The organism is Micromonospora sp. NPDC023737 (assembly GCF_040639715.1).
Lineage (GTDB): Bacteria > Actinomycetota > Actinomycetes > Mycobacteriales > Micromonosporaceae > Micromonospora.
Window position 1 is genome coordinate 429581 of the sequence record NZ_JBFAAL010000004.1, and the last position, 57671, is coordinate 487251.

The following is a 57671-nucleotide window of genomic DNA, read 5'->3' on the forward strand; positions in this document are numbered from 1 at the left end:
GGCTACCGGCAGGTCAACACCCGGGTCGGTGAGCCCGGCCAGGGCAAGCAGACGCTCAGCGAGGCCGTGTTCTTCCGCGGCATGTACGGCGACCAGGACGGCTCCGGTGGCACCCGGACGGACAAGCTGCCGGCCATCGACGGCAACGGCGACGGCGACACCAGCGACAGCGCCGACGCGCCGGCGGTGAACGACGAGGACGCCTTCTCCGGCACGTTGCGGCAGAACACCGTCTTCAACGGCGTCGAGTCGGCGCCCGTCTCCACCGAGTTCTCCACTCCGTGGCAGTCCGGCCCCACGGCCACCCGCACCATCGGTGGCTCCACCACGTACGCCCGCCACATGGGCACCGCGACCACGTGGAACGCGACCGTGCTGGCGGCCGGCGGCCGGAAGGTCACCCGGGCGGACCACACCTACGACTCGTACGGCATGGAGACGCAGCTCAACGACCACGGTGACACCGCGGTCAGCGGGGACGAGCAGTGCGCCAAGACCACCTACTCGCGCAACCCGGCCGCGAACATGCTGGGCCTGGCGGGCCGGGTGGAGACGTACGCCCTGGCTTGTGGCCAGTCCCCGACGCGAGAGGCGGACGTCATCTCCGACGTCCGCTCGAGCTTCGACGGGCAGGCCTACGGAGTGGCGCCGACGAAGGGCAACACGACCCGCAACGAGCGGGCCAAGTCGTGGAGCTCGACCGGCGGATCGTCGTGGCTCACCACCCAGACGTACGCCTACGACGCGTACGGCCGCAAGACGGACGAGGGTGATCAGCGCGGCAACCACACGGTGACCGCGTACACCCCGGCCAGCGGCGGACCGGTCACCAAGCTCACCGAGACCAACCCCCTCGGCTGGGTGTCGACCAGCGAGCTGGACCCGGGCTACGGCAAGGCCACCGCGAAGATCGACATCAACAACTGGCGAACCGACATCAGCTACGACGGGCTCGGGCGGATCACCAAGCTGTGGCTGCCGAACCACGCGAAGGCCACCTACCCGACTCAGCCCAGCACCGAGTACGTCTACGTCAACCGGGCGTCCGGCGGGATGAACTCGGTCACCACCAGGAAGCTCAACGCCAACGGCAACTACGTCACCAGCCACGCGCTGTACGACGGGCTGCTGCGCCCGCGGCAGACCCAGCAGATGTCGATGGCTGCCGGTAACGTCGGCACCGTCTTCACCGAGACCAAGTACGACGCGGCCGGCCGGACGGCACTGACCAGCACCTACTTCGACGCCACCGTGCAGCCGTCGACGACGCTCTTCACGATCCTGGACTGGCAGCCGAAGGTCCAGACGGCCAACGAGTACGACCGGGCCGGTCGGCAGACCGCCGTAACGGTCAGGTCCTCCGGTGCCGAGAAGTGGCGGACCACGACCAGCTACGGGGGTGACCGCACCTCGGTCGTCCCGCCGAAGGGCGGGGTGGCCACCACCTCCGTCACCGACGGGCAGGGCCGCGTGGTCGAGGTACGCGAGTACCACGACCCCGCCGACGTGGGCAGTGACGACCCCAGCACCTACGACCTGCAGAAGTATCACTACGACGCGCGCGGCAACCAGGATCAGACGATCGACAACGCGGGCAGCGCCTGGAGCTACCAGTACGACCTGATGGGTCGCCAGGTCGGCGCCGTCGACCCGGACAAGGGCGCCTCGACCGTGCACTTCGACGACAACGGCGACCTCGACTGGATGACTGACGCCAAGGGCCAGAAGCTCGTCCTGACCTACGACTCGATCGGCCGCAAGACGGCGCAGTACCTCGGCTCCACCACCGGGCCCAAGATGCTGAGCTGGGCCTACGACCCGACGCGGGGCAAGGGACAGTTGGCCTCGTCCAGCCGGTGGATCGGGAACGACGAATACCAGACGAGGGTGCGCGGCTACACGCCGCTCTACCAGCCCACCGGCGAGGACATCACCATCCCGGCGTCGGTGACCGGCCTGGCGGGGACCTACAGCACCACGCGTAGCTACAAGGTGGACGGGTCGCTGGCGACCATGTCGTACCCGAATGTGGGCGGCCTCGGCGCCGAAACGCTCACCTACACCTACGACGACGCGACCGGCCAGGCCGAGCAGTTGCAGACCAACGTGCCCGGCTTCGGTCAGTACGTCGCCAACACCGACTACACGGCGTTCGGTGAGACCAGCTTCATCCAGTTCCAGACGACCTCCGGCAACTGGGTGCAGCGTGGCTACAACTACGACGAGGTGACCCGCCGGCTGACCCGGATCCAGACGGTCCGGCAACTGAGCCCACAGGCCGTGGCGGACGTGAACGTCACGTACGACCCTGCGGGCAACATCACCCGACTCGCCGACACCCCGGCCGGAAAGACAGCCGACACCCAGTGCTTCGCGTACGACTTCCAGCAGCGGCTGACCGAGGCCTGGACTCCGGGTAACGGCGACTGTTCGGTCGTGGCGGACTCGGCGGGGCTCGGTGGCCCGGCCCCGTACTGGCACTCCTGGACGTTCGACGCGGCCGGCAACCGCAAGACGCAGACGGTCCACGCGTCGACCGGGGACACCACCGCCACGTACGACTACCCGGCGGCGACGGCGGCCCGGCCGCACGCGGTCACGACCGTGACGGTCAGCGGCCCGGGCGTCAACCGCACCGACTCGTACGGCTACGACGGCAACGGCAGCATGACCGCCCGGCCGGGTGCCAGCGGGGCCCAGAAGCTCGACTGGGACGCGGAGAACCACCTCACCTCGGTGACCGAGGGCACCACCGTGACGGGCAACGTCTACAGCGCGGAGGGGACCCGACTGCTGCGTACCGACGCCACCGGCACCACGCTCTACCTGCCCGGCCAGGAGGTGCGGCGCACCAAGGCGACCGGCGCGGTCACCGCCACCCGGTTCTACAGTTGGGCCGGGCAGGACTGCGCCGTGGTCAGCACGGGTGGGCCGCTGACCTGGCTGGTCACCGACGCCCAGGGCACCCAGCAGGTCGCGATCAACGCCGGCAACCAGGCGATCGTCCAGCGGCGCCAGACCCCGTACGGAGGGGCCCGCGGCACCGTGGTCCCCTGGAGCAGCGAGCGCGGCTTCGTCGGCGGCGACAACGACCCGACCGGGTTGGTGCACATCGGGGCGCGGTACTTCGACGCTGCCCTCGGTCGCTTCATCTCGGTCGACCCGGTCTTCGATCCCAACAAGCCGGCGAGCTGGAACGGGTACAGCTACGCCGACAACACCCCGGTCACCCTCTCCGACCCCACCGGTATGGACAGCTGCCCGGTCTGCAACATCCCCGGGTTCGCGCCGGCGTGGAAGGCGGGTATCTACGCGTTCGGCAAGACGGCGGGCACGGTGACCTCGGCGGTCGACCGGGGGGCCAGGGCGGTGGACAGCGGCCTGGGGTACATGTCCAGCAACTACGGGGGCGTCTGGAGCGACATCTACCACAAGGAGCGGGCGGTCACCACGGCGGTCATGGGTACGCCGAGCGATCCGAGCCCGGTGCGCTGCGGCTGGGAGTGGGTCAGCGGCACCGGCGACGATGACCGGACCCTGAACGGCGACCACAAGATGACCAAGCAGCTCCAGCAGCACGGTCATGTGCAGAAGGCCCGCGAGATGATCGCCGAGCAGATTCTCAAGGGCAACGAACACTACCTGCCGGAGTCGAAGTATCACGGGGTGCCCAAGGAACCGTATTCGTACGAGTTGAACACGCACAATCTGATCGACGACATCAAGCACAACGAGACGGCGTTCTTCCTCGGCTCGTACGACCTCACATGGAGGGTGGAGTCAATCGACCGGAAGGCCGGCACGGCGACGGTCATCTTCGAGGTCGACAACGAGAGCGACATGAACTCCGGCACTCACACCGCTCCCTTCCTCGGTGGTTACAGCCAGGAGTGGGACGAGAAGGTGGGCAGGTGGGTGAACAGCAAGTTCGCCAAGGGACCTGGTGCTCCCAAGCACCAGAAGATCGTCTGGAAGGAGACCATCAGCCTCCGCAAGCCGAAGCCACCGGTGTCGCCACCACCGTCGCTCGGTGGAATCTTCGCCGCTATCCGATCGATCCTCTCCAGTTGGTTCGGCTGGTGACCGGCCGGTGGGGTGGGTCGGGCGCCGACTCGGCAGACCCCACCGGGCCCCGGTGAGACGTATCGTTCGTTGATGATCCGGGCCGGCCGCCGTGGCCGGCCCGGATCCGGAACACAGAAAGAGGCGTGTGATGCGGTTCTATGGGCGCCGGTCGGCAGCCCTCGCTCTCACGGCCGTCACGCTCGTGTCGGCGTGCGGTGGCCCGCCGCCCGAGAAGCGGTCGATCGAGGAGTTGCTCGCCATCGGCCAGGCCCGGCTCGACGAGATCACCATCCCGGCGGGTTGGCGGCTGCGGGGCGCGCCGGTGGCCGAGCGATCCCGAGGCAAGCTGCGCTGGGAACGCCACTACCAGGCCTACAGCCCGGTGGACACAGCGGTTCGCGAGCTGGACAAGCAGATCGTGGCGGCCGGCTGGAGCCACCACGCGAACTGCGACAACGGCCCGGGGGTGGCGTGCTGGACGTACGACAAGGGGGGACTGACCATCTGGCCGTCGGCGATTGACGGTACCCCCTGCCCGGCGGGCCACCCGGTCTGCGCTGAGGTGATGATCTCCATGCGGGAGAACTTCGAGGAGCCGATCTGATCAGATCCAGCCTTGGCGGACCGCCTCGGCACCCGCCTGAAAACGGCTGGTCACCCCGAGCCGGTCGGTAAGCTCGGCCACCACCCGACGCACGGTGCGCGCGGAGAGGCCGAGCTTCCGGCCGGCCGACTCGTCGGTGTGACCGGCGTCGAACAGGTGCAGCAAGGCACGGATCTGCGGCGTGAGCCCGCCGTCGCCGGCCTCCGGCCGCTGGCCGAACGGCGTCCCGCTGTTCCAGATCTGCTCGAAGAGCAGCCGCAGCGCGGCGACTGCCCCGGCACTCCGGATCTCCACCGCTCCCCGTGCGGGGTGCTCGACGTCGGCTGGGACCAGCGCCACCGACCGGTCCGCGACGAGCAGGCGGATCGGCACATCGGGCACCGTACGGGCGGAGACGCCGTATGTCGCCAGCCACTTGGCGTACGCCAGCATGTGGGGCCGGTGGCGGGCGCTGTCCGGGCAGATCTCCCGTAGCACCACGCCACGGGCCAGGGCCCGCTCCTTCAGGTGCCGATCCAACTGCAACGCCTCGGGGCTCAGACCGAGGTCGGTGCTGAGGACAAGACACTCGCTCACGACGCTCGCCGACAACTCCGTCAGCCGCTCCTGGACCTCGGTCGGGCCGTCGAGCCGCACGATCTCGTCGCGTTCCCGGCTGGCGTCGTGGACCGCGGCGAGCGAGGCGATCGCGGCACGCGCTGCCTCCAGTTGGCCCTGCCGGGTCACCAGATCGGCTTCCGCCTTCGCCAGCAGGGAGAGCAGCCCCGCGTGCGGACTGACCGCGGCCAGGGACGGCGAGGCGGCGTCGCGGGGACGGACCAGCGCCTGCTCGGCCATCGCGTTGAGCGCGCTACGAACGGCCTCCTCACTGATCCGTAGCCCGGCCGCCAGCTCCTCGACTCCCCAGGTCGGATTCTGGATCATCGCCACATAAACGGCCTCGACCTTGGTCGTCAGGCCCACCGACTCCAGCACTTGTTCTCCCTCTGCCCCCGTAGACATTCATTCTCGCGGTGCACCGGCCGGTGATCCATGAGTGGTCTTCGCTTGGCCGCAACCGGCCGCGCCAGATCAGGACAGCCCTCACCGGGTGACCACGGATCGACTTGTCGTCACCATTGGCCTGGACGGTGCCGATGGCGAAGAGGGGCAGAGTAGCGGTGGTAACTCGTTGTCGCGCTCCGATCCCCCCGCCCCTGCGCCCCTTCCCGGCCCGTTGGCAATGGCCATGTTGATGTCCCTGATCAGCCTGGTTCCGCCGCCGGCCGGCGGCGGGGCACTCACCCCTGCCGTCGTGACCGATCTGCTCTGGCCGCACGCGACCCCCGCCGACGCCGTGCAGCACCTGCATGCCTGCGTTGGTACCGGCCGGATCGAGGTGGCCGTGTTCACCCTCGCCGTGGACCAGGCCGTCGCCGACATCACGGCATACGTGGTCTGTCTGCGCGCCGTGGAGCGGATTCCGGTGTTGCGGCGCTGGCGGGTCGTGCCATTGAGCCGGTGACCCGAACCGGACCGGCCCGGGCCCGCGTCGCTGATGTGGCAACTATCGGCCAGGCCTGTTTAGGTCGTCACCGTTGTGGTGACGCCGGTCCCGGTTGCCCTGAGGCTCTTGCCGGAGAACACATCGCTCACTCACGTCGAAGGGTTGCCATGAACCGGATGCGGCGAGGCCGTGCGCCGAGTGGGGCGACACCGCCCCAACTGGCGGCGGCCGTAGCTCTGTGCACCATCGCGTCGATGCTCACGACGACGCCTGCGGCGGCGGAGACCGGCAACTCCGTCAGCTGCCCGAGCTCCACCGCGGATTCCACGGCGGCCAGCCGCGCCGCCGCCGCGTGTGGCGCGAAGGTCGAGATCATGTCGGCCCGCAGCGAGTACGGGCAGGGATTCGCCAATCCCGACGGCACCACCACGCTGATAACCAGCGCCTCCCCGCGCTGGGTGCACCGCACTGACGGGTCGTGGGCGGATGTGGACACCACGCTGACCGCAGTCGGAGGCGACGGCGTCGCGCCCCGTGCGGTCACCACCGATGTGCGGTTCTCGGCCGGCGGCACCGGTCCGCTCGTGACGCTCACCGCGCGGGGTGAGAAGTTCACCATGGCGTGGCCGGGGAAGCTTCCGGCGCCGACGCTGGAGGGCTCGACCGCCCGCTACGCCGAGGTGCTGCCGGGCGTGGACCTGGCGATGACCGCCACGGCGACCGGTTTCCAGCACGTGCTCATCGTCAAGGATGCCAAGGCGGCGACCAACCCGGCGCTCAGGAAGATCAACTTCAGGGTCGGCGGCGACGTCAAGGCGAGGGGCACCAGCGACGGCCGCGTCGGCTTCACCGACACCGCCGGCCGGCAGATCGCGAGCACGGCCTCTGCCTCGGTCTGGGACTCCACCGTCGACCCCACCGCAGCCGGCGAGGTGCTGCCCGGAGTCGCGGCCGACAACCTCCGCGCCGCGCCGTCCGAGGAACTGATCTCCACAGCGGTCCGACCCGGCCTCTCGGCCCGGTCGAGTCAGCTCGCTGTCGGGATCAGCACCGCCGGTGACCTGGAACTCACGCCGGACGCGGCGATGCTGACCAGCGCCAAGACGGTCTACCCGGTCTTCATCGACCCGGCCATCGCACCGGCCGCATCCAAGTGGGCGTACGCCAACACGATGAACTCGAACTGGGACGTCGGCAAGCTCGGCTGGGTCGGCAGCAACCCCTACGACGGCGTGCGCTACCGCACGTTCTACGACTTCCCGAGCACGTCGGGCTCGCTGACCTGGAAGGGCACGAACCGCAAGATCCTCAGCGCGTCGGCGAACATCTGGCTCTACCACTCCTGGTCCTGTGACGACACCTGGACCCACATGTACCGGCCGACCGGTGGGGCCATCACGGTCAGCAACGGCGCCCGCATGTCGTGGTCGACCCGCCCGCTGGGTTCGAGCGCGGTCTGGCTCGACTCGGCGGCATCCCACGCCAACAAGGCCGGTGGCTGTGGTTCGGCCCAGCCGGACATGCTGGTGAGCTTCACGGGAACGACCCTGAAGAACGATGTGCAGAAGGCCGCCAACGGCTCGTGGAGCACCTATCCGGTCGGGCTCTGCGCCTGCAATGAGTCCAACGAATACGAGAGTTCCCAGGACCGGTGGAAGAAGTTCTACACCACGTCGAACACGGGCGGACACGGTGCGCCCGCGCTCTCCGTCACCTTCGACACGGTGCCGACGGCGCCAAGCAACCTCAGCCCGTACTCCGGGGTGGCCTGCGGCGGCGTGGTCGGGACGACCTCGCCGGTGCTCTCGGCGCGGTACAACGACGCCGACACCGCCGACACGCTCACCGCCACCTTCGCCTGGAAGGACCTGGCGACCGGCACGGTCACCCAGGTGGCCGGGCCGGCCAAACCGGCCGGAAACACCGGATCGATCACCCTGCCCCTCGGCGCCGCCACAGAGGGTAAGAAGTACTCGTTCCAGGTGATCACGAGCGACGGGCACTACTCCTCACCGTGGTCCAGCTGGTGCGATTTCACCATCAACGCGTCAGCGCCGCCAGCGCCGAACGTCAGCTCCGTCGCTTACCCGGCCGGCACCACCGCGCACGGTGGCCCGGGCGTTTCCGGGGACTTCGCGTTCAGCGTCTCCGGCACGACGGGGCAGGACGTCACCTCGTACACCTACGGCTGGACCAACCCGCCCACCAAGACGGTCACCGTGGCGGCCGGCAAGCCGTCACCGGTACTCCAGCTGACCCCGCCGCGCTACGGCCTCAACACGCTGTACGTGTACGCCAAGGACACCGCCGGCACGCCCGGCCCGACCAAGCCCCACACGTTCATGGTGGGTGCCCCGTCCGCGGCGATCGTCAACCTGCCGCTGGACGACATCCGCGGGCACAACTGGACCGATCAGGTCAGCGGCAACGCGCTGACGCTGAGCAACCCCGCACCGACGTGGGTGCAGGACTCCCGGATCGTCGGCGCGAAGTCGGCACATTTCGATCAGCTGCAGTCGGGCACCGAGGCCGTTGCGGCCTTGGACACCTCCAAGTCCTTCAGCGTCGCAGCCTGGTTGAAAATGACCACGATCGGCCTCGGCAACATGACTGCGATCGGCCAGGACGGAGCGACCTCTGGCGGTGCCGGTGGCCTCTATCTTGGCGCGCGGTACATCGACGGGACCGTTCACTGGTCCTTCTATATGAAGGACACCAGCGACTCCTCGAGCGGTGGCGTCCATGCCTCCAGCGACGGCACCATCACGACGGCGGACCTGAACAAGTGGGTGCACCTGACTGCGGTCTACGACGCCGGCGAAAAGGTCATGCGTCTATACGTCAACGGTGCCCTGGCGAAGGAGTCCGCTCGGGGGGCTACGCCATGGAAGGCCACCGGCCCGCTCAGCATCGGGCGCGGTTGGTACAACGGCGGCATCGTGGACCCGTTCTACGGTGACATCGCCGACGTACGCGTCTGGAACCGGGTGATCACCGTCGACGACCTGAACGGTACGGACGCCGACGCCGCCAACGGCATCCCGGCCATGCCCGGCATCCTAGCCGCGACCGAGATCGCGAACTGGGACTTCAATGGGGGCGCCGACTGCTTCTGCGACAGCGTCACGGACACCGCGTACTTCGGCCGGCCACTGACGTTGGACTCCGGCTGGGCCAACACACCGCCCACCTCGGCCTTCGTCTACGGCGGCCATGACGGGAACGAGATGCTCGAACTGGATGGCCTCGCGGGGCAGGCGAAGACCTCGACGCGGGTGCTGCGCACCGATGCCTCGCTGTCAGTGTCGGCGTGGGTCTACCTGACCAGCGCCGGCACGAGCGACCAAACCGTCGTCCAGCAGGGCGGCGGGGCGGGCTCGGCCATGAAGCTCTACTACGGCGATAGCAAGTGGGTCTTCACCATCTCAAATCCGAACGGTAGCGGTGGCCTGAACTGGTTCGGTGCGATTTCGGACGCGCCGGCGGAGATCAACACCTGGGTGCACCTCGTCGGCACGTTTGACGCCGGCATGGGGCGGGTGACGCTCTATGTGGACGGCGTCCCACAGAGCTTCAAGCCGACCGGCGCGACTGGTTGGGACACGACCGGGCCGCTGAACATTGGCGGGCTGGCGGTCAACAGCTTTCTGCAGGGGGACATCGACCAGGTCCGGGTCTTCCAGGGTCTGCTGAGCGCCCGAGAGGTGGCTAACATCTTCGACGCCGGCTGAGGCCGGCCGCGCGAGGCGGGCGGATCGGGGGATCACACCTCCCGGCCCGCCCGCCTCGCGTTCGTAGCGAACCCTGGATGCGGCCAGCGGTGCCGCGGCCGGTGAGGCGCAGGCCTGGGCGAGCGATCACAAGCCCCCCCAGCGCCCCGAAAGAGCGCAGCTTGGTCGGGGGCTGTCTCGCTAACGGTGTTTCCGGCGGTCTTGGTTAGTAGGTTTCAGCGGCTGGGAAGCGGTCGCTGAAGGTGATGGCGAAGGCGTTCAACGCGGGTTTCCAGCGCATCGTCCATCGGGTTCTGCCTGCTCCGGTGGGGTCCAGGGACCGGGTCACCAGTACAGACACTTCAACGCGGCCTGCTCGTTGGGGAAGTGGCCGCGGGCCTTGACCGCCCGCCGGTAGCGGGCGTTGAGCGACTCGATCGCGTTTGTGGAGCAGATGACCTTGCGGATCTCCAGGTCGTAGTCGAGGAACGGTATGAGCTCCGCCCACGCGTTGTCCCACAAGCGGATCACCGCCGGATACCGGCCGCGCCACTTGTCGGCCAGGTCGTCGAACGCCGCCCTGGCGGCGGAGGCGTTGACGGCGGTGTAGATCGGCTTGATGTCGCGTTTCAGCTCGTCCCAGTACTTGCGTGAGGTCAGCCGGAAGGTGTTGCGGATCAGATGGATCACGCAGGTCTGCACCACCGTCTGGGGCCACACGTTCGTCACGACCTCGGGCAGACCCTTGAGGCCGTCGCAGACGAGGAAGAACACGTCCTTCACGCCCCGGTTACGCAGGTCGGTCAGCACGCTCATCCAGAACTTCGCGCCCTCACCACCCGTGCCGGCCCACAGCCCGAGGATGTCCTTCTCCCCATCGAGAGTGACCCCGATCGCGGCGTAGAACGGCCGGTTTGCGACCTGCCCGTCACGGAACTTGACCACGATCGCGTCGATGAACACGGCGGCGTAGATCTCGTCCAACGGGCGGTGGGACCAGTCCGTCATCTCCTCGATCGCCTTGTCGGTGATCCGGGAGATCGTCTCCTTCGACATCGAAGCCTCGTAGATCTCCGCGAAATGCGCGCTGATCTCCCCGGTCGTCAGGCCTGTGGCATACAACGAGCCTTTTCCAAGCTGATCTTGCAGCTCAGGGCGGGTGCGGCAGGCCCGGTGATCGGTGGGTGCGAGGCTCCAGGTAGGACAGCTGTCGACCAAGACTCGAAGCCCCGACCGGGAGCCTCGCCATGCTGTCCTACCCTGCCACGATTCCGTTGTCCAGCCGCACCCTGAACCACCTGGCCGAACGCATCCGCGGCTACCGTAAGCAGCGCCGATCCCGGTGGCGGCGCCTTGAGCCCGGGCGGCAGGCGCTGCTCGCTCTGGCACATCTTCGTAATGGCGACACCTACACCCGACTCGCCGCCGGCTTCGAGATCGGTGTCGCCACCGCCTGGCGCTACGTCCAGGAGGCGATAACCTTGCTCAGCTCGGCAGCCGACGACCTGGACACCGCGATGCGACGCATCCGGCTGCTGGCGTACGCGATCCTGGACGGCACGCTGATCCCGATCGACCGGGTCGCCGAGCAGAAGCCCTACTACAGCGGCAAGCACAAGCGCCACGGCGTGAACGTGCAGGTCATCTCCGACGCAGCCGGCCGGCTCGTCTGGGCATCACCGGCACTGCCCGGTTCGGCACACGATCTGACCGCCGCACGCAGTCACGGCATCATCGACGCGCTGACCAGCGCGGACGTGATGACCTTCGCCGACAAGGGCTACCAGGGCGCCCACGGCAGCGTGCGCACGCCGTTCAAGCGGCGCCGCTTCCGACCGAAGCTGTCATACCGGCGGAAGGCCATGAACCGAGCCCACGCGAAGATCCGCGCCCGCGGAGAACGAGCGATCGCCACGCTCAAGACCTGGAAGATCCTGGTCAAGCTGCGCTGCTGCCCACGCCGAGCCGCCGCGATCGTTCAAGCCATCCTCGTCCTGCACCAGGTCGAATCGAACCGCTACGCAGGATGAAAATGGCTCAGTGGTCCTCGCTGGTCACTCAAGATCGTCCTCTGATATCTCGCCCCGGTGCCCGCACGGCGACAACGGCGGCCACCAGAGGTGGACAGCGACCGCCACACTGACTCAAACGGCCGGAGGAGTCGTGATGATGTGAGCTGTTCTGAAAGAGAGTCTCCGGGGAGAATTCCGGCGCGACGCGTAGGATCATGGCCTCAGCCCCTCGTGCCCCAGCCTCGACTCTTCTTCCTGCAAGAGGGCACACACGTCATTCCCACCATCAAAGTCCCCTCGACAGGGGCTCAGGCAAGCCTGCATGCACTTCAGCAACGCATGCTGAACACACTGGCTAATTCGGTGGAAGGTATCAACATAGGGCGAGCAGAACGGTTCATTTCGAGCCGCGGCCTACGAATCGCCCCTTACAGATTACTCAACCAAGCCGACACAGAACGAGCCCTGGATCAGGATCTGGGCGACTTGGACGGCCTTAGCGGAAGCTACAAGGCATCCTACGACGTTGCGCTTGTTCCACGTCGCGATCGATTGGAAGCGACAAACGGTTGCGAGCTCACCGAAAGCATCCTCGTACATGAACTCGCACACGGGAGCAACGAGCATCATGACCTTGTGTACATCCGGGATGAAACCACGGGGGAGCAGACCATTCTGCATGGACGTTCGGGGCACCGCGTATATGATTCCCATGGAGAACCTCGCGGTCGACTCATAGAAGAAGCGTTCGCCGAGCGGGAGCGCGGCAAGTACGTCGAGCAGGTGCTCAAACTGCCCCGCGGATTTGCACACCGCGTCCTGAGCAATGAATTCTTCGCGGAGGGCGGTGCTGTGGTTGATGCCAAGTACAGCGTCCGTCGCACGGACGGGCAGCCATATGTTATAGGCGAATCCTTCGTGGCCCAGGCCTTTGACCTACTCTGCCAAGTGGATCCAGCCATGGACAGGGCCCTGAGACGTGCGCACCAAACTGTCGAAGGATTACGAGACCTCGCCCGAAGACTCGAACGAATACAAGTAGGCCTCTATACCCATCTGCGCGACATACCATATAGCCGCGAACATTACCGGCAATGCCTGATAGATATTCAAGAGTTGATAAGGAGCTTCGCCTCGCCATAATTCAATGTCAAATTATCGACTGAGGCGGGGCGGGGCAAGCATTCCTCGCCCCACCGGTCCACACTGACGATTTGGGCCGACCCGTGGGAGTATCCGATTTTCGGTGTAACCGGTCCGGCGCGGTTAGTTGGTGGTGCTGGGGGTGATGCGACCTTCGAAGGTGATCGCGAAGGCGTTGAGGGCGGGTTTCCAGCGGACTGCCCACTTGGCTCGGCCTCGCCTGGTGGGGTCGAGTGACCGGGTGACCAGGTAGAGGCATTTCAGGGCGGCTTGTTCGGTCGGGAAATGCCCGCGGGCCCGCACTGCCCGCCGGTAGCGGGCGTTGAGGGACTCGATGGCATTGGTGGAGCAGATGATCCGGCGGATCTCCACGTCGTAGTCGAGGAACGGGATGAACTCCGGCCAGGCCGCCCGCCACAGCTTGACTATCGCCGGATACTGCCTACCCCAGGCGGTGGCGAACTCGTCGAACCGAGCCGCGGCGGCGGCTTCGGTGGCGGCGGTGTAGACCGGTCGCAGGTTCTTGGACATGGCGTCCCAGTCACGGCGGGAGGCATATCGGAAGGTGTTACGGATCAGGTGAATGATGCACGCTTGCACCACAGCTTGCGGCCAGGCCGTGGTGATCGCGTCGGGGAGGCCCTTCAACCCGTCGCAGACGGCGATGCACACGTCCTCGACGCCCCGGTTCTTGATCTCGGTGAACGCCGATAGCCAGAACTTGGCGCCCTCGCCGCCGTCACCGGCCCACAGGCCCACAGGCCCACAGGCCCACAGGCCCAGGATGTCCCGCTCACCGTTGACCGTGACGCCGACGACGACGTAGACGGGCCGGTTGACGACCTGCCCGTCACGGACCTTGACCACGATCGCGTCGATGAACACGACCGGATAGACCCGGTCCAGGGGGCGGTGGCACCACTCGGTCATCTCCTCGACGACCTTGTCGGTGATCCGGGATGTCGTGTCCTTGCTGACCCTCGCCCCATAGACCTCGTCGAAGTGCGCGGCAATCTCCCCGGTCGTCAATCCGTGGGCGGTCAACGACAACACCAGGTGGTCCACGCCGGTCAACCGGCGCTGCCGCTTGCGCACGATGACCGGGTCGAAACTGCCGTCGCGGTCCCGAGGCACGTCGATGCGCACCGGCCCGATCTCGGTCAGTACCGTCTTCGCCCGGGTTCCGTTACGGGAGTAGCCGCCATCACGGCCGGCCGGCTCGTGCTTGTCATAACCCAGATGCTCGGTCATCTCCGCTTCCAGGGCGGTCTCGAGCACTGTCTTGGTCAGCCCGGACAGCAGCCCGTCCGGGCCGACCAGGTCCACACCCTCGGCGCGGGCCTGCTTCACCAGCTGCTGCGCGAGCTGCTCAGTATCCATCGACAGAATCGATGATCTCGGTCATTGTCTGTCCTTCCCGCCAAGCCGACCAGGCTCGGCGTGTCAGGCCAGACCGGTTACACCGTTACTCGGACAGTCCCGGCGGCGGCGTCGATGAGCCCGTCGGCGATCGCCCGGTTTTAGAGGGCGCGGGCGGGCCAGCAGTTGCCGGGCCGTGGCCACCCAGGCGGGATCAGCCGACATAACCGCTCCCGATGACCTCGACGTGCAGATCAGCCAGCAGCAGCGGCTTGGCCGGGAGCGATGGCGCACATCTGCCGGTGTCGCACACCAACGTTGTGGACTCAACTAGCGATTGAATCGCTTGTAGCGCCCGACTGCAGAGGCGCGGGCGGTTTGGCGCGGAGCTCAGCCACTGCCCGCAGAACGATTGACACTGTGTGAGGTGTGCCATAGTGTGAAGGCACTGGCTAATGAAACGTTTCAGTCCGCGCCAGGTCGCACAATGGAGCGCTGCTGGGGTGTGGGTTACGGCACCCTCCGTGCGCGGCTCACTCGCGCCCTTACGGCGCTGTTTGTCGCCCCGTTTCCATGCCCTTTGACCGGGCGTCGGGGAGGAACTCGATGAGCAGCTCGGAAGGAGCAGTAAGTTGAACGACTCGACGATCCGGCCGAACGTGGGGAAGCCCATTTCCCGCCGCGGCCTTCTGCGCGGCATGTCCGCGGCCGGTGCACTTGCCTTGACCATCGGCGCCCTGAAGCCCGCTGATGCCTACGCTGCCGGGAACCCGAGCGGCGCGGCTGGGCCCCTCGCAACATCTTTCGCCCAGGACCTTAAGGGCAAGTACCTCGACCCGGACCGAACTTTCAGCAGCGACGTGCGGTGGTGGCTGGGCGATGCTGCTCACACCGACGAGACCCTGCTCGAACAGATCCAGGCCCTCTACGACGGTGGGTTCCGGGGAGTCGAGCTCTGCATGCAAAACGACGCTGGCGCACCCGACGCCGTCTACGCCTATGGCTCTGACATGTGGAGCCACAAATGGAACTTGATGATGAACAAGCTCCTCGACCTGGGCATGAGCGTCTACCTGACGTCGGGCACCAACTGGTCGACCTCCAACGTGCCAGGACTGGACCCGGACAGCCAGGCGGCGATGCAGAACCTCACGTTGGGCACGGGCACGGTGAACCCCGGCGAGACCCTGACGGTGCTGCCAGCACCGGCGCCGAACGCCCGGCGAACGGGGGCCAGGTTCGTCACGGCCTACGCCTACAAGGTGGTCTCTGACAACGCCGTCGACCCCGAACGACATGTCGACTTGTCCGTCACCCAGGGGACCGACGTCTGGACCCAGAGCCTGAGCTGGACGGCTCCGAGTGACGGGACCTACCGGGTCTTCGCGATCTGGACGCAGGGCACGTACCAGGCCTCCTCACCGTCAACGGAGACAAGCTACGCCACCAACTACTTCGACGCGCGCGGCGTTGCGGCACTGAGGGCATTCTGGGAGCAGCACTACCTGAGCGATCCGACGCTGCGGCAGAAGATTCTCGACGGGGACGTCCAGCTCTTCATGGACTCGCTCGAAATCAACCCCGGCACGGCTGGCATCACGTGGTGGGCGGAGGACATGGCCGCGGAGTTCGAGAAGCGCAAGGGCTACGACATCATGCCGTTCGTCTTCCTCATGTACGGCCTCCCCCAGGTCAACGCCGTCTACAACGCCTACATCGACCGCGCCAAGGGCACCTACGATCTGGCGGGCGACGCTGATCGGCGCGAGAAGATCATCAACGACTTCCTTGACGTCCTCACCAACCTGTATGTCGAGAGGATGCTGACGCCCCTGAAGGAATGGCTCAACTCCGTAGGCATCGAGACCCGCGCTCAAATCTCCTACGGCCGTTCGTTCGAGATCTCCGAGCCCATCATGGCCGTCGACTACCCCGAGGCGGAGAACTTCAACCAGTACGACCAGGTCGACATCTTCCGGCTCTGGTCGGGCGGCGCCAAGCTCACGAACAAGGTGCTCTCCAGCGAGTCGGGAGCCGAGCTGCCGCAGTACACGACGCGCCAGATGCAGGTGAAGGATTTCTACCGCACCTACGCCGCCGGCTTCCAGCGCATGATCTGGCACGTGTGGGCTGCCGAGTTCGCCTACGGGAACTACGCATGGCCCGGCTTCAGCCGCAACTTCTTCCACCCCGGGACCCGGCACCCCAGCGCGCGCGACTATGACGAGTACAACGCGCACCTGGGTCGCGTGCAACAGCTGCTGCGGACCGGCAAGGCACGGTCCGACGTCGGGTTCATCCACAACAACTGGAACCAGGGCCTGGCGTTCCGTGCCGAGAACAACGGCACCAACCCTCGGGTGGCGCAGATGAACTGGCAGCTGGCTCACATGGGCGTTTACTACCGCTCGACCGAGCTGCAGGATAACGGCTACACCTACGACTACTTCAGCCCGGCCTTCTTGTTCGAGGACGGCGTCTACTTCGACAACGGATCCAAGACCCTCGAACCGGCCGGCTACAAGGCCATCGTCCTTTACCAAGACTGGCTGGACCTCAAAGGGGCCAGGAAGATCCTCTCCTTGGCGAGGAAGGGTCTTAAGGTCGTCATCCTGGGCGATGCGGCCACGAGGACGCCGTTCAACGACGGCCTTGACGCGGAGCTGAAGGACGTAATCGACAAGTTGAAGAAGCTCCACACCGTCCGGGTCGCGAGTGTTTTCGACGCCGTCGACGACTACTTCAGCGCCACCCCTGGTGGTTACCACGACGACGTCATGACCCAATTGCAGGACATGGGCGTTTATCCTTACGCTGGATACGTGGAGGAGAACCAACAGCTGCTGACCCAGACCCGCGAGGACGAGGACGGCAACCGCTTCCTCTACGCCTACAACTACGACGACGGCTCCTACCGGAACCAGAGCCTGCGACCGGAGGTCCGGGACGCTCCCAACCCCGGCAAGAACATCAAGACCAAGCTCGTGATGGAGGGCGAGTTCGTCCCCTACTCCATCGATGCCTGGACGGGCGACGTGACCCAGCTCGCCATTTACGAGTGGTCCAACGGCCGCACGCTGGTGCCCATCGACCTCGACTTCAACAACATCACCCTGATGGCGTTCGAGAAGGTCAAGAAGGGACAGCTGCACAAGGGACCGCGCATCGTCTCCACCAACGCCGACTCGGCTTATGCCTTGCCGGACGGCGTGGTCATTCGCGCCAAGTCGAGCGGGATCCTGTCCACGAAGCTCAGTAACGGCAAGCTCTACCGGAGCAACGTCACCGTACCGGCACCCTACGACATCACCGGCTGGGACCTGACGGTCGAGTCTTGGCGGCCCAACAGCACCGAGAGGAACCTCGTTCGCACCGAGACCATCGACGGTCTTACGTCCGTCAACACCCTGACGTCGACCGTCAAGACCCCGATCAACGTTCACCTCGACAAGCTGGACACGTGGAACAACATCCCGCAGGTCGGCAAGGCGGTCTCGGGGACGGGACACTACGAGGCCAGCTTCACATGGGATGCCAGCAAGGCCAGTGGTGCATACCTCGACTTCGGCGACCAGCTCACCGAGAGCATGAAGGTCTGGATCAACGGCCAGAAGGTCGGCGGCCAGGTGTCCACCAACCCAACTAAAGTCAAGAAGAACGTCGGCGGAGTAGGCAAGCCCACGATCGACGACGGCACCGGTCAGCAGGTCCCGCTGGTGGGGCACATCCAGTACACCGGAGGCATCAGCCTGACCAAGCCGGTCATCGACATCAGTCCCTACCTCAGGGACGGCGTCAACAAGATCGTCATCGACTACAGCTCAACGCTGCAGAACCTTCAGCTCGACCGGGGAGTAATCCCGGTACAGTTCAACAGCAGGAGCTGGTGGCAGAACGACCAGGTATATCTCGACTACGGGCCAAAGCAGGCCAAGGTTCTGCCATTCGTCGAAATGATGTACTCCGCTAAGTAGTGAGCCCTGAGCCTATGACCGCGCTTCCGTTAGGGACATAGGACGAGAACGCTGCCGGGGCCGGAAATCGGCGTCACAAGCACTCCGATTTCCGGCACCAGCACACAGCACCCGTTTGTGGAAGCACGACACGTAGTTGACGCCGCCCTGGACCTTAGTCTCGGGAGTAGAGATGATCTTCAGTTTGCGCCGGCACGCGCCAAGCCTTGCGGGTGACGACAATGACATCCGCCCTGGTCACCGCAAGTTTGAGCGCTCAGGCGGACCCCCCCGGATATTCAGCCATGAACATGGATTCTTCGTGAATTCATCTGGAGATTCGCAAGATCGGTTGATCTCTCGCGAATCTCCAGGAATTCTGGTGTCCGAGGGGCGACGACGACGCATATTCATGTTCATCATCAGCGGTGAGCTGGTGCTGACACCTTAGAGCGTGTTTGAGAGGGTCTGTTGTGGACGGCGTGGTGACATGACATCGGCTGCCGGGACGGGCAGGGTGGCGCGGTGTCTGCACGCCGCGGTCACCCCTCTGACCTGACCGATGCCCAGTGGGCGCTGATCGAGCCGTTGTTGCCGGAGCCGAGTACGGACGGCCGGCGGTAGAAGCATCCGCGGCGGGAGATCGTCAACGCGATCTTGTACGTGGTGCGGTCGGGGTGTCCGTGGCGGTACCTGCCCGCTGACCTGCCACCGTGGCAGACGGTGTACTGGTATTTCACGCGGTGGGAAGAAGCCGGTGTGACGGAGAAGCTCCTGGCCACGCTGCGGGTCAAGGCACGGGTGCAGCAGGGCCGCGCTCCGGAGCCGTCTGCGGGGATCATCGACTCGCAGAGCGTGAAAGGCGCCGACACCGTCGGCCGGGACAGCCGAGGCTACGACGCAGGCAAGAAGATCAACGGCCGGAAGCGGTTCATCATCACCGACACCCTGGGCTTACTGGTCACCGTCACCGTCGTGGCCGCGTCATGGCAGGACCGTGACGGTGCCAAGACCGCCCTGCTCAGTGCCTACATGCTCACACCGATCCGGCGCATCTTCGCCGACCAGGGCTTCGCCGGCCGCTTGGTCGACTGGACCCGCGACACCCTGCGCACCACGCTGGAGATCGTCCGCAAACCCGCCGACCAGCGCGGCTTCGCCGTTCACCCCCGCCGCTGGGTCGTGGAACGCACCCTGGCCTGGCTCACCGTCTGCCGCCGGCTCGCCCGCGACTACGAACGCCACCCCACCGTCTCCGCAGCCCTGATCCGCTGGGCCGCCATCGCCGGCATGACCCGCCGCATCACCCGCCGCCGACCCGCACGCCGACAAGCCCGCCGCACCTTCACCTGGACCTGACCAACCCCATCTCAAACACGCTCTTAGAGCGTGTTTGAAAAGGTCTGATGTGGATGGTGTGGCGGGGTGACGTCTGCTGGCGGTGCGGGCAGAGTGGCACGGTGTCTGCGCGTCGTGGCTACCCCTCGGACCTGACCGATGCCCAATGGGCGCTGATCGAGCCGCTGTTGCCGGAGCCGAACACGGACGGCCGCAGGGAGAAGCACCCGCGGCGGGAGATCGTCAACGCGATCCTGTACGTGGTGCGGTCGGGATGTCCGTGGCGCTACCTGCCCGCTGACCTGCCGCCATGGCAGACGGTGTACTGGTACTTCACCCGCTGGGAAGAAGCCGGGGTGACGGAGAAACTCCTGGCCACGCTGCGGATCAAGGCCCGCATCCAGCAGGGCCGAGCCTCGGAGCCGTCAGCGGGAATCATCGACTCCCAGAGCGTGAAAGGCGCCGACACCGTCGGCCGAGACAGCCGAGGCTACGACGCAGGCAAGAAGATCAACGGCCGGAAGCGGTTCATCATCACCGACACCCTGGGCCTGCTGATCACCGTCACCGTCGTGGCCGCGTCATGGCAGGACCGTGACGGTGCCAAGACCGCCCTGCTCAGTGCCTACATGGTCACCCCGATCCGGCGCATCTTCGCCGACCAAGGCTTCACCGGACGACTCGTCGACTGGACCCGCGACACCCTGCGCACCACCCTCGAGATCGTCCGCAAACCCACCGACCAGCGCGGCTTCGCCGTCCACCCCCGCCGCTGGGTCGTGGAACGCACCCTGGCCTGGCTCACCGTCTGCCGCCGGCTCGCCCGCGACTACGAACGCCACCCCGCCGTCTCCGCAGCCCTCATTCGCTGGGCCGCCATCGCCGGCATCACACGCCGCATCAGCCGCGGCCGACCGGCACGCCGTCAAGCCCGCCGCACCTTCACCAGTGCCTGACCAACCCCATCTCAAACACGCTCTTAGACAAGAAGATCATCGACCGAGGGCTGTTTCCGTACTCGATCGGTGTCCCTGCAGGACCTTCTGGGGTTAAAGATCAAGTTAGGAGCTTCCGTTCGACGGGCCGGTCAGCTGGTCGTGTGAGACGTGCACACCGAGTGCCAGCGCTGACGAGATCAACGTCGCCCGGGCTGCATTGCAAGCGGTGGGGGCAACGACGGACGGCTCGTCCAAGCAAGACCGCCCCGCGTCGGCGCAACGGCCGTCCTCCTACCACCTCGTTGCGCTCGACGCCGTAGGCCAGGTCCCCGCTGCATAGGGCGACGTGTCGTCGACCCACCCAGCAAGGAGCTGGCCGGCCGACCCTGCCGATGACCAACTCGCCGCTGACCAAGCCAAGCCCCTTAGGCGATATTCAGACCGTCGCCGCTGAAGGGGCTACTCGCAGACGTCGCCGTCGTTGTCGCGGTCGATGTACCAGTAATATTCCGGGTCCTCGCCCTGGTGATACGGGCCGTAGCCGTGGGACTTGGCCTCGGCGCAGGTGCTGAAGCGGGGGTCGTTGTCCCCGCCGCCGCTGTCCCCGCCGCCGCTGTCCCCGCCGCCGGTGTCGCCGTTGCCGCCGTCCGGCTCGCAGGCTTCGCCGTCGAGGTCGCGGTCCAGGCCCGTCCGGTACCCGGGGTCGCCCCGGTGCAGAGGAGCTGCGCCAGCGTCGCGTACCGCGTCGCAGTTCTTGTAGTAGACCTCGGGGGCCTTGGTCTTCTTCGGGCTCGGCTTCGGCGACGGCTTCGCGCTGGTCGGCGCGGCCGTGGTCGGCGACGGCTCAGCGGGGCTGGCCTCGGTGGTGATCGAGGGCGCTACCGCCTGGACATCCTGGGGGGCCGCGGTCTTCGGCGATTCGCTCGGCTCAGGAGTAGGCGGGCCCGCGGCGATGCCGATGCCCATCAGGCCGCCGCAACAGGCGAGCACGGCAACCCCGCTGACCAGGAGAACCTTCACTGCGGTCGTCTGGCGGCGCCACCACGACGGGCGCGGCGGCGCGAAGGCCATGGTCGGGTCGTACGGCGGCGGGGGCGGTGGCGGTGGCGGTGGCGCCTGGCCGCGCCACGGGTCCTGGGGAGGCAGCTCAGTCACGCAACGCAGTGTGAACCAGCGTGTCAATAATTGATACTGGACAACCGGTCGGAGGCTGTGTCAGTCAAGCGACAGGTTGATCAGGAGCTGGACTGCCGGGTTTACGGTCGGCGGGTGGGATTCTCCATCAAGCTCGCGCCCGGTATACGCGTCCGCGCCTCATCGCGGGGGATCCGCACCAGCCTCGGGCCGCGGGCTGCCAGGATCCACGTCGGCGGCGGCCGTACCGGCTTCTCCACCGGCGTCGGCCCGGTCGGCTTCTACACCTCCCTCGGCGGTGGCCGCAGCCGGTCCGGTGGCCGCGGTACCTCAGCGACGGCCTATCAGCGGCAGTTCGCCGCGCAGCAGCGCCAGGCCGCCCAGGCACAGCGGGCGGAGGAGGCTCAGCGGCTGGCGCAGGCGTTCCTGCGCATCCTTGACGTGCACCGGGTGAGCTTCCCTGCCGCCACCCGACCGGTCACGCCCGAGCCCACTCCGCCAGACCGAGCCAGCATCTACAAGCATTACGAGCAGCACGCCTTGGCCGGAGTCGGCCTCTTTGAGTGGGGCAAGCGGTCCCAGGCCAAGCAGCAGGCCGCACAGTGGGCCGACGCCGAGGTGCAGCGACAGTGGACCAGCCTCCTGGAGCAGAAGGCCGGCTGGCAGCAATACCTCGACCAGCGGTGGCGGCAGCTGTGCAGCAACGACCCGGACGTGGTCCTGGAAACCCTGGAAGAAGCCTTCGAAGACAACGAGGCGCCCAGCGCTGCCGTCGGAGTCACTGGCGACGAGGTTTCCCTTGTGGTGCTCGTGCCCACGGTCGAGCAGGTCGTGCCCGAGCGCATGCCCACTACCACCCAGGCCGGCAACCTGTCCCTGCGGAAGCTGCCCCAGCGCGACCGCGCCGCCTACTACAAGCAGTTCGTCTGCGGGCAGGTTCTCGTCACGGCCCGGGAGGCCTTGGCCGTCGCGCCCGCCATCGGCTCCGCGCGAGTCGCCGTGCTGCGCCACGAAGGGCCGGACAGCTACGGCCGGCCCACCGTGTCCTGCCTTCTCGCCACCAGAATCCACCGCGCGTCGCTGAGTGGCGTGCGATGGGCGGACGCCGACGCGACCGCCATCGTCAACGACACCAGCAGTGAACTGCTGCTCAACCCGCGACCTCGAACCGGCGAACTGCAGGCCCTCAACCTCGCCAGCGAGCCAGCAATCACCGAACTCATCAACGCCGTCGACCTGGCCGAACTGACCGCCGGCCAGTAGCGCAACGCATCGAGCGTCGGCTGCGGCGACGACCTTGCCCCATCCTTCCGAATACCCCTGAAACGCCACGGACGTCTTTCTTCGTAAGGCTAACGGGGCCGAGTGGTTGGCGTGGTACCGACATGAGGCGACCCGAGCCAGCCGCCGAGCACCAGCTCGACGGCCAGGTCGAGGCCGCCGTATCCGGTGCACAGTGATCCGATGCGCGCCGCGGTGGGATGGGAATTCAACCTCCCTCCACCGGGTCCGAGCACGACGACTGGACAGGCACGCCCAGGTCGCCGCCGAGTTGTCCGCAAGTCGATGAGCTCCCGGGGTGGCGGAAGATCAGGACGTCCTCGTGGGTGATCAGGTGCAGTGGGGTGCCGGCGGTGCGGGCCTTGCGCACGGCCTGGAGTTGAAAGAACGACGGGCGGGCGACGAGGTGCCCGCCGCGGACTGCGGCGAGGAGGGCGACGCACCGCTCGGTCGGCGTCAGGCCGGCGCGGACGCCGGCGGCGATGACCGCGGACGGCAGGTCGACAAGCTGTCCGTTCTTGCGCCACGGGCGTGCCGTGACCACGATGGTGCCGCCGGGGCGCAGCAGAGCGGCGCAGCCGCGCAAGATCTGTTCGAACCCGTCGGCGAGGCCGGTGAGGTCGCGGTAGGCGAGGTTTCCGCGGTCGGTGCCGTCGTTGTAGGCGTTGTCGAACTTCGCCACTCCGTGCTCGCCGGGGCGGACGAGGCCGTGCACGGTGGGCCCGTACGGCGGTGAGGTGACCACGAGGGCGACCTGGCCGGTCAGCGCCGCGGGTAGTAGGGAGGCCAGTCGGGTGGCGTCGCCGCGGACCACGGAGGCCCGGCCGGTGGCGCCCTGGGTGTGGGCGTGGGTGATGTTCGTGTCGGCGATGTTCGACCAGTGGGGCTCGTACTCGACGCCGATGGCGTCGCGGCCGGCGTGGATGGCTTCGACGAGGGTGGTGCCGATGCCGCACATCGGATCGAGGACGAGGTCGCCGGGCTGGGTGTAGGCGTGTACGGCGTGGGCGGCGATCGCCGGGAGCATCCGTGCGGGGTGCTTGACGGACTCGGGCACATAACGGCCGCGTCGCTGTACAGGTCCGGTCTGTTGGGCGGTCGCCCACACCGACAGCCTGTGCGGCTCGTCGACGCGGCGTGGGCCGTCGTCGCGCTGGTGGTCGTGCCCGGTGTCCTCCGTCGGGCGGTGCGGGTCGGTGGGGGGCGGGTTGTGCTCAGCCACGGCGGTCACCCCCGTCGCGGCGTGCGTCGTGTGAGGCCATGGGTGAGAAGACGAGGAGGTCGGCGTGCACGCGTAGGTGCGCTGCCGCCCAGCGCGGGTCGTTCTGGTGGGTGAGGGTGAGCAGTTCCTCGTCGGTGACGTGGTAGACGAACGCGTCCCCGTCGGTGTCGGCGGCGACCGCGACGATGTGCTGCAGGTAGCCCAGGCCAACCGCGGCGGCGGCGGTGGCCACTGGGGTGAGGTCCTCCGGCCTGCCAGCCGTCGCGGTCGGGACGGTGACGACGAGGACGAGGCAGCCGCCGGCGCGCAGCAGCCGGGCGCACGCGGTCAACAGCCGCGCCAGCCGGATGCGGTTGGTGGCGTCGTCGCGGTACAGCGGCCAGCAGGCCACGACTAGGCTCGTCGCTTCCGCGAGATTGGTGTGGCCGGGAGCGGAGTCGGTGGGTTCGGTGGGCAGCTGCGGGTCGGTGAGGTCGTCACCGAACCATGCGCTTATGTCCGGCACATCTCCACCGTCCTCGCTGAGGACGGTGGGGGCGGGGCGTGACGGTGGGGTGGCCGGGCCGATGATCAGGCTGGACGCGTCGGTGAACCACGCGAGGTGGTGGCGGCGGCCGCCCGCGGTGCAGGTGGTCGTCAGGGCGTGGTCGGTGGTGAGGTCGACGACGACGGCGCCGGGGCGGGTGTAGGCGGCGACGAGCCGGTAGGCCAGGCGGGTGCCGATGCTGCGGCCGGCGTCGGCTGGGCTGTGGGCGGTGCGCCACACGGTGACCGGGACCGGCGGGTCGCCGGCGACCTGGTCGATCAGGGTCGGGTCGATCGCGTGCGGGCTGGCGGGGTGGGCAGGGGCGTTGTGGTGCTGCGGCGTGTGCTCGCTCATGTGATGTCGGCTCCGCGCCGCGCATGCAGTGCGCTGACATCCCTAAAACCGTGTTTGTGTGCTCTGGCGAACGCCTGCCCGACTCACAGCGGCTCACGGCGATCAGTACGGGCGGGGGTGGTCCCCACCACGACGGCGGTCGGCGGTTGAGGCGGGGTCGGCTCGCGAACCATCGGCTTGTCTCACCGGTGAATGCCACTGTGCGGTCCGACGGCGGGTCACGTCATGTCATCGTCACCTGTTGGTGTGCTGTCATTTCGTCCGTAGTGCGGCGCGTGGCCGCCTGTGACGTCAGTGACTGGCTGGACAGATTGACCGTGTGCCATCTGACGCCGGTGGCATCAATGTGGGCGTCGTGCCCCTCAACGCCGTGTCCGCGGCCGTGTCTGGCGCCAGCGGTGGGTTGTCTGGTGCGTCGACCAGCGGTGTCCCGGTCCTGCTCAGCGGTATCGGCGGACAAAATGTCAACGACGGTGATCAGTGTCAGGCTGTCGCGGTGACAACCTGCGATGTCTTCGCCGGCTGTGGCGCGTTGTCGGCCACCGCGCGTTGATCGGCGCGGCTTTGCCGTATTCGATTCCTTCGACATCCCTCGCTGATGCTTGTCGCGGTGACACTCGGTCTGGTCATGCCGAGGTTCCCCTTCGTGTCCTCGGCTTCACCCGCTGCGTGAGGCGTCATGCCGCTGCGGCCATCAGTGCCGTCGTGGTCGAAGAGAACCTGATGGCCTCGAAGGCATCGCAGGCGACGGGCATTAGGAAGTCGACCGACGTACCAGCGGCAGTACGCCGCGAGCGTCGTCCTTGTATGTCAGCGCCCGTATCGGGGGCGAGGTCCCGGTGTGACCGGCTGTGAGTCGTTGTGAGTAGCGGTGAGTGGTGCGACGGGCAGGGTGAGGGGCGCTGAGACCGGCGGCGTCCCTTCGGTGCGGCCCGGCTGGTGCGGGTTGGCAGGCACTCACGGCGCTGTTCAGCGGCGCGGTCAGACGCGTGTGTCAACGACGGGAGCGGATGTGCGGTAGCGGGCGAGGGCGTCGGCTGACCACTGATCCGATGTTGGCATCACCGCTGTGACCTGCGGTGTCAGCTTCTGTGGGTCAGTCATGACGGAATGCCGCACAGACGTCGCCCGAGTCGACGGCGACACTGCATCACATTGGAGTGGCATTCATGGGCATGTCCCTCACGCCATGGCCGGACTCCCCGCTGGACGCCGCCGACGCGGCATTCGCGGCGTTGACCAGCGATCCCGATCCCTTGTCCATCGACCTTGACGTGTTCGGCCCGGACGTCGGCCTGCCGGCGGGGGTCGTGATGACGCTGCCGGCGGTGCGGGACTGGCTGCTGGCGCACACCGACGCCTTCCGGGCGCGCGACGCGGTGTGGGTCGAGGTGATCCGACGTGCCCGCCTGGACGGGCCGCAATGGGTGATCGCGGCGGTCGGCATGGCCATGCCGGCGCTGCGTCGCTATACCCGCCCGCTGTGCGACGGCTACCGCAGCGACCCCGACGACATCGAGGCGGAGATCTTGACCGGTTTCCTGGCGGCGCTGCGCGACCACGTGGACCTCACTCGGCCCGCCCCGTATGCGGCGTTGTGCCGAGCCGGGTGGCGTGCCGGCTACAAGCTGCGCCAGCAGGCTGGCGAGGCCACGCCGGTGGACGACGTGGAGCACATCACCGGGCCGTGCATCCCGCAGGTGCCCTACGGGCATCCGGACGTACTGGTCAACCGTGCCGTACGGCTGGGGATCCTCGACCCCGGCGATGAGCAGCCCTACATCGACGTGCGGTTGGGCCGCCGGGCGATCGAACCGATCGCCGCCCGGTTGGGCATCACCTCCGACGCCCTGCGGATGCGGCTGGCCCGGATCGACACCCGCATCGCCGAAGCCCTCGCCGCCGGCGTGCTGACCGGAGTGGCGTCCCCACAGGCCGTCGAGATCCTCGCCGCCGAGGCCGAACGGCGGGCCAACCTGCGCGCCGCGAGCCGCCGACGCGCCCGTGACAGCACGACTCAGGTGAGAGCCGCTGCCTGAGCCCATCGCCCTCAGCTATCCGCGCGGCGTCCGCACCGGCTTGCCGGTGCGGGCGGCGCGCCAGGTCAATGGCCGGTGACCCCGACCCCCGCCCGCGGTAGGCGTCGACGAACACTTCGCGGTCCTTCATTCGGTAGTCGTGGCGCGCTGGCCCGAACGGCGCGGGCGTGACCCTGCCCGCATTCGATGTGATTAATCTTCGCCCCTGAGCGGCGTTCCCTCCTTCACGATGACCTGGGGTGTGAGGATGAGGGTCGTCCACGGCTTGGACCGGCGGTGAGCCCGGCCGGATGGCGTGCCAGGCCAGAGCGGAGCAGCGCGCTGGGGCGACCGCTCACGCCGATGCTCGCCGCGCCCGTCGACGAGGTGCCTGAGGGGCCTGACATCACGCATGAGCCGAAATGGGACGGTTGGCGAGCGATCGCCTTCCGCGGGGACGACGGGGTGTACCTCCAGTCGCGCGCTGGCCGCAACCTCACCACCTACTTCCCGGACGTCACTCGGGCGATCCGTTCTTTGCCTGCTGGCGTGGTGCTCGACGGTGAGTTGATCGTGTGGGAGCGGGGTCGGCTGAACTTCGCTCAGTTGCAGCGCCGCGTCACCGCCGGCCGTGGCCTGCTGCGCGTAGCCCGCGAGTGTCCCGCCCACTACGTGCTGTTCGACCTGCTGGCCGACGGTGGGGAGGTGATCCTGGACTCGCCGCTGTCGCAGCGACGGGCCCGGCTGGAACGGCTGCTCGTCGACGCGCCGCCCCAGCTCACCCTCACCCCGCAGACCACCGACATGCGGCAGGTGTCGGATTGGCTGCTCCACTGGACCGTTGCCACGGGGATCGAGGGTGTGGTCAGTAAGCGGTTGGGCGGACGCTACGAGCCGGGTCGGCGAGGCTGGTGGAAGTACCGGACGCAGATCACGACGGAGGCGATCGTCGGCGGGGTGACAGGCAATCTCCGTAGCCCCGACACGCTGCTGCTCGGCAGGTACGACCGGCGGGGTCGACTCCGTTACACGGGCCGCACTCACCCTTTGGGTGCTGAGCAGCGAGCCGAGCTGGGCGGGAGGCTGTCGCCGCTGCGTCCCTTGCAGCGCCGAGGTGGCGCTGTGATGCACCCGTGGCCGCAGCCGCTACCGGCGTCGTGGTCGGGACAGCTCGACCGGCCAGAGCCGCTGCCGTATGTGCAGGTGGAGCCGACGGTGGTGGTGGAGATCGAGGCTGACGTCGCGTTCGAGCACCAGCGGTGGCGCCACCGAGTGAGGTACCTCCGGACCAGGCCTGACGTGTCGACGTACGACGTGCCGCTGCTTCTCGGTGAGGAAGAGGGCTACTTCGGCGAGCCATGACGGCCGACCGATGCTGCCGCTCCTGCCGAACCGCCACGCCGCTCTTAGCCGGCAAATCTGCCAGTAAGTGTGAGCGGCTGTGAGAACGACAGGCGTTCGCCAGAGCACACAAACGGCGGTTTTAAAAGTGCGAAACCAGCGGCCCGCGATACGGCGGGCACCGCGGTTCCGCCCGCCGCCAGGGGGCCGGGCTTTTCTCGGACCGCCTCACGCAACCGGACGTCTCCGGGTGCCGCGCAGTTTGGTGCGCTGACACCTCATCGAACACCGCTACCCGACAAGGGAGGACGTGCTCCTCCCGGCGACGGTCGTGTTCGTGGTGCTGTCCGTGCCCGCGCCCCCTGACGCGGCGGTCCACCCGTCCTAACCGTCGACAACCGCCCCGGCCGCTCGGCCGGGGCCGGAGGTGAACCCGCTCATGTTCCGCATCCCGGCACGTCTTCGTGCCCTCCCCTGCTCTCGTGCGGCCCAGCGAACCGGGCGCGTCGCCGCCGTCGCCGGCGGCGTGCTGCTCTTGCTGTCCGTGCCCGCCGCCGCGTACGCCGACACCGGCACGCCGGTGCTGGCGGCGAACTCCCTACCCGTTGTCATCAACAATCTGCGGCTGTGGCTGATCGGCATCCTCGCCGCGGTCGCGACCCTGTTCCTCGTCCTCGCCGGTGTGTACTGGGCCACCGCCGGGGGTGACCCGGCGCAGGTCGAGCGGGCCAAGGGCGCGCTGCGTAACGCCCTGGTCGGCTACGGCCTCGCGGTTCTCGCGCCCGTCCTGCTTCAGATCGTGCAGGGCATCGTCGGAGCCCCGTGATGGGTTTCCTGTTCGACCAGATCCTGGACTGGCTGGCGACGGCGATCCTCGCGACCCTGGACGCGCTGTTCGGGGTGATCAGCGGTGCCCTGCTGGTGACTCCGAACGTCACCGGCCTGCCGCAGGTGCAGGCTTTGACCGGCCGTTCCGTGCTCGTCGTGGACACCGTCTTCGTCCTCGCGTTCGTGGCCGCCGGCGTTCTCACCATGACCGTCGGTGGCGGCGAGAATTCCCGCTACACGATCAAGGATCTGCTTCCTCGCCTGATCGTCGGATTCGTCGCCGCCCATTTCTCCCAACTGTGGTGCGCCACGCTCATCGACCTGGCCAACGCGATGACCGGCGCGCTCACCGCCCCCGGCGGGGACGCCGATGGGTCCTTGCAGACGGTCAGGAGTCACATCGGCGGCGGGCGGGACACGGTGGCGGCGCTGCTGTTCGTGATCTGCGTGGCGATCATCGCGGTGCTGCTCGCGGCCACGGCGTTCAGCATGATCGTCCGCTTCGCGGTCGTACTCGTTCTGACCGCCGCCGCGCCGCTCGCGTTGGCCTGTCACGCCTTGCCGCAGACCGATCCGGTCGCCCGCCTGTGGTGGCGCTCCTACGCCGGGGTGCTGGCGGTGCCGGTGGTGCAGGGCTTCACCCTCTACGCCGGGCATTGGATGCTTACCGACCCGCAGCACCTGCTGCCTGTGCTCGGTCTGCCGGTCGAGCCCGGTGGGGTGCTCAACCTGTTCATCGTCATGGTCATGCTCTGGACCACGGTCCGGGTACCGGCCCTGATGCGCCGCTATGTAGCCGCTGGCGGCAGCGGCCGCGGGGTCAACATGATCGGTGCGGCCGCGCGGGTGCTCGTCGTGCAGCAGGTCACCCGCTCGGTCCCTGGTTTGGGCCGCGGGTTGAGGGCGGTGGGCCGATGAGCGCCCACCCGGACCGGTCGGAGGCGGGTCGGGCGCGGATGCCCGCTGACGTTGACGCCCCGGACAAGGTCGCCTACGGGCTGACGTTTCGGCAGTTGGCGATCCTCGCCGTCGCCGCACTGGCCTTCTACGGCGCCTGGCGTTTCCTGCATCAGCTGGTGCCGGTGTCCGTGCTGGTCGGTGCCGCCGTGGTGCTCGGGGCCATGGTCTTCGCGATCGCGGTCGGCCGCCGCGACGGGCTGCCGCTGGATGTATGGCTGCTGGCCGCCGTCCGGCACGCGCGGGCACCTCGCGCGTTGTCGACGACGGACACGACGTCAAGGACGCCGGACTGGGTGCAGGCCCCGAAGAGCAGGGTGATGGTGCCGGCGCCGTTGACGCTCCCCGCCGACGCGATCGACGACGGTGGGGAGATCCGCCTGGGCGGTGCGCGGGCCGCGATGGTCGCCGCGTCGAGCGTCAACCTCGCGCTGCGTACCGCCGACGAGCAGGCGGCATTGATCGACACGTTCGGTCGCTGGCTCAACAGCCTGTCCACCCCGACGCAGATCGTGGTGTCGGCGCAGCCGGTGGACCTGCACTCGGCCGCCTGCACCCTGTCCCAGGCTTTGGAAGGCCTTCCACACCCGGCCTTGGCGGACGCGGCGGCCGACCACGCCTGGTTCCTCGAGGATCTCGCGACGCGGCGGGATCCGCTGCGCCGGCAGGTCCTCATCGTCACCCGCACCAGCCCGGGCGAGCGCGGTGAGCATGCCGCGCGGCGGCGCGCCGACCAGGCGATCCGCGTCCTGTCCGGGCTCGGTGTCACCACCCGAACGCTGGACGGGAAGGCGGTGACCGCCGCGGTCGCCGCCTCCGCCGACCCCTACCGGCCACCCCGACCCGGCGGACTCGCCGCCCCGGACACCGTCATCACCGCCACGCCCCACCAGCGTCACCGGCCCCGAAGGAGCGACCAGCCGTGAAACTACGAAACCGATTTCACGCGGGCGGGCGAGACCGCCAGTCGCAGAGGCTGGCGGGCACCGTCGCCCCCGCTTCGGTGGAGGTCACCCCCCGCTTCCTGCGCGTCGGTGACGGTTACGCCGCCACCCTCGTGGTGACCGGTTACCCCGCCGAGGTGGGCCCGGCCTGGCTCGAGCCGCTTCTGTCGTGGCCGGGCCGCCTCGAGCTCGCTCTGCACATCGATCCGCTGGCCGCGCCGGTCGCTGCGGCGCGGCTGCGTGACCAGCGTGCCCGCTTCGAATCGTCGCGGCGGGCCGACGCCGAGCGGGGCAAGCTCGCCGACCCGATGGTGGAGGCAGCGGCGGAGGACGCGGCCGACCTCGCGGACCGGCTCGCCCGTGGCGCGGCGAAGCTGTTCCGTGTCGGCTTGTACCTGACCGTGCACGCCCGCACCGAAGACGAGTTGCTCGAGGCGTGCGCGCAGGTGAAGGCCGCCGCCGCGTCCACACTGATCGAGGTGCAGCCGGCCACATGGCGGCATCTCGCGGGCTGGACCACCACCCTGCCGCTGGCAACGGACAGTCTGCAGATGCGCCGCACCATGGACACCGCCGCCCTCGCCGCAGCATTCCCCCTCGCCAGCGCGGACCTGCCGGCACCGCTGCCCGGCGACCCGCCCAGCGAGGGTGGGATCCTATACGGCGTCAACCCCGACTCTCAGGGCATCGTGTGGTGGGACCGCTGGGCCCAGGAGAACCACAACAGCGTCGTCCTCGCACGCTCCGGCGCCGGCAAGTCGTACTTCGTCAAGCTGGAGATCCTGCGCAACCTCTACCAGCGGGTGCAGGTCGCCGTCATCGACCCCGAAGACGAATACCTCCGGCTTGCCGACGCGGTCGGCGGCACCGTAGTGCGCCTCGGCATGCCCGGGGTGAAGGTCAACCCGCTGGACCTGCCCGCCGGGGACAGTCGACCCGACGTCCTCACCCGACGAGGGTTGTTCGCGCACACCCTCATCGCGGTGCTGCTCGGCGAGCAGCCGCCACCGGCGGAGCGCGCCGCGCTGGACCGGGCGATCCTCACCGCCTACCGGCATGCCGGCATCACCGCGGATCCGGCCACCCACCACCGGCCCGCCCCGTTGCTGCGCGACCTCGAAGCCTGCTTACACGCCGACGAGGAACCGGCCGCGCGACAGCTCGCCGCCCGCCTCGCGCCGTGGGTGCACGGCTCGTTCTCGCACCTGTTCGACGGGCCGACCACCAGCCGCCCCGACGGGCATCTTGTGGTGTGGTCGCTGCGGCATCTGCCCGAGGAGCTGCGCACCGTCGGCATCCTCCTCGCGTTGGACGCGATCTGGCGGCAGGTCGACACCCCCGGCCGGTCAGACGTGCGGCGGCTCGTGGTGGTGGATGAGGCGTGGCTGCTGATGCGCGACGGCGAGGGCGCCCGGTTCCTGTTCCGCATGTCCAAGGCCGCCCGCAAACGCCACGCCGGACTGGCCGTGATCACCCAAGACGTCGCCGACGTGCTCGGCAGCGACCTCGGGCAGGCCGTCGTCGCCAACGCCGCCACCCAGGTGCTGCTCAAACAGGCACCGCAGGCCATCGACCCGATTGGCAACGCGTTCGGCCTCACCGCCGGCGAGCGCCGCCTGCTCCTGGCCGCCCGCGTGGGAACCGGACTTCTGATTTCAGGCACCAGCCGGACCAGCTTCGAGGCGATCGCCTCCGCCGCCGAACACCAGCTGTGCACGACCCGCCCGAGCGACCTGGCACACCTCGACGACGAGGAGGACCTGTGATCCCCACCGCCGCTCACCTCACCCCCGTCCCCATGCCCACACCTGCGCCGAGCGGGCCGATTGTGGGCGTCGCACCGCCGACTGGAGCGGCTCGGTGGGTACTCGACATCGCCGCATGGACGGTGCAGCGGCCCTGGTTGCTCGCCGTCGCCGCGGCCGTACTGCTCGCCTACGTCGCCGGCCGTAACCTCCTCGCCGGGTGGCGACACCGCCACCACGCCGACCGGGCGCGGCTGGTCACGATTGCCCCGCCACCCGAGGTCGACCCGCGCAGCGCCGGGGCGTTGTGGGCCAACCTGCACGGCACGCTCACCCCATCACGCCGACGCAGGCTGCTCTACGGCACGCCGCACGTCGTGTGGCAGTACAGGTGGACCGGCCGGCGGCTGCTGATCAGCGTGTGGGTGCCCGGCAGCGTTCCGCGCGGTGCCGTCGAGGCCGCCGTGCGCGGCGCCTGGCCCGGCGCCGCCTGCACTATCGACGACAGCCCCGGCCCGCCGATGCCCCTCGATGCGACGGCGGTGGGTGGGCACCTGCTGCCCTATGCCGCCGAATGGCTGCCTCTGGCCACCGACCATGACAATGATCCGCTGCGCGCTCTGATGGCCGCCGGTTCGAGCCTGCGTGCCGACGAGCACGCGTGTGTGCAGGTTCTCGCCCGCCCCGCCGCCGTGCGGCGCGTGCAGCGTGCTCGCCGTGCCGCGACACGGCTGCGCGACGGCAAAACCGCCCTCCCGGCGATCAACCCGGCCGCGCCGCTGCTGTGGCTCATCGAGGCGTTCCTTCCCGGCCGGCCCGCTCACACCGGGGCGCGACACGGGCAGACAGGCCGCCGCGACCCCGGCGTGGAGCGCGATGTGCGGGCCATCCTCGACAAGACCTCTCACCCGCTGTGGGAAACCGCCGTGCGCTACGCCGTCGCGAAAGACACCCGGCGCAGCCACACCGATCAGCGTCCCCGGTTGCGGGGCATCGCCGACACCCTCGCCTTCGCGTTCGCGGTGTACTCCGGACGCAACCGGCTTACCCGCCGGGCCCGCATGCCCCACCCCGCCGGGGTGCTCGTGCGGCGGCGCCTCGGCGCCGGGTTCCTCACCTGCACCCCGGAGTTGGCGGCGCTCGCCGCGCTGCCCCGCGACCTGGCCGTGCCGGGCTTGGACCGGGCCCGCGCCAAGTCCATGCCGGCGCCGGTCGCCGTCTCGGCTGGCGGGCGCGGGGCGAAGGTCCTCGGTGACGCGCAGGTCGGCGGGCACGGCGTGGCCCTGTCCGTGCCGGACTCGAGGTATCACCTGCATGTGATCGGGTCGACCGGCAGCGGCAAGACGACGCTGTTGGTCAACATGGCCGTCGATGACATCAGGGCCGGCCGCGGCACGGTCGTCATCGACCCGCACGGCGATCTGGTTCTGGACATTCTTGACCGGCTTCCCGCCTCGGTCGCGGACCGGGTGGTGCTGTTCGACCCCGACCAGCCCAACCCGCCGACGATCAATCCCCTCGCTGGCGATGACCCGGACCTCGTGGTCGACAACCTGGTGTCGATCTTCGGGAACATCTTCGCCAAGGCGTGGGGACCGCGCATGGACGACGTCATGCGCGTCGCGTGCCTCACCCTGCTGCGGCACGCCAACGTCACCCTGCAGCACATCCCGCCCCTGCTTAACAACAAGCAGGTCCGCGCCGAGATGACCGCCGACCTGGACGACCCGGCCGGGCTGCGGGGCTTCTGGCAGTGGTACGACGAGCTCAACCCCGCCCTGCGGTCCCAGGTCATCGGCCCCGTCCTCGCCCGCCTACGCGCGTTCCTGCTGCGCGACTTCGTCAAACGCACCATGCGCTACCCCCAGTCGAGCTTCGACATGGGCAAGATCCTCGACGGCGGGGCGCTGCTCGTGCGCATCCCGAAAGGTCAACTTGGGGAGGACACCAGCAAGCTGCTGGGGTCGCTGATCCTGGCGCAGGTGTGGCAGGCCGCCACCGCCCGCGCCCGCGTCTCCCCCGACCGGCGACGCGACGCCACGCTGATCATCGACGAGGCGCAGAATTTCCTCACCCTCGCCAACAGCCTGGACACGATGCTCGCCGAGGCCCGCAAGTACCGGCTGTCGCTCGTCCTGTCCCACCAGGACCTCGCCCAGTTCCCCAAGGATCTCCTCGCCGCCGCGTCGGCGAATGCCCGTAACAAGGTCTACTTCTCGTGCGCCCCCGAGGACGCCCGCGTCCTGGCCCGGCACACCCTGCCGGAACTCGACGAGCACGACCTGACCCACCTCGACGCCTACACCGCCGCGACCCGCCTGGTCGCCGACGGACGGCAGACGCCGGCGTTCACCATGCGCACCCGCCCCCCGAAGCCTGTGGTCGGCGCGGCCACCGCCATCCGACAAGCCGCCGCGAAAAGGGTCGAGCCGCAGCAGGCGAGCGCCATCGACGCCCTCGTCGAGCGGCTCGCTGAGCCGAAGAAGAACGACAGCCGCCGCGCGGGCGTCCCTCACGACACCGATCAGGCTCGCCGCGGGGCCCGCACCCCGTGACGTCTGCCCTCACCTGTTGACCTCCGTAGGAGCATCAGGATGGGTAGTGGTGATCTCTATTGAGCCGCGATTTCGGCCGGTTTGCGGACCGGTTCAGGCGGAATTTACGGTCTGTGCGATCAACGCCGCGCCGGAGGCGACGAGGGTGGCCGCGACCAGCACCAGGACCAAACGGGTCAGGGTGCGCCCGGCCGCCCTCCCGACGATAGGGGCGTACTGCTCCTGTTCGGCTCGGACGAACCGGGCGGGCAGCAGCAGGATGGCCACCCCGGCGACCAGGAGCGCGGCACCGGCGACAAAAGGCATGAGACACCTCCTCCATCGATCCTAGTTCTGGCAACGAGGGGCGCGCTCTGGCTATCAGGCCGGACAGCACGATGAGGGATTCGTACGTATGTACGATTGCCGTGTGGCGCGGGAACTGGTTGGGCGTTGGTGGAACGGGGTGTGGGGGAGGCTGACTCGCCGTGATGTGTGGCTCGCCTGCGAGGTCCGGTGGCACGTGATCGCCCGCGCGGGCGACTCGGAGACGGGCAGGGTGCTCCGGTGGCAGTTCGACACGGAGGACGAGGCCCGGACCATGGTGCGGCGTCTCGTCCAGGCCGACGGCGGCCAGTGGCGAGAGCAGACCAGGTCGGCGGCTACCCAGCCACCGACGTGAGGCCGACCGATTGCCGGAATGCCTGGTTCCACATGATGTTTGGCGGAACGAGACCCTTGACCCCCACGGAGGTTTCAGCGTTGCGCCGAGCCTCGCGCTGATCGGCCCAGCGTCAGGTGTCGTAGAGCCCATCCCATGGCTCGTGAAATCCGAGGCGATCTGGGTACAGCTCGACCCAGTCGACGTGGCCGCCGTCGCCAGCCCGGTCGCCGGACTCATCGATCAAACCGAAGTCGATGCCGTCTTGGTGGGTCTGGAACAGTTGAACCGCGATATCGCCGTATGACTTGCCGGGCAGGCTCGCGAGCAGTCCTTCGAGCGCCTCGTCGAGGGCAGCTCGATCCGTGACGCGCATGATCGTTGAACGCCGGTACGCCCCATCGTGGCCGAAGAGGTGCACATATGCGTGGTGGTCCCACGCCGACGCGAGGAACAACCCGTCGTCGTAGTGGCCAATTCTGTCCGTACGGTAGTCAGGCTCGTGCGCTATAGGAATCAGCCGAGGTACGGGCACTCAGTCAACGTAGCGTACGAGCCTCGACCACCAACTCGAGGAAGGGCTGGGCGAGAAGTCGCCGCTCGGCGCCCTCTACTTCGCACTCGATCAGTGTCCGGCTCGGCCAATGCCAACCGCTCCAACCTCAATGGCAGTTCGGGCCGCAAGCTGTCGTACCGCTTCGCCCCCGGTTATACCGTCGATGGGCTTCCCCGCGTCTTCCGTGGCGGCTTCACCGCGCCTTCCGCACCTGTCTCAGCGCGGGCACCACCTGGGAGGCGGACACGCCTGTCAGTGCAGCACACCGCCGGTGACCGGCCTGGTCGGCGCCGGTGACAGTTCCGGACTCCCTCCCACAGGAGGGAGTCCCTTCGTTTCTACTCCCTCAGGAGATCCTCATGTCCACGCACTCACCGGCCCCCGAACCGCGCCCGTCCCCACCCCGCGCGTCCGCCTCCGCCCGCCGGCCGAGCAGAACCCAGCTCCTGTCCAACCTGCGCCGGCTCACCCTGCGCGACCACCAACTCCTGGCCTGGCTTGCCGAGCACTACCTGCTGTCCACCGCCCAGATCGCCACCGCGCTATTCCCGTCGGACCGCTCCGCCAGGCTGCGCCTGGCCACGCTGCACCACTTGGAGGCGGTACACCGCTTCGGCGATGTCACCACCGGCACCGGCGACTACCTGTACACCCTCGGCCCGCTCGGCGCGGTCGTGCACCCCAGCGCCTACAGCGACCCCGCACGACCCGACGCCCGTCCGCCGCGCACCAGCCTCGAACGCGCCGAACGCATCATCGGCAGCCGCCGCCTTCGGCACCTGCTCGGCGTCAACCAACTCTTCGTCGACCTGCACGCTCACACCCGCACCGACCCCAGCGCTGAACTGGTCCGTTGGTGGTCCGAACAGCACGCCACCGCCGCCTTCGCCCTCGCCGACATCCGCCCCGACGGCCACGGCATCTGGCATGCCGCCGGTCGCACCGTCGGGTTCTTCCTCGAACATGACAACGGCACCGAGAACCTGCGAACCGTGCTGCGTAAGCTGCGCGCCTACGAACGCCTCGCCGAGTTCGGCCCCCGTTATCCGGTCCTGCTGCGTGTGCCCGGCCACCGGCGCGAGGCACACCTGCTCGACGCCCTCGCCGGCGTCACCACCGCCATGCCCGTAGCCACCGGTCTGCACCACGAACACCCCGCCGGACCCGCCTGGATGCTCGCCTCCGATCCCAGCCCCCGCCGCCGGCTGCATGAACTGCCCAGCGACCACGGCCCCGACAACACCGCCACCAACCCCCACCGCTACACCGACCCCGACGACACCTGACGGCGCCGCCGGCTCGCCTACAGCCGCTCACACCGCAGGTCACCGCCAGCACGCCGCCTCACCATCGGCTCGCAACGGTCCCGCTCCAGGCGAACGTCTGTGAGCGGAGCCGCCACTCACAGCGACCCACGGCCGCTTACGCCGCCGCCGCAGTGCCGCGCCGATATGCCTCTCACATCGCAGGTCAACCCGCCTGCACGGCCGTTGCGGCCGCCCAGCACCGCTGTGAGTGCCCAGGGCTACCGTTCACGGCACCACCACACTCACCTATCGCTCCACCCCGGTTCGGTCCCACCCCAGGGATCCTCGCCGCACCAACCCGGTGCGCCACGCCCACCCGCCTCGGCCGGTCGGCACGCGCACCGCGCGGCGACCCTGACGGTCGCACCAACCATCCCCATCAGCGCACCACGCGCCCGCTCACCGACCTGACCCACGCACCCAGTGGCTCGGTCGCCTCCGCCTGCCCACACGCACGAGCTCTCCTGCCGAGCTGACCCGATCCGCGAAACCGGCGAGCCGGTCAGTTCCACACGCCCCCACACACCCCACCCATCCGAAGGAGGACCTTCACATATGTCCACTGTCAACGGCACCCCGCTGACCCGCCACGGCAGCCGCGTGCCCCTCATCCCCGCACGACCCATCCCACCGACGCCCGCTGCCCCGCCAGCCCGCGCCCAGGCCACCGCTGTCCGGCCGCCAGTCACCCCGGCACCCACGATCAAGATCATGGTCATCTGCCTGCCCGACGACCTACCGGCCCAGGCGATGACCAGCCACCAACTCGACACCCACTTCGGGGTCACCGGCACCCTCACCACCCTGTACTGGGCCACCCCGCGGCTACGGCCGTGGCAACGGCACCAGCTCATCGGCGCCCGCAAAGGCCAACCGACCCTGTGTGCGGGCGGACCCGTACGGCTGCTCGACCTGCCTGGCCTGCGGCACGCCGCCGCCGTCGGCGCCGGTATTCGTCACCAGATGTGGCAGCAGATCGTCCACGGCACCCCGCCGGCTACCCCGTGGCCGGTGTTCGAGTCTCGCCACCTCACCGACCCCGACCGCTACCCCCTCGACAAGGCAAGCGAGGACTTCCACGCCCAGCCCCGGGTACACGCCATGCGCCTACACGCCGCCACTACCCCTGGCACCGACCATTGCGGTGTCGGGGAGCTGGAGATGTACCAGGCCGGGCAGGTCGCCTACCAGCACTACCGCGCCGCCAGCGCCGTCGCCGGTGACGCGATGCTCACCGCCGACGGCCGCCACCTCGCCCCGGCCAGCGACGCGCTCGCCCACCGCATCACCTACCTCGAGCAGGCCCTGGCCCACCTCGACACCGTCGGACCAGAGCGCCGGCTGCTCGCCATCTCCCTCTAACCACCCCCCGGCCTGACACCCCACACACGCCGGTGTCTGCTCACCGCCGCACCAAGCCGACCACCGCTGGTCCGGACGGCACCGGAAGCCGCCCGCGCAGCGACGCGAGCAGCGCCCACCCGCACCCGACGTGGATGCGCGCCAGCCGTCAGGCGATTGCCCATCGCGCTGTCGACGCAACACCCGCCACGTTCGTGCGCACCCGCGCTTGCTGATTGGTGATCGCCGCAACCCGGCAGGTGGGTGATCCCTCTGCCACGCACGCCGGGTGCCCCGGGTAGGGGGCATCTGCACCTCGCTGGCCTGCGGCAGGCCGCTCTGTTCCTCTTCCTGCCCCTTTTGTTGCACGGAGGTCCGCTTCACTATGCCCAGCCGACTGTGGTTCCGCGTCGAGGATGTGCTGCCCCTGGCAGAACACGCCCTCGCCTGTCCCACTCACCGCCTCACCCGCGCGCAACTCGCGGCAGGCGAGCACAACACCCCGGCGCTGACCCTGCGACGCGCCGGCTCTGAAGGCCACCTTCGTTCCAACGGTGTGCCGGTCTGGCACACCCCGCACGGCGACGAGCAGGTCGCCTACGGCGGCGCCTGGCACCCTGTCGGCGGCGCGGTGTCGGAGCCGGAACAGCACCTGTACCTGCCGCTGCGGCACCCCGACCTCGACGGGCGGCAGCTGATTGACGTGCTGCGCGCCGGCCGAACCCTCGACCGCCCCTGGCTTGCAATCGACACCGACACCGCACCTGGATGCACGCTCGACGCCGGATGCGTTGAGCTGTTCGACCATCGCGCGGACATCGTTCCAACGGGAACGCGCTGGCGGCCGGCCATGGTCACCTCGCCGCAAACCGGCGGTCGTGATTATCCCGCGCTGGTCGCCGACGGCTACGACGCCGGCGACGACGGCTGGCTCATCTGCCGATTCGATCCGCACACGGTGCGACAGATAGCCGCGGAGCTCGCCGGGCCATGGCGGGCCGGCACGATGCCCGGGGAGTACCCGCTGCTGCGCTTCGACGGCACCACCGTGGTGCTGCTCGAGGAGACCGACTCCGCGGACGGAGTCCGTCTCGATGTCGACGAGCGCTGCTACCCGGACCGGGATGGCTACTACAGCATCGGCGCCTACCGGTGGCTCTGGCACACCTCACCCACCGGCTCCATGCCCACACGGGCCCGGCTCCGGCTGCACCTGGCGGCCCTGTCCGGCCGCCTCCGCGAGCGCACCGCCATCCGTCGCCCACTGCGGCAGATTCCCGCCGCTGACGACCGTCCCTCGGTCTGACCCGCGACATCGCAGCCCTTCGCCGAACCGGATCCCGCGGGATGTCCCGAGATCCGGTCATCGCACTTGATCAGCGGCGCAAACGAAGCGTGGATCAGTGCTGACCTCACACCACAGGGAGATGCCCATGACCGACGCACCCGAACCCGTACCCACACATGCCATGTTCAACGTCCTCGCCGCGCTCGCGGAGCTCGGTGAAGCCACCGCCGCCGAAGTGGCTGACAAGGCCGGGCTCGCCTACTCCACCGCCACGGCCAAGCTCCGCGCCTTGCAACACACCGGGCAGGCCGAATCCATCCGCACCGAGGACAAGCGCGCGGTGTGGCAGCTGACCGACGCGGGCCGTACCACCGTCGGCACCGGCCACAGCCCACTACCGGTCCACGACACCGACACCGACGTGCCGCCCGAGGCCCCGGCACAGGCCACCGCCGACCACCCCGCCGAGGACGCCGACGCCACCTACGAGGAGCGGACTCCTCCGCAGCCGGAGGATCCCACCCCCACCGCGCCCTCGGCCTCCGCCCAAACCCCAGCCGCATCCAACGACACGCCCGACGAATCCGCGGCCGCGGCCGACGCGGACAGCGGGCACCCCGTTGCGGCGTCCGAGGATGCAACCTCGGACACGGCCGCTCCGGCCGACGAGGCCGGCACCTCGGCTGCGGGCGGTCGCCGGATCAAGGGCTCCCTGAGAGGGGCGGTGCTGGACATCCTCGAAGCCCACCCCGAGCGGGCGTACAAGACCAGCGAGCTGTGCAGGCTCATCGACGCCGCGAACGCCGGCGCCGACGCGAAGAAAGCCAGTGCCGGCGCGGTCGTCAACGCGGCGGACAAGCTGGTCGGCGACGGCAGGGCCGTACGGACCGTCGAGAAGCCCGCCACCTTTCAACTCGCCCCCGCCCGCGCGTAGTCGGCGGAATCCACGCTAGGTAGCCCAGGGGCGGGCGTCGAAGTTGGCGCCTCACGCCCACCCCCGGTGCTCCTTAATACCAAGGAGCGATCTCAGTGTCTCAGACCGTGCACGCGCTGCTCACCGCCGCTGGCGGGATCCTCGCAGGCCTCGCCCTCGCGGTGGCTGTGCTGTGGCGACAGCAGCATGCCCTGCGGACGGCCCGTTATGAGGCCACCCACGACGACGTCACCAGCCTGCCCAACCGGCGGCTGTTCCTCACCCGCCTCCGTGCGGCCCTCCACGACAACACGCCGGTGGGGGTGGTGCTGCTGGACCTCAACCGGTTCAAGGCCGTCAACGACAGCCTCGGCCACGAGGTCGGCAACGACCTGCTCGACCAGGTCGGCCGACGCCTGGCCGGGCTTCCCGCTCCCGTGGAGGTCGCGGCCCGGCTGTCCGGCGACGAGTTCGCGCTGCTCGTGACCGGCGACCGCGACGACACCGCCGCCGCGGCCCACGCCGCGTGGCAGGCGATCGCCGACAACTTCATCCGCGTTGTCAACGGCGACCTTCGTGTGACGGCGTCGGTCGGCTACACCCACGTGAACCGTGCCGACGCCAGCCCTCGCCAGCTGCTCACCCAGGCCGACTCGGCGATGTACGAGGCGAAACGCGGCAGCGTCGCCGTGCAGGAGTACCTGCCGCATCGCACCGCGACCGTGCGCAGCCGTGACCGCCACGGCTGACCCCGCGCCCACTCCCCCGCCATGGACCCCGCAGCTGCCCGGCTGCGGGGTCCCTTCGTCTCTGCCTACGACAGGGAGACCCTGTGTTGTCCTTCCCCGATGTCCACGCCCTCACCTCGTGCCTCGCCGCCGCCGACGCTGACGCCGACACGCGGGGCTGGGGCCAGCCGATAACGCTGCTGCTCCTCCACGACCGGCCCCCGGCCACCGACGAGGCGCAGCGCGAGATCCGCAGCCTGGAGTTCCCACTCCACCCCAACAACGCACTCACCGACGCGGCTGGCCAGCCCGCGCTGCTGCACCACATCGCGGACGAACTCGACAGGCCCGCGACGCCCTACCAGGCCACCCTCGCCGCCATCCTCGACCTGATCCGGATGTCCACACCCAACGCCCGCATGCTGGCCTGGGCCGCCTGCTACCCCGATCTTCAAGCCGTCGACCCGCAGCTGCGGCAAGCCCGCCGAGTTGACGCCGTCGACATCGATGGCCGCTTCTACCAGCTCACCCGTCTGCACGGCGACGACCACCCCGTGGTGCTCGTCGACGACACCCCCGCGAACAACGCCCCTCCCACTTATCACGCCCTGGTCGCGCTACTGGCCGCCGGCGTCCGCTTCACCCAGACCAAACCCCGCGTAGGGCTCCGCATGACCAGCACGGGGCGCAGGCCACGATCGGACCTGGACGAGCCGATTTTCGAGGTGTGCGGCCCTGACGGCGCGTCCCTGCGCTGCCGGATCTGCGGGGCGGTCGACGAGGTCACCGTCACCGAGCTGCCGTCCATGGCCGGCTACGGCGAGGACACCTACGTCCGCTGCAGCCGCTGCGGGTCGGCCGAAACCACCGACCCGATCTTCGGCTGGCGCGCCAAACCCGCCACCTGGCCTCCCCTGCACCAGCACGACCAGCCGTGACGCGCTGCTCCCACCCCCATTCGCTGAAGGAGTCAGTTTCGTGAGCACCCACTGCTACATCGGCACCATCAACCCCGACAACCCGCATCTGGTGCACGCCCGGTTCGTGCTGTTCGACGGCCACCCGGCCGTCGTGCTACCCACGCTGGCCGAGATCTGGGCCAACCACAACCACCACGACACCAACGCGCTGATCACCGCGATCCTCGCCCACGACTGGGAGTACCTCGACGCGGACATCACCGCCACAATCCGCTCGCCGTTTCCCGGGCAGCGTCCGCTGCCGGGCGTGGGCATGACCCTGGCGTCCGAGGTGGACCCGCCGGAGCCGGTCACGGTGTTCCCGATCTGCCACGTCAGGCACCTCGACGCCGGATGGATCTACCTCATCGACGCGGGCACCGTCAGCATTCACGTGCACACCAGCGACGGCACCCGTGTCGCCACCTACCACCTGGATAACTGCCTGCACCCCGGCGACAACGAACCCGATGAGCGGCAGGGCCGACTGCGGCCAGCGGCGGGAGCACGCAGGTGAGTGCCCGCGCTCTCGCCGCGATCACCGCCGGAATGATCGCCGTACTGGTGCTGTGCGCGGGCGGCGTCGGAGCCTTGTTCACCGGCGGCGGCAGCGCCTCGGCCAGCTGCTACAGCGCGGCTGGCCCGGACGGACAGCCTCTACTGCCCACCTTCACGGTGTCGTCACCTGCTGCCGGGAGCGGCGGGTGGAACAGCGAACAGGTCGCCAACGCCGCGACCATCGTCGCCGTCGGCACGGAACTGCGGGTGCCGCCCCGCGGGTGGGTCATCGCCTTGGCCACCGCCCTGCAGGAGTCGAGCCTGCGCAACCTGCCCGGCGGGGACCGTGACTCGATCGGGCTGTTCCAGCAACGCCCCTCGCAGGGCTGGGGCACTCCCGTTCAACTGAGGGATCCCCGCTACGCGGCCGGAAGGTTTTACCAGGCGTTGCTGGCCGTCGACGGGTGGCAGGCCATGGCCTTGACCGACGCCGCTCAGACCGTGCAGCGCTCCGCCTACCCCGGCGCCTACGCCGGATGGGAAGACGACGCGATCGCCCTGGTCCGCGTCCTGACCGGCGGCACGGCCGCCGGCCCGGTGGCCGGTGATCTGGAGCAGGCGATGAGTAACCCGCTGTGCCTGTTCGACGGCGGCGACGGCCAGCCCGGCGCCGCGCAGGTGCCTCTACCGGACGGGTTCGCTCTGCCCCCGGGCACCCCGCCGCAAGTCCAGACGGCGATTGGCTGGGCCCTCGGCCAGCTCGGCACGCCGTACACCTTCGGCGGGGACTGCACCGCACCGCACTCCGGTATCCCCGCCCGCCAGTGCGACTGCTCATCACTCATGCAGCAGGCCTACCGAGCGGCAGGTGTCGACCTGCCCCGCGTCACCCGCGACCAGGTTCACGCCGGCAGCCCGGTCACCACCCAGCAAGACCTGCGGCCCGGGGACCTGCTGTTCATCCCCGGCAGCCGCGGCAGCACCAGCCGCCCCGGCCACGTCGGCATGTACCTCGGCCACGGGCTCATCGTGCAAGCCCCACACAGCGGCGACGTCGTCAAGATCAGCCGCCTGTCCGCCTGGGCCAACCAGCTCGCCGCCGTCCGCCGGGTCGTCGAACCCACAAGGAAGGGCAGCTCATGACCGCACGAACACCGGACGCGATACCGGGTGACGGAAACCGGCCGGTGACCTATCAGCCGGGTGATCGCGTCGCGCTGGAGCACACCGCCGACCCGCACACTCTGCTGCGACCCGGGGACGAGGGCACCGTGCGCCGCTACGACCCGCAGACGCGGGTGCTCGACGTCGCCTGGGACAACGGCTCCCGGTTGTCGCTGCTCCTCGGCGAGGGCGACCGCGCCCGCCGCATTGCCGGTACCGGACCCGATCGGGATTGGGAGCGGGTACTCGACGCGCTGCGCTCCGCCGGTGAGACCGCCGGACGCGACGCGGCCACCCGGTGGGCGCAGCACATACTCGGCGGCCGGGCAGACGACGATGTGGCCGCGACCGCCCGACAGGTCCTCGCCAGCATCGACGACATCGACCCGCCGATCCTCGACGGACTGCCGACCGCCGACCGGTACCTCCTAGCCGACGACTCCGACCGGTACGCCGAACACGCACCGCCAGACGCGCCGGCCTGGGAAACCCTCACCGCACGGCAGTGTGACCAGACGCGGTGGGCGTGGTGCGACGGCTACGACGCCGCCGCGCACGCCGAAGCCGCCCGCCGCTGCCGGATGGTCCTGCACCCCGACGGTGACGACCGGGACCTGCGCCACGTCTACCCGGACCGGGTACACCTGGGCGGGCCGGGCGTATTCGCGGGCAACTGGGCGTGGGCACCGAACGACGCCGGGAACATGCGGATCCCAGTCGGGTTTGTCGGCACCCTGATCGACACCTGGAACGGGTGGGCCGTGTTCTGCTGCGCTCGGGACGTCGCCGAGGCGATCGTCGCCGACCAGCACAACCACCGGGACCGCTTCCGCCGGCACCTCACGGCCGAGGGCATCCCGGAAGCAGATCTGGACCGTCGCGTGGACGAGTCCCTCGGGCGGATGTGGTTCGACGGGGACGTCATCGTCGTCGACGACACGCGCGTGCAGAACGACCCGGACGCGATCGACCACATTCCGCCGACCTTTGATGGCCAGTACGTCGTGATGGGTTGGTGCTGGACGTGGACCGCGGTGCATCCCTACGACTGCGATCGCATCGCCGGCACCATCCCCGACCCGCCAGCGACGGCCAGCACCCCGAGCGGCTCATCTCGCTGTCATCACCCCGGACCGAAGCCGACCTGACGCGGGCCCGGCGACGCTACCGGTTCCCTTACCCCGAGTTCACCTGCCCTCGACGCCACCGGCGCGCCGAGGGCTCCTGTCTCTCTGCCCCCTAACGGAAGGAACGCCTCTGATGGCAACCCAGACGGTTGTCCTGATCACGGACGACCTCGACCACAGCACCGACAACGTCGACACTCACCGCTTCGCGCTCGATAGCGTGGAATACGAGATCGACCTGTCCGGGCAGAACGCGGCGCGGTTGCGGGAAGCCCTCGCCCCGTACGTTGCGGCGGGACGCCGGATCCCGAAGCGACGCGCCGCCCGCCAGCCCGATGCCGGCACCCGCAACGGCCGCCCGGCCGACGCCCCGGTCCGCGCCTTCTGGGCCAGCCACCGGCGGCAGGTGAACCTGCCGCCGTATCGAAGCCACGGCCCGATCCCCTCAGCAGTCCGAGACGCCTACCGCGCCGCCGGCTCGATCGGCCGGGAGGAGCGCTGATGGGACATCGCCTGTTCGCGGTGCTCGTACGTGCCACCGCCACCGTCACGACCATCGACGCGCACCTGGCCCATCCGATGCGTCCTTTGCTGCGCGCCGGCGTCATCGACGGCTACCGGCTCGGCGGGCAGGTGACCGGCGCGTGGGCACCGGCCTACGAGCCGGCCGCCGACCCGAACAACTGGCGCACCTGCCCGGCCTGCGCCGGTAGCAGCACTGTCGACGGAGCCGTGTGCGCGGTGTGCGCCGACGCGGAACGGGCCGAGCGCAGGCCCGGCACGGTGCTGCCCTGGAGCTACACCGACTGGGCGCGGTATCCCGGCGACATCGTCGCGCTTCCGCGGCTGCTGCATCCCGGGTGGCGTTTCCCACCGCGCCGCACACCGATCGCTTGGGTCGACCTGGTCGGGGTCGTGTGGCTGGGCATCGACGAGGCGGTGTTCACCGGCACCGACAGCGGCAGTGTTCCGCCGCGCCTGTTGGCGGTCTTCCGCGACCTGCTGGCCGGCCGCCGCAACCCCGATCCGACGCGACCGGCGCCCCGACGCGGCGCCAACCCGGCCGGCTGGCTGCCGCCCCGACGGCTCACTGTCCGCCAGCAGCGGTTGCTGAACGGCGGGTTCCATCCGGCGGACTGGTCCGTGGCGGTGGTCGATGCCCACTCCTGAACACCAGCCGTCACAAGGCCAGGCCGCTGTGTTCTCCGGCCCTTGGTTGCGCTACCAGCCGGTCCCCGGGGTCCACCGGTACCACCACGGCTACGTCGGCACGGTGACCGGCCTCTGGAACGGCGCCTACGAGATCGCCGTCGACACCGAAGCCGTTGCCGCTCTCGCCGAGACGTTCCACGCGATAGCCGACTACGTCGGGGGTGACTGGCGCACCGTCGACTTCGACGGACAGTCCCTCACCGTCGCCCGACCCCTGTCCCTCGGCGGCGGTGTCCACCGCGTCACGCCCGTCGCCGGCCGCTACCGGATCGGCTGGGGTCTGCCCTGGCAGCCTGTCGACCTTCGACGCTGCGACCAGGTCTTCGGCCGCTCATAACCGCTCTCCGATAGCAACGGCTGCCGCTCGCGGTGGTTGCTGACGTTGCTTCAACTGTTCCGTCTCCGCTGCGCGGATGTTCTTTCGCCCGCGCACCCGGAGACGGGTGCGCGGGCCCATCCCGAACCTCTGGAGGACCCGCATGAATCCCACATCCGCCACCGCCGCACCTGCGGCGGCCGGTGGCCGGCGCCCCGGCTACCTGTACCACAAGGTCGCTTCGCACCTCGCCGCCAACCCGGACCAGGTGCTCACCGTCGGCGAGGTCACGAACGCCATCTCCGCCCCCTCCACCGGGGCGGTCTTCGAGGCGTTGAAGAAGATGGCCGCCGCCGGGTACGCCACCCACCTGACCGGCCCGCACCGCTTCCGGATCACCCAGGCTGGTATCGACGCCGCCGGCACCATGCCGCCGCCCGCACCACGCACACCCCGCAGCGGCTCCAGCACCGGGCGGCGGCAGCCGGTCACCCGCCCGAACGGCGACCTGTACTTCCCGCGCAAACTCGCCGGCGCCACCGACGTGGACGTGCTGCGCCGGCTACGTGACAAGCGCATCCCCGTGCTGCTCTACGGACCACCCGGCACCGGCAAAACCGCGCTCGTCGAAGCCGCGTTCCCCGATCTGCTGACCGTCGCCGGCACCGGCGACACGGTGGTGGAGGACTTCCTCGGCAACTTCATCCCCCTCCCCGAGGGCGGGTTCGAGTTCGTTTACGGCCCCCTCGTCACCGCCATGCGCGATGGGCGAGCGCTGCTGGTCGACGACGCCACGCTCATCCCGCCGAAAGTCCTCGCGGTGCTGTATCCGGCGATGGACGGCCGCCGTGTCATCACCATTCCCGGCTACCGCAACGAACGTGTCGAAGCCGTCGACGGGTTCTACGTGATCGCCGGCCACAACCCCGGCGTCCACGGCGCCATCTTGACCGAGGCCCTCGCGTCGCGGTTCGACGTGCACATCGAGGTCACCACCGACTGGGACCTCGCCCGCCATCTCGGCGTCCCCCGACCCGCCGTCGAGGCCGCCATCGCGCTGAACGCAGACCTCGCCGCTGGACGCGTCAGCTGGGCGCCGCAGCTACGCGAACTGCTCGGCTTCACCCGCGTCAGCAAAACCCTCGGCCCTGCGGCGGCGGTGGCGAACCTCGTCGGCCGCGCCCCGCAGGAGGACCGCGAACAGGTCCTCGCCGCCCTCAAGCAGAGATTCGGCGCGGACATCACCCCGCTGACCCTCGGCAAACAGCGCTAACCCCCACCCTTGGAAGGAGAACCTGTCATGTCTCATCCCTCCACCCACCGGGCCGCCGGCTCCGGTATCCCGGCCGCCAGCGTTCCGGACTGGCGTCCATGGAGTGACGCCTGGACCCGACACATCCCGGTCCTGACCGGCCGCCACGACCTGACCGTCACCGTCGCCCCCGGCGCGGGCGGCGGCGCACCGGCTTGCTTCTACCCCGACGCCCGCCGCATCGAGGTCGACGCCACCCACATCGGCGCCCCCGACATCACCAACCCTCACAAGGCCGGACACAAACGCCTGGTGCCGACCGCCTACGGGCTGCTCGTCCACGAAGCCGCCCACGCCACCCACAGCTTGTGGACCACACCTCCGGGCACCCCGCCGGTCGTCGCCGCCGTCGCCGACCTGCTCGAGGAGTCCCGCGCCGAGAACCGGCAACGCGGCAGGCGACGCGGCGACCGCCGGTGGCTGCGCCACACCGTCACCACCCTGCTCGACCCCAACGACGCGCCGGTGGACGACGCCTGGCACGCCGCTCACCTCGCCGGGCTGCTCCTGGCCCGCGTGGACGCCCGCATCATCACCGCCAAAGACATCAAAGGAGTCCGGGCCGCCGTCACCGCCGTCCTCGGCCGCAAGAGACTCCGCCAGCTGCGCGATGTGTGGCGCCAGGCTCACACCGTCGATGACACCGACGCCGCCACGATGATCGACCTGGCATGGCGGTGGTGCCGCATCCTCGACATCGACCCCCACCGGCGGCCCGAACCGCCGCAGCCCGACCCCGGCGCGTTTGCCGGCCAGCTCTCCCAAGCACTGGGCGACTACCTCGCGCACACCGCCGGCCTGGCCCCCGCCGAATACACGGCCCAACAAATCGGCACCCGGCACAGCGCTCCCCCGTCATGGACGCGCCGCGACCCCACCGACGCCGAACGTGCCGCCGCCCGGCAGCTCGCCGCCCGGCTGCGCCGCGCCCGCACCCGCCAGCACGAACCCGACACCCGGCCCAGCTCCGTCCCGCCCGGGCGGCTACGCACCCGACACGCCATCACCGCGCAGGCGCAGATCGCCTCCGGCAGCATGCCCACCGCCACACCCTGGCAACGGCGCACCGCCCTGCCGCCGCCGAAACCGCACCTGCACCTGGCCGTACTCGTGGACACGTCCTTCTCTATGCATCCCTACACGGCGCCGATGTCCTCAGCCGGGTGGATCCTCGCCCACGCCGCCCGCACCAACCAGGCCACCACCACCATGATCGGATTCGGCGACCGGGCCACCCTCCTCGTGCCACCCCACCAACAGCCGACATCTGTCCTGGAGATGCGGGCCTTCGGCGGCACCACCGCGTTCATCGACGCGGTGAAACTCGCCGACCAGCTCCTGCGCCTGCGCCAGCCCGGCAAGCTGCGGATGCTCGCCGTCGTCTCCGACGGCGACCTACCCGACACCGCGCCTGCCCAGCGGCTGATCACCACCCTGCACCAGACGGGCTGCGCAGTGCTGTGGCTACGCCCCGCCGACCTGGCCGGGCACACCTTCACCCACACCACCACCATCGAGGTGGCCGACCCCATCCAGGCCGTCGACGCCATCGCCGACGCCGCCGTCACCGCACTCGAACACGCCTGACGCCCCCTGCTCACGAGCGAGGGCGCCGAGGCCAGCTCCTGGACGCAAGCGACGCCAGGAGCCACGGCGATCCATCGCCGCTCCCGCAGATTCGCGCTGCGTACACCCCGCCTGCCTGCCGCGGTCGCCGCCGTCCACCGGGGCCCCGTCATCGGCGCCCGCCTCGGCCTCGGCCATCACCCGACCTGAGCAACCCCTTCAACCTGACCGATCCGCCGGAGTGGCAGACGCCTGATCTGCCGCCGGTCCCACCGCCAGGCCCGCACGTTCCGCCCAGCGGCTGTGAAGCCCTTAATGCCAAGGAGTTATCCCCCATGACGCACGACCATCCGGCCCGACTGCCGGTGACCTCGATCAGCGACCTGCTCGCCGCCGTGCCTTACCTGCTCGGCTTCCACCCCGCCGACAGCCTCGTCACCATCGGCCTCACCGGCCACCGCATCGCCGTGGCCACCCGCGCCGACCTCCCCGAGCCCGCCACCATCCCCGACTGGGTGCCCGGGGCGGTGCGGCAGCACCTCGCCCTGCTGCGCAACGTCGACGCCACCACCGCGATCCTCATCGGCTACGGACCCGCCACCGCCGTCACCCCGGTCGTCGACGCGATCACCCCATACCTGGACGCGGCCGGCATCACCATCTTCGACACGCTGCGCGTCACCGACGGCCGCTACCACTCCTACCAATGCCAGGACCCGCAATGCTGCCCACCTGACGGGGTGCCGTTCGACGCGCACCATAGCCCCACAGCGGTGCACGCCATCGTGGCCGGGCAGACCGCCCTGCCGGACCGGGCCGCGCTCGTGGCCAGCCTCGCGCCCACCGGCGGCGCCGGCATGGCCGCAGCCAGCCGCAAGGCGCAGCAACGCGCGCTTGCCGCCCAGATGTCCGGCGGGCGGGCGGCGCTCATCCGCGCCGGCAGGAAAGCCACGGACGATGCGTTCGCCCGCTACGCCGGCGACGCGGTCCTCACCGACGACGAGGTGGCCTGGCTTGCGGTTCTGCTTGCCGACGTCGCCGTCCGCGACCAGGCCGGGGAAGCCACCGGGACCGAGCCGTGGCGTCTCGCCATGTTGACCGACATCACCCGCCGCGCCGACCCCGCCTACGCCGCCGCGCCCGCCACCCTGCTCGCCCTCACTGCTTGGCGGCTCGGGCAAGGCACCCTCGCCGCCGTCGCCCTCGACCGGGCCCTCGCGGCCGATCCCCACTACCGCCTCGCCCGTCTCATCGACATCGCCATGCGCCACGGCGTCCCACCCACCGCCCTCGACGGTCCCACCTACGGCAATTCCGCCCGATAACCGTCTGCACCCCACACAAGCCCGCCCCCGGACGTCCAGCCCACCAACCGCTTGGCGAGCTGGTCGATCAGCCAGACAGAAAGTCATCGAGCACCTGCATCTCATCGAGCAGCCCGCACCGCTGATCGACACGCTGCGCGCCGTCCACACCGCCGGCTACCGGTGGCCGCACATGACCGCCAGCGCCGACACCTACGAGCGCGGGGAGCGCGCACCCGCTGTCACGACTGACCACGCCGCCCGCCGGCCTCGCCCCCGTCCCTGGGAGGTGTGGCCGGCGGCGGCTCACCGATTCGGAGATCTCATGTCCACACCGGAAAATCACCTAACGGGGCCGGCGAGCATGGAGGCCGTCCTGCGCGATGCGTGGGACGCCTTTCACCCCGGCCACCCAGCACCGCTGAGCTGGTTCACCCACACCGTCGCCCGTCTCCACGACCATTTCCACACTCATCAGCTCGTCCGGCCTGCGACCGCGGCGTCTCCCACCGTCGACGGGCAATTCGCCGCGCTTCGGCGGCGGGTGTGGCAGACGCTGCGCGACGCCGCCGCCGACGGTGTCGACCCGGACGTCGCCGACCACATCCTGCAAACCCTCGATCTGCCCACCCTGGCACGCCGATGGCAGGTCCGTCTCACGCTGCCCGTGACGATCGAGGTCACCGCCACGAGCCGCGATGAGGCCCTCGAGGCCGCTGAAGAAGCCATCGACGCCGCTCTCACCAGCACCGGTCACGACACGTACCTCGACTGGCACAACGCCACCCGGGATGACGCCACCGCCGGCGCCGTCGACACCACCACCGACACGCCCGCGGATCTTCGTTCCGCCATCGCAGTCCCGGAGCCGGGCCACGGCGTCTCCGCCAACTAACTTGATTTTTAACCTGTGGCGCGGTGGCATCGACCCCGGCTGATCATGGTGACAGCCCTTGATCGATCATTCTTCTTGTCTAGGGAAGAAGATCGCAAACCAAGGGCTGTCTGGTGATCAGTGTGCACGATGCCGGGTCGAGCGATGAGGTCGGGCGGTTGGCCGCGTTCCGGCGGGACTTCCACGCCTGTCTGACCGCACGCAGCGATGCGTTGTTCGAGCTGGCCGATGCGCTGTTGTGCGCAGACGCGCCGGTGCGGTCCCTGGTGGAGTTGTCGCTGGTGGGTGAGCACCGCCGCGGTCATGGCTCGTTGTATGCGGCGTTGAATCGCGGTCGGATCGACGTCGAGCGGCTGCGGACCGCGGTGGCGGGGGTGCCGCTGCCGCGCGCCGCTGATGGCCGGGTCGTCTTGGCGGTGGACGTGACCTGCTGGCTGCGGCCGGAGGCGCACACCTGCCCGGAGCGGGTGCTGTGCCATACCTACGGGCGTGGCAAGGACACCCACATCGGGGTTCCGGGTTGGCCGTACTCGTTCGTCACCGCCCTGCAGTCCGGGCGCACTTCGTGGACCGCGCCGTTGGACGCCCGCAGGCTGGCGCCCGGGGACGATGCTGCCACGGTCACCGCCGGGCAGTTGCGGGACGTGGTGCAGCGGTTGATCGCTGCCGGGCAGTGGCGGCCTGGTGATCCGGACGTGTGGATCGTCGCGGATGCCGGCTACGACGGGCCCCGGCTGGCGTTCCTGCTGGCCGACCTACCCGTTCAGGTGCTGGTGCGGATGCGTTCCGACCGGGTGCTGCGCCGACCCACGCCACCCCGGCTGCCTGGCACCACCGGCCGCCCACGACGCCATGGCGGCGAGTTCATCTTCGGTGACCCGGCCAGCTGGAGCGACCCGGACGTCGCCACGACCACCGACACCCGTCTCTACGGCACCGCGACCGCGCGGGCCTGGCACCGGCTGCACCCGCGACTGACTCACCGCACCGCCTGGGCCGCCCAGCACGGCCCGCTGCCGATCATCGAGGGCACCGTGATCCTGCTGCAGGTCGACCGGCTGCCATCAGGCGGTATCGCGAAACCGGTCTGGCTGTGGTGGTCCCAGCCGGAAGCCACCACCGTCGAGGTTGACCTGCTCTGGCAGGCGTTCCTGCGCCGGTTCGACATCGAGCACACCTTCCGCATGCTCAAGCAAACCCTCGGCTGGACCAGCCCCAAGCTGCGCGACCCGCACGCCGCCGACCGCTGGACCTGGCTCGTGTTGGCCGCCTACACCCAGCTACGCCTCGCCCGAGGCGCCGTCGGCGACCTGCGTCGGCCCTGGGAACGTCCAGCACCCCCCGAACGACTCACGCCCGCCCGCGTCCGGCGAGGGTTTCGGCACCTGCGCGCCAAAGCCGGCAACCCCGCCCGCGCGCCGAAACCCTCCCGGCCAGGACCCGGCCGACCACCCGGACTACGCAACCACCGCCCGGCAGCCCGCCACGACGTCCACATCGTCACCGCCGCCACCAGCACAAAGCCGAAAGGCGGCATGAACAAAACGAAGAGCTCGAATAACCCAAGGCCACGACGCACAGGTTAAAGATCAAGTTAGCTCCGCCGCCGCCGTGGCGGCCCGGCCACGTCGTCCGCGCCCAGCACCGCACGTCGACGACTTGATCAATCCGCAGAGTCAAGCGTCACTGCATCTCGGCTCGCCCTCCCTACGGCGAGCCCGGCCTCGTCAGCCCATGACGCTGCCTGTGGGGATAGCGATTGGGATCGGCCGAACTCGTACCGGAAGGACACCAGTCATGGTCTCGCCGCACCGGCGCGCGATACCGCGCACCGTCACCGACGTCTTGTTGTGGCTGCTCGCCAGCGACGTCGCCGCCGCCCACCAACCCCAGCCGCAGCAGCCCGACCGCTGCGGCAACCTGCGCTGCGCCGGTCAGGCATACCCATGCCCACCCGCACGCGACGCCTACCGCGCTCGCCAGGCCGCGATCCGCCCCCAACCGCGACCGGGAGGCCGCGCGCGGGTGAGCACGCCCGCCTACCAGGTCACCGGCTGGTTCCAGCCCGCCCGCACCCATCCCCAGGCGGCGTGAAGCCGGGAGCGTTACCAGCCATGCCACGAACAGGGCGTCGCCCAACGGCGGCGCCCTGAGCTATTACAGGAGGCAGACATCATGGAACCTGCACCCAACTCCACCGATGACGTCGGCCGGCAGGAGGAACTCAACGTCGGAGATCCGGTCCTCGGGAAGTCACGGCTGATGTCGCGGCAGTGCGACACCTGCATCTTCGCTCCCGGCAACCGGATGAACCTCGGTCCGGGACGACTGCGTGCCCTCGTCACGCAGGCCCGCGAGCAAGGCTCCTACATCGTTTGCCACGACACCTTGCCGCACTATTTGTACCCGCAGGCGAAACCCGCTATCTGTCGCGGTTTCGCCGACCGTTACCGCACGCGAGCCCTGCAACTCATCGAGCGGCTTTGGGGATTCGTCGAGGTCGACCCACCGCAGCCGTCCGCGCAGCACGACAGCCGGCGCAAGGCTGACCAGTGAGAGGGCACCGAGGAACCGATGCGCCACCAGGCGGTCACCGGCCCTCCCTGACGCCCTGCGCGCAGCGGAGGTAGGGCACAACCTGCGGGCCCCGCCAGGCACGCGCTGCATCGGCGATAACGGTGGGCTGGACAGAATGCTGTCCAGCCCACCGTCCTACCTCGGCCCCTTTTCCACGTTAAGGGCACGGTCCGAGATCATCTTTAGTGCCATGAGGGGGCCTCGGGGGCTGTCTCGGGGCTGTCTCGCTAACGGTGTTTCCGGCGGTCTTGGTTAGTAGGTTTCAGCAGCCGGGAAGCGGTCGTTGAAGGTGATGGCGAAGGCGTTCAACGCGGGTTTCCAGCGCATCGTCCATCGGGTTCTGCCTGCTCCGATGGGGTCCAGGGACCGGGTCACCAGGTACAGACACTTCAACGCGGCCTGCTCGTTGGGGAAGTGGCCGCGGGCCTTGACCGCCCGCCGGTAGCGGGCGTTGAGCGACTCGATCGCGTTTGTGGAGCAGATGACCTTGCGGATCTCCAGGTCGTAGTCGAGGAACGGGATGAACTCCGCCCACGCGTTGTCCCACAAGCGGATCACCGCCGGATACCGGCCGCGCCACTTGTCGGCCAGGTCGTCGAACGCCGCCCTGGCGGCGGTGGCGTTGACGGCGGTGTAGATCGGCTTGACGTCGCGTTTCAGCTCGTCCCAGTACTTGCGTGAGGTCAGCCGGAACGTGTTGCGGATCAAATGGATCACGCAGATCTGCACCACCGTCTGGGGCCACACGTTCGTCACGACCTCGGGCAGACCCTTGAGGCCGTCGCAGACGAGGAAGAACACATCCTTCACGCCCCGGTTACGCAGGTCGGTCAGCACGCTCATCCAGAACTTCGCACCCTCACCACCCGAGCCGGCCCACAGCCCGAGGATGTCCTTCTCCCCATCGAGAGTGACCCCGATCGCGGCGTAGAACGGCCGGTTCGCGACCTGCCCGTCACGAACCCCGGCTCCGTCGCCGATCTTGTGATGTGGACGGTTCCGTCGCCCGCTCGGCACTTTCGTTGATCATGTTCGGCGTGTTCGCTTGTGGAGCGGTTGCTGCCGCATCTGTCGGGTCTGTCGATCGAGGTTGTGGAGCAGCGTGACGGCGTGGTGGTGCTGTCAGGTCGGGTCCGGGCGGCAACCGCGCGGTGCGGACGGTGTCGGCAGCGGTCGAGCAGGGTACATGGGCGTTATCAGCGCCGCTTACGCGATGTCGCGATAGCCGGGACTGCGTTGCTGCTGCAGGTGCAGATCCGGCGGTTTCGCTGCGACAACGCCAGCTGCCCGGCAAGGACCTTCGCCGAACAGGTCGATGGGCTGACCGCTCCGCACGCGCGGTTGACGCCGGGGCTGCGCGACCTGCTCACGCAGATCGGCCTGGCGCTGGCCGGGCGGGCCGGTTCCCGGCTGGCGTCGGTCATCGGGGCCGCCGCAGGTCGCGACACGTTGCTGCGGCTGGTCAAAGCATTACCTGACCCGCCGAAGACGCCGATCACGGTCGTCGGCGTCGACGATTTCGCGTTCCGGCGGGGACGTCATTACGGCACGGTGCTGATCGATATGACCAGCCACCGCCCGGTTGACATGTTCGACGGCCGCGACGGCGACAGCCTCGCCGCGTGGCTACGGCAACACCTCGAAATCCAGGTGATCTGCCGCGACCGCGCCGGCGGCTATGGCGAAGGCGCCCGCTGCGGCGCCCCGGATGCGGTGCAGGTCGCGGACCGGTTCCACCTCTGGCAGAACCTAGGGCAAGCGGTCGAGAAGACCGTCAACGCCTATCGATCCCGGCTCGTCGCGCCCGCACCGCCACCGCCAGACGACACCATGCCCGCCGAGGTGCAGCCGCTACCCGAGAAGAAGATCGTGACCCGCCTTCGTGAACACCACACCGCCGTTCACGACCTCGCCGCTCAGGGACTGAACAAGTCGGCGATCGGCCGCAAACTCGGCCTGCACCAAGCCACGGTCCGCAAATATCTTAACGCCGCCAGCGTCGAGGAGCTGACAGCCGTCACCGAGCAACGCGCGCACCTGGTCGACGACTACGTCGCCTACCTGCACCAGCGCTGGAACGACGGAGAACGCAACGCCACCCAACTGTTCCGCGAGATCAAACAGCAGGGCTACCCCGGCGGGGAACTCGCCGTCCAGCGCTACCTACGCCGCTTCCGCAAAGGCCTCGGCCACGCCCCGCACCCCGGCCCGAAACCACCATCGGTGCGCCAGATCACCTCATGGATCATGACTCACCCCGACCACCTCGACCCCCGCGACACGATCAAGCTACGCGACGTTCGCAGCCGCGACCGAGACCTAAACCGGCTGGTCAAACACGTGCGAGCCTTCGCGATCATGATGACCGGCCGCCACGGCGACCGCCTCGAAGAATGGATCACCGCCGTCGAACACGACACCCTCACGCCCCTGACCGGGTTCGCCCGCAACCTAC

The 57671-nt window shown here is 69.0% G+C and carries 44 protein-coding genes and 3 pseudogenes (2 of these 47 running past the window's edge); 38 read left to right on the forward strand and 9 right to left on the reverse strand.

Going from position 1 to position 57671, the window contains the following annotated elements:
* Together AB0F98_RS13050 and AB0F98_RS13055 are read left to right on the forward strand one after the other, a co-directional pair.
* A protein-coding gene (locus tag AB0F98_RS13050; RefSeq protein ID WP_357733400.1) for an RHS repeat-associated core domain-containing protein crosses the window boundary here: on the forward strand, window positions 1–4083 show its 3' portion. Its footprint begins 2325 nt before the window's first position; only the last 4083 of its 6408 coding nucleotides appear in the window; its start codon lies beyond the left edge, outside the window; it ends in the stop codon at window positions 4081–4083.
* A gap of 130 nt (window positions 4084–4213) precedes the next feature.
* On the forward strand, window positions 4214–4669 hold the full coding sequence (locus AB0F98_RS13055) for a hypothetical protein (RefSeq protein ID WP_357733403.1): 456 nt from the start codon (window positions 4214–4216) through the stop codon (window positions 4667–4669).
* On the opposite strand, the gene AB0F98_RS13060 is transcribed toward AB0F98_RS13055, so the two are convergent.
* On the reverse strand, window positions 4670–5644 hold the full coding sequence (locus AB0F98_RS13060) for a LuxR family transcriptional regulator (RefSeq protein ID WP_357733406.1): 975 nt from the start codon (window positions 5642–5644) through the stop codon (window positions 4670–4672).
* A gap of 115 nt (window positions 5645–5759) precedes the next feature.
* Between AB0F98_RS13060 and AB0F98_RS13065 the strand changes: the two genes are divergently transcribed.
* Both AB0F98_RS13065 and AB0F98_RS13070 read left to right on the forward strand, forming a co-directional pair.
* Window positions 5760–6173 carry a hypothetical protein gene (locus AB0F98_RS13065; protein ID WP_357733409.1) on the forward strand — a complete coding sequence of 138 codons (414 nt, stop codon included), beginning with the start codon at window positions 5760–5762 and terminating at the stop codon, window positions 6171–6173.
* Between the two features lie 236 nt (window positions 6174–6409).
* Window positions 6410–9886: a LamG domain-containing protein gene (locus AB0F98_RS13070; protein WP_357733411.1), complete on the forward strand. Its 3477-nt coding sequence runs from the start codon at window positions 6410–6412 to the stop codon at window positions 9884–9886.
* Window positions 9887–10091: 205 nt separating this feature from the next.
* Here AB0F98_RS13070 and AB0F98_RS13075 read toward each other — a convergent pair.
* Window positions 10092–11008: pseudogene (locus AB0F98_RS13075) on the reverse strand (IS256 family transposase); the annotation flags it as partial.
* Between the two features lie 104 nt (window positions 11009–11112).
* On the opposite strand from AB0F98_RS13075, the gene AB0F98_RS13080 reads away from it, so the two are divergent.
* Window positions 11113–11895, forward strand: coding sequence for a transposase family protein (locus tag AB0F98_RS13080; protein ID WP_357733414.1), 783 nt, complete (start codon window positions 11113–11115; stop codon window positions 11893–11895).
* 321 nt (window positions 11896–12216) lie between these two features.
* On the forward strand, window positions 12217–13020 hold the full coding sequence (locus AB0F98_RS13085; RefSeq protein ID WP_357733417.1) for a hypothetical protein: 804 nt from the start codon (window positions 12217–12219) through the stop codon (window positions 13018–13020).
* A gap of 123 nt (window positions 13021–13143) precedes the next feature.
* On the opposite strand, the gene AB0F98_RS13090 is transcribed toward AB0F98_RS13085, so the two are convergent.
* A complete protein-coding gene (locus tag AB0F98_RS13090) occupies window positions 13144–14400 on the reverse strand; it encodes an IS256 family transposase (protein ID WP_357733420.1) in 1257 nt (418 codons plus the stop codon).
* Between the two features lie 611 nt (window positions 14401–15011).
* On the opposite strand from AB0F98_RS13090, the gene AB0F98_RS13095 reads away from it, so the two are divergent.
* The 3 genes and pseudogenes from AB0F98_RS13095 (at window position 15012) to AB0F98_RS13105 (ending at window position 20626) form a co-directional block, all read left to right on the forward strand.
* Window positions 15012–18353, forward strand: coding sequence for a glycosyl hydrolase (locus tag AB0F98_RS13095; RefSeq protein ID WP_357733423.1), 3342 nt, complete (start codon window positions 15012–15014; stop codon window positions 18351–18353).
* Between the two features lie 615 nt (window positions 18354–18968).
* Window positions 18969–19691 (forward strand): annotated as a pseudogene (locus AB0F98_RS13100) (IS5 family transposase); the annotation flags it as partial.
* Window positions 19692–19792: 101 nt separating this feature from the next.
* Window positions 19793–20626, forward strand: a complete 834-nt coding sequence (locus tag AB0F98_RS13105) for an IS5 family transposase (RefSeq protein ID WP_357733426.1) — start codon at window positions 19793–19795, stop codon at window positions 20624–20626.
* A gap of 441 nt (window positions 20627–21067) precedes the next feature.
* Here AB0F98_RS13105 and AB0F98_RS13110 read toward each other — a convergent pair whose 3' ends face one another.
* Window positions 21068–21763, reverse strand: coding sequence for an excalibur calcium-binding domain-containing protein (locus AB0F98_RS13110; protein ID WP_357733429.1), 696 nt, complete (start codon window positions 21761–21763; stop codon window positions 21068–21070).
* A 114-nt stretch (window positions 21764–21877) separates the two neighbouring features.
* On the opposite strand from AB0F98_RS13110, the gene AB0F98_RS13115 reads away from it, so the two are divergent.
* The gene (locus tag AB0F98_RS13115) at window positions 21878–23005 is read left to right on the forward strand and encodes a DUF4236 domain-containing protein (RefSeq protein ID WP_357733430.1); all 1128 of its coding nucleotides are present in this window, start codon (window positions 21878–21880) and stop codon (window positions 23003–23005) included.
* A 226-nt stretch (window positions 23006–23231) separates the two neighbouring features.
* On the opposite strand, the gene AB0F98_RS13120 is transcribed toward AB0F98_RS13115, so the two are convergent.
* Window positions 23232–24254, reverse strand: coding sequence for a DNA methyltransferase (locus AB0F98_RS13120; protein WP_357733434.1), 1023 nt, complete (start codon window positions 24252–24254; stop codon window positions 23232–23234).
* A complete protein-coding gene (locus AB0F98_RS13125; protein WP_357733437.1) occupies window positions 24238–25125 on the reverse strand; it encodes a hypothetical protein in 888 nt (295 codons plus the stop codon). The genes AB0F98_RS13120 and AB0F98_RS13125 overlap by 17 nt, the downstream gene beginning before the upstream one ends.
* A gap of 1169 nt (window positions 25126–26294) precedes the next feature.
* On the opposite strand from AB0F98_RS13125, the gene AB0F98_RS13130 reads away from it, so the two are divergent.
* The 7 genes from AB0F98_RS13130 to AB0F98_RS13160 all read left to right on the forward strand — a co-directional run bounded on the left by AB0F98_RS13130 (window position 26295) and on the right by AB0F98_RS13160 (window position 35513).
* Window positions 26295–27164, forward strand: a complete 870-nt coding sequence (locus tag AB0F98_RS13130) for a hypothetical protein (protein WP_357733440.1) — start codon at window positions 26295–26297, stop codon at window positions 27162–27164.
* A 342-nt stretch (window positions 27165–27506) separates the two neighbouring features.
* Window positions 27507–28505 (forward strand): ATP-dependent DNA ligase, encoded by a 999-nt coding sequence (locus tag AB0F98_RS13135; protein WP_357733443.1) that lies wholly within the window; start codon window positions 27507–27509, stop codon window positions 28503–28505.
* Window positions 28506–28923: 418 nt separating this feature from the next.
* Complete coding sequence (locus AB0F98_RS13140) at window positions 28924–29310, forward strand: pilin (protein WP_357733446.1); 387 nt, start codon at window positions 28924–28926, stop codon at window positions 29308–29310.
* On the forward strand, window positions 29310–30230 hold the full coding sequence (locus AB0F98_RS13145; RefSeq protein ID WP_357733449.1) for a conjugal transfer protein TrbL family protein: 921 nt from the start codon (window positions 29310–29312) through the stop codon (window positions 30228–30230). Before AB0F98_RS13140 ends, AB0F98_RS13145 begins: the two co-directional genes overlap by 1 nt.
* On the forward strand, window positions 30227–31195 hold the full coding sequence (locus tag AB0F98_RS13150) for a PrgI family protein (protein ID WP_357733452.1): 969 nt from the start codon (window positions 30227–30229) through the stop codon (window positions 31193–31195). Before AB0F98_RS13145 ends, AB0F98_RS13150 begins: the two co-directional genes overlap by 4 nt.
* Before the next feature lie 50 nt (window positions 31196–31245).
* On the forward strand, window positions 31246–32979 hold the full coding sequence (locus tag AB0F98_RS13155) for a DUF87 domain-containing protein (protein ID WP_357733573.1): 1734 nt from the start codon (window positions 31246–31248) through the stop codon (window positions 32977–32979).
* 32 nt (window positions 32980–33011) lie between these two features.
* Window positions 33012–35513, forward strand: coding sequence for a DUF87 domain-containing protein (locus tag AB0F98_RS13160; protein WP_357733576.1), 2502 nt, complete (start codon window positions 33012–33014; stop codon window positions 35511–35513).
* A 93-nt stretch (window positions 35514–35606) separates the two neighbouring features.
* Here the strand turns inward: AB0F98_RS13160 and AB0F98_RS13165 are convergent, their stop codons facing one another.
* Window positions 35607–35819: a hypothetical protein gene (locus tag AB0F98_RS13165; protein ID WP_357733455.1), complete on the reverse strand. Its 213-nt coding sequence runs from the start codon at window positions 35817–35819 to the stop codon at window positions 35607–35609.
* A gap of 103 nt (window positions 35820–35922) precedes the next feature.
* Between AB0F98_RS13165 and AB0F98_RS13170 the strand changes: the two genes are divergently transcribed.
* Window positions 35923–36174 carry a hypothetical protein gene (locus AB0F98_RS13170; RefSeq protein ID WP_357733457.1) on the forward strand — a complete coding sequence of 84 codons (252 nt, stop codon included), beginning with the start codon at window positions 35923–35925 and terminating at the stop codon, window positions 36172–36174.
* Window positions 36175–36286: 112 nt separating this feature from the next.
* On the opposite strand, the gene AB0F98_RS13175 is transcribed toward AB0F98_RS13170, so the two are convergent.
* Window positions 36287–36688, reverse strand: coding sequence for a hypothetical protein (locus AB0F98_RS13175; RefSeq protein WP_357733460.1), 402 nt, complete (start codon window positions 36686–36688; stop codon window positions 36287–36289).
* Between the two features lie 380 nt (window positions 36689–37068).
* Between AB0F98_RS13175 and AB0F98_RS13180 the strand changes: the two genes are divergently transcribed.
* From AB0F98_RS13180 to AB0F98_RS13270, 19 genes are all read left to right on the forward strand, one after another.
* Complete coding sequence (locus AB0F98_RS13180) at window positions 37069–37995, forward strand: replication-relaxation family protein (protein WP_357733463.1); 927 nt, start codon at window positions 37069–37071, stop codon at window positions 37993–37995.
* Between the two features lie 576 nt (window positions 37996–38571).
* Window positions 38572–39378: a hypothetical protein gene (locus tag AB0F98_RS13185; RefSeq protein ID WP_357733466.1), complete on the forward strand. Its 807-nt coding sequence runs from the start codon at window positions 38572–38574 to the stop codon at window positions 39376–39378.
* A gap of 364 nt (window positions 39379–39742) precedes the next feature.
* Window positions 39743–40663, forward strand: coding sequence for a hypothetical protein (locus AB0F98_RS13190; RefSeq protein WP_357733469.1), 921 nt, complete (start codon window positions 39743–39745; stop codon window positions 40661–40663).
* A gap of 127 nt (window positions 40664–40790) precedes the next feature.
* On the forward strand, window positions 40791–41579 hold the full coding sequence (locus AB0F98_RS13195) for a helix-turn-helix domain-containing protein (protein WP_357733472.1): 789 nt from the start codon (window positions 40791–40793) through the stop codon (window positions 41577–41579).
* A 95-nt stretch (window positions 41580–41674) separates the two neighbouring features.
* Entirely contained in the window at window positions 41675–42307 is a 633-nt protein-coding gene (locus tag AB0F98_RS13200) for a GGDEF domain-containing protein (protein ID WP_357733475.1), read from the forward strand.
* 83 nt (window positions 42308–42390) lie between these two features.
* Window positions 42391–43224, forward strand: coding sequence for a hypothetical protein (locus AB0F98_RS13205; RefSeq protein WP_357733478.1), 834 nt, complete (start codon window positions 42391–42393; stop codon window positions 43222–43224).
* A 40-nt stretch (window positions 43225–43264) separates the two neighbouring features.
* Window positions 43265–43762 (forward strand): hypothetical protein, encoded by a 498-nt coding sequence (locus tag AB0F98_RS13210; protein WP_357733481.1) that lies wholly within the window; start codon window positions 43265–43267, stop codon window positions 43760–43762.
* A gap of 32 nt (window positions 43763–43794) precedes the next feature.
* Window positions 43795–44886 (forward strand): C40 family peptidase, encoded by a 1092-nt coding sequence (locus AB0F98_RS13215; RefSeq protein WP_357733579.1) that lies wholly within the window; start codon window positions 43795–43797, stop codon window positions 44884–44886.
* Window positions 44883–46055, forward strand: coding sequence for a DUF4314 domain-containing protein (locus AB0F98_RS13220; RefSeq protein ID WP_357733483.1), 1173 nt, complete (start codon window positions 44883–44885; stop codon window positions 46053–46055). The genes AB0F98_RS13215 and AB0F98_RS13220 overlap by 4 nt, the downstream gene beginning before the upstream one ends.
* Window positions 46056–46167: 112 nt before the next feature.
* Window positions 46168–46536 carry an Lsr2 family protein gene (locus AB0F98_RS13225; RefSeq protein ID WP_357733486.1) on the forward strand — a complete coding sequence of 123 codons (369 nt, stop codon included), beginning with the start codon at window positions 46168–46170 and terminating at the stop codon, window positions 46534–46536.
* Window positions 46536–47204 carry a hypothetical protein gene (locus AB0F98_RS13230; RefSeq protein ID WP_357733489.1) on the forward strand — a complete coding sequence of 223 codons (669 nt, stop codon included), beginning with the start codon at window positions 46536–46538 and terminating at the stop codon, window positions 47202–47204. The genes AB0F98_RS13225 and AB0F98_RS13230 overlap by 1 nt, the downstream gene beginning before the upstream one ends.
* A gap of 28 nt (window positions 47205–47232) precedes the next feature.
* The gene (locus AB0F98_RS13235) at window positions 47233–47583 is read left to right on the forward strand and encodes a hypothetical protein (RefSeq protein ID WP_357733492.1); all 351 of its coding nucleotides are present in this window, start codon (window positions 47233–47235) and stop codon (window positions 47581–47583) included.
* A gap of 142 nt (window positions 47584–47725) precedes the next feature.
* A complete protein-coding gene (locus tag AB0F98_RS13240; protein WP_357733495.1) occupies window positions 47726–48835 on the forward strand; it encodes an AAA family ATPase in 1110 nt (369 codons plus the stop codon).
* A gap of 27 nt (window positions 48836–48862) precedes the next feature.
* Complete coding sequence (locus AB0F98_RS13245; RefSeq protein WP_357733497.1) at window positions 48863–50461, forward strand: VWA domain-containing protein; 1599 nt, start codon at window positions 48863–48865, stop codon at window positions 50459–50461.
* A gap of 314 nt (window positions 50462–50775) precedes the next feature.
* On the forward strand, window positions 50776–51765 hold the full coding sequence (locus tag AB0F98_RS13250; RefSeq protein ID WP_357733500.1) for a DUF4192 domain-containing protein: 990 nt from the start codon (window positions 50776–50778) through the stop codon (window positions 51763–51765).
* 304 nt (window positions 51766–52069) lie between these two features.
* A complete protein-coding gene (locus AB0F98_RS13255; RefSeq protein ID WP_357733503.1) occupies window positions 52070–52639 on the forward strand; it encodes a hypothetical protein in 570 nt (189 codons plus the stop codon).
* Window positions 52640–52752: 113 nt separating this feature from the next.
* On the forward strand, window positions 52753–54225 hold the full coding sequence (locus tag AB0F98_RS13260; protein WP_357733506.1) for an NF041680 family putative transposase: 1473 nt from the start codon (window positions 52753–52755) through the stop codon (window positions 54223–54225).
* Window positions 54226–54436: 211 nt separating this feature from the next.
* A complete protein-coding gene (locus AB0F98_RS13265) occupies window positions 54437–54733 on the forward strand; it encodes a hypothetical protein (protein ID WP_357733509.1) in 297 nt (98 codons plus the stop codon).
* A gap of 81 nt (window positions 54734–54814) precedes the next feature.
* Complete coding sequence (locus AB0F98_RS13270; protein ID WP_357733512.1) at window positions 54815–55195, forward strand: hypothetical protein; 381 nt, start codon at window positions 54815–54817, stop codon at window positions 55193–55195.
* 273 nt (window positions 55196–55468) lie between these two features.
* Here AB0F98_RS13270 and AB0F98_RS13275 read toward each other — a convergent pair.
* Window positions 55469–56179 (reverse strand): annotated as a pseudogene (locus tag AB0F98_RS13275) (IS256 family transposase); the annotation flags it as partial.
* A gap of 84 nt (window positions 56180–56263) precedes the next feature.
* Between AB0F98_RS13275 and AB0F98_RS13280 the strand changes: the two are divergent.
* Window positions 56264–57671, forward strand: partial view of an ISL3 family transposase gene (locus tag AB0F98_RS13280; RefSeq protein WP_357733515.1) — the 5' portion only. Its footprint extends 155 nt past the window's final position; only the first 1408 of its 1563 coding nucleotides appear in the window; it begins with the start codon at window positions 56264–56266; its stop codon lies off the right edge, out of view.

Bases quoted from the DNA above. Each gene is read 5' to 3' on its own strand.
- AB0F98_RS13195 (WP_357733472.1), top strand. From the start codon at position 40,791: ATGACCGACGCACCCGAACCCGTACCCACACATGCCATGTTCAACGTC.
- AB0F98_RS13230 (WP_357733489.1), top strand. From the start codon at position 46,536: ATGGGACATCGCCTGTTCGCGGTGCTCGTACGTGCCACCGCCACCGTC.
- AB0F98_RS13140 (WP_357733446.1), top strand. From the start codon at position 28,924: ATGTTCCGCATCCCGGCACGTCTTCGTGCCCTCCCCTGCTCTCGTGCG.
- AB0F98_RS13245 (WP_357733497.1), top strand. From the start codon at position 48,863: ATGTCTCATCCCTCCACCCACCGGGCCGCCGGCTCCGGTATCCCGGCC.
- AB0F98_RS13135 (WP_357733443.1), top strand. From the start codon at position 27,507: ATGCTCGCCGCGCCCGTCGACGAGGTGCCTGAGGGGCCTGACATCACG.
- AB0F98_RS13185 (WP_357733466.1), top strand. From the start codon at position 38,572: ATGTCCACTGTCAACGGCACCCCGCTGACCCGCCACGGCAGCCGCGTG.
- AB0F98_RS13220 (WP_357733483.1), top strand. From the start codon at position 44,883: ATGACCGCACGAACACCGGACGCGATACCGGGTGACGGAAACCGGCCG.
- AB0F98_RS13085 (WP_357733417.1), top strand. From the start codon at position 12,217: ATGCTGAACACACTGGCTAATTCGGTGGAAGGTATCAACATAGGGCGA.
- AB0F98_RS13180 (WP_357733463.1), top strand. From the start codon at position 37,069: ATGTCCACGCACTCACCGGCCCCCGAACCGCGCCCGTCCCCACCCCGC.
- AB0F98_RS13270 (WP_357733512.1), top strand. From the start codon at position 54,815: ATGGAACCTGCACCCAACTCCACCGATGACGTCGGCCGGCAGGAGGAA.
- AB0F98_RS13160 (WP_357733576.1), top strand. From the start codon at position 33,012: ATGCCCACACCTGCGCCGAGCGGGCCGATTGTGGGCGTCGCACCGCCG.
- AB0F98_RS13080 (WP_357733414.1), top strand. From the start codon at position 11,113: ATGCTGTCCTACCCTGCCACGATTCCGTTGTCCAGCCGCACCCTGAAC.
- AB0F98_RS13265 (WP_357733509.1), top strand. From the start codon at position 54,437: ATGGTCTCGCCGCACCGGCGCGCGATACCGCGCACCGTCACCGACGTC.
- AB0F98_RS13055 (WP_357733403.1), top strand. From the start codon at position 4,214: ATGCGGTTCTATGGGCGCCGGTCGGCAGCCCTCGCTCTCACGGCCGTC.
- AB0F98_RS13130 (WP_357733440.1), top strand. From the start codon at position 26,295: ATGGGCATGTCCCTCACGCCATGGCCGGACTCCCCGCTGGACGCCGCC.
- AB0F98_RS13125 (WP_357733437.1), bottom strand. From the start codon at position 25,125: ATGAGCGAGCACACGCCGCAGCACCACAACGCCCCTGCCCACCCCGCC.
- AB0F98_RS13250 (WP_357733500.1), top strand. From the start codon at position 50,776: ATGACGCACGACCATCCGGCCCGACTGCCGGTGACCTCGATCAGCGAC.
- AB0F98_RS13150 (WP_357733452.1), top strand. From the start codon at position 30,227: ATGAGCGCCCACCCGGACCGGTCGGAGGCGGGTCGGGCGCGGATGCCC.
- AB0F98_RS13215 (WP_357733579.1), top strand. From the start codon at position 43,795: ATGATCGCCGTACTGGTGCTGTGCGCGGGCGGCGTCGGAGCCTTGTTC.
- AB0F98_RS13190 (WP_357733469.1), top strand. From the start codon at position 39,743: ATGCCCAGCCGACTGTGGTTCCGCGTCGAGGATGTGCTGCCCCTGGCA.
- AB0F98_RS13165 (WP_357733455.1), bottom strand. From the start codon at position 35,819: ATGCCTTTTGTCGCCGGTGCCGCGCTCCTGGTCGCCGGGGTGGCCATC.
- AB0F98_RS13070 (WP_357733411.1), top strand. From the start codon at position 6,410: ATGCTCACGACGACGCCTGCGGCGGCGGAGACCGGCAACTCCGTCAGC.
- AB0F98_RS13145 (WP_357733449.1), top strand. From the start codon at position 29,310: ATGGGTTTCCTGTTCGACCAGATCCTGGACTGGCTGGCGACGGCGATC.
- AB0F98_RS13240 (WP_357733495.1), top strand. From the start codon at position 47,726: ATGAATCCCACATCCGCCACCGCCGCACCTGCGGCGGCCGGTGGCCGG.
- AB0F98_RS13255 (WP_357733503.1), top strand. From the start codon at position 52,070: ATGTCCACACCGGAAAATCACCTAACGGGGCCGGCGAGCATGGAGGCC.
- AB0F98_RS13225 (WP_357733486.1), top strand. From the start codon at position 46,168: ATGGCAACCCAGACGGTTGTCCTGATCACGGACGACCTCGACCACAGC.
- AB0F98_RS13090 (WP_357733420.1), bottom strand. From the start codon at position 14,400: ATGGATACTGAGCAGCTCGCGCAGCAGCTGGTGAAGCAGGCCCGCGCC.